Source organism: Halorussus litoreus (assembly GCF_003382685.1).
Classification (GTDB): Archaea; Halobacteriota; Halobacteria; order Halobacteriales; family Haladaptataceae; genus Halorussus; species Halorussus litoreus.
Window position 1 is genome coordinate 56,731 of the sequence record NZ_QLVG01000001.1, and the last position, 57,671, is coordinate 114,401.

At 60.4% G+C, this 57,671-nt stretch carries 51 protein-coding genes and 1 pseudogene (2 of these 52 only partly in view); 20 read left to right on the forward strand and 32 right to left on the reverse strand.

Going from position 1 to position 57,671, the window contains the following annotated elements; translation table 11 throughout:
• Together glmS and lhgO are read left to right on the forward strand one after the other, a co-directional pair.
• Positions 1–1,444: the 3' portion of a glutamine--fructose-6-phosphate transaminase (isomerizing) gene (glmS, locus tag DPQ64_RS09155; protein ID WP_115864052.1), read on the forward strand. 347 nt of this gene lie to the left of the window's left edge; 1,444 of the gene's 1,791 nt are visible here — the last part of the coding sequence; the start codon falls outside the window, past its left edge; it ends in the stop codon at positions 1,442–1,444.
• 91 nt (positions 1,445–1,535) lie between these two features.
• The gene (gene lhgO / locus DPQ64_RS09160; RefSeq protein ID WP_115864053.1) at positions 1,536–2,750 is read left to right on the forward strand and encodes an L-2-hydroxyglutarate oxidase; all 1,215 of its coding nucleotides are present in this window, start codon (positions 1,536–1,538) and stop codon (positions 2,748–2,750) included.
• Between the two features lie 153 nt (positions 2,751–2,903).
• On the opposite strand, the gene DPQ64_RS09165 is transcribed toward lhgO, so the two are convergent.
• The 3 genes from DPQ64_RS09165 to DPQ64_RS09175 form a co-directional block, all read right to left on the reverse strand.
• Positions 2,904–3,959 carry a dipeptide epimerase gene (locus tag DPQ64_RS09165; RefSeq protein WP_115864054.1) on the reverse strand — a complete coding sequence of 352 codons (1,056 nt, stop codon included), beginning with the start codon at positions 3,957–3,959 and terminating at the stop codon, positions 2,904–2,906.
• Entirely contained in the window at positions 3,956–5,044 is a 1,089-nt protein-coding gene (locus DPQ64_RS09170; protein ID WP_115864055.1) for a DUF1611 domain-containing protein, read from the reverse strand. The genes DPQ64_RS09165 and DPQ64_RS09170 overlap by 4 nt, the downstream gene beginning before the upstream one ends.
• A gap of 104 nt (positions 5,045–5,148) precedes the next feature.
• The gene (locus DPQ64_RS09175; protein WP_115864056.1) at positions 5,149–6,384 is read right to left on the reverse strand and encodes an RNA-guided endonuclease TnpB family protein; all 1,236 of its coding nucleotides are present in this window, start codon (positions 6,382–6,384) and stop codon (positions 5,149–5,151) included.
• A gap of 54 nt (positions 6,385–6,438) precedes the next feature.
• On the opposite strand from DPQ64_RS09175, the gene DPQ64_RS19205 reads away from it, so the two are divergent.
• Entirely contained in the window at positions 6,439–6,576 is a 138-nt protein-coding gene (locus DPQ64_RS19205; RefSeq protein WP_198662069.1) for a hypothetical protein, read from the forward strand.
• Positions 6,577–6,848: 272 nt separating this feature from the next.
• Here DPQ64_RS19205 and DPQ64_RS09180 read toward each other — a convergent pair whose 3' ends face one another.
• Together DPQ64_RS09180 and DPQ64_RS09185 are read right to left on the reverse strand one after the other, a co-directional pair.
• Entirely contained in the window at positions 6,849–7,418 is a 570-nt protein-coding gene (locus tag DPQ64_RS09180; RefSeq protein WP_232820529.1) for a hypothetical protein, read from the reverse strand.
• A gap of 89 nt (positions 7,419–7,507) precedes the next feature.
• Positions 7,508–7,888 carry an SHOCT domain-containing protein gene (locus DPQ64_RS09185; RefSeq protein WP_115864058.1) on the reverse strand — a complete coding sequence of 127 codons (381 nt, stop codon included), beginning with the start codon at positions 7,886–7,888 and terminating at the stop codon, positions 7,508–7,510.
• A 178-nt stretch (positions 7,889–8,066) separates the two neighbouring features.
• On the opposite strand from DPQ64_RS09185, the gene DPQ64_RS09190 reads away from it, so the two are divergent.
• Both DPQ64_RS09190 and DPQ64_RS09195 read left to right on the forward strand, forming a co-directional pair.
• The gene (locus DPQ64_RS09190) at positions 8,067–9,452 is read left to right on the forward strand and encodes a permease (protein ID WP_115864059.1); all 1,386 of its coding nucleotides are present in this window, start codon (positions 8,067–8,069) and stop codon (positions 9,450–9,452) included.
• A 159-nt stretch (positions 9,453–9,611) separates the two neighbouring features.
• Positions 9,612–10,061, forward strand: a complete 450-nt coding sequence (locus DPQ64_RS09195) for a universal stress protein (protein WP_115864060.1) — start codon at positions 9,612–9,614, stop codon at positions 10,059–10,061.
• 89 nt (positions 10,062–10,150) lie between these two features.
• Here DPQ64_RS09195 and DPQ64_RS09200 read toward each other — a convergent pair whose 3' ends face one another.
• The 5 genes from DPQ64_RS09200 to DPQ64_RS09220 form a co-directional block, all read right to left on the reverse strand.
• Positions 10,151–12,583 carry a heavy metal translocating P-type ATPase gene (locus DPQ64_RS09200; RefSeq protein WP_198662070.1) on the reverse strand — a complete coding sequence of 811 codons (2,433 nt, stop codon included), beginning with the start codon at positions 12,581–12,583 and terminating at the stop codon, positions 10,151–10,153.
• Positions 12,584–12,913: 330 nt separating this feature from the next.
• Positions 12,914–13,540 (reverse strand): hypothetical protein, encoded by a 627-nt coding sequence (locus DPQ64_RS09205; protein WP_115864061.1) that lies wholly within the window; start codon positions 13,538–13,540, stop codon positions 12,914–12,916.
• A gap of 4 nt (positions 13,541–13,544) precedes the next feature.
• The gene (locus DPQ64_RS09210; RefSeq protein ID WP_115864062.1) at positions 13,545–14,996 is read right to left on the reverse strand and encodes a DUF4330 family protein; all 1,452 of its coding nucleotides are present in this window, start codon (positions 14,994–14,996) and stop codon (positions 13,545–13,547) included.
• 168 nt (positions 14,997–15,164) lie between these two features.
• A complete protein-coding gene (locus DPQ64_RS09215; RefSeq protein WP_115864063.1) occupies positions 15,165–16,655 on the reverse strand; it encodes an oligosaccharide flippase family protein in 1,491 nt (496 codons plus the stop codon).
• A 135-nt stretch (positions 16,656–16,790) separates the two neighbouring features.
• A complete protein-coding gene (locus DPQ64_RS09220; protein ID WP_115864064.1) occupies positions 16,791–17,978 on the reverse strand; it encodes a glycosyltransferase in 1,188 nt (395 codons plus the stop codon).
• Positions 17,979–18,491: 513 nt separating this feature from the next.
• Here DPQ64_RS09220 and DPQ64_RS09225 point away from each other — a divergent pair.
• The 4 genes from DPQ64_RS09225 (at position 18,492) to DPQ64_RS09240 (ending at position 23,486) form a co-directional block, all read left to right on the forward strand.
• Positions 18,492–19,571 carry an O-antigen ligase family protein gene (locus DPQ64_RS09225; RefSeq protein WP_157971650.1) on the forward strand — a complete coding sequence of 360 codons (1,080 nt, stop codon included), beginning with the start codon at positions 18,492–18,494 and terminating at the stop codon, positions 19,569–19,571.
• A gap of 118 nt (positions 19,572–19,689) precedes the next feature.
• Complete coding sequence (locus DPQ64_RS09230) at positions 19,690–20,835, forward strand: glycosyltransferase (RefSeq protein ID WP_198662071.1); 1,146 nt, start codon at positions 19,690–19,692, stop codon at positions 20,833–20,835.
• A gap of 276 nt (positions 20,836–21,111) precedes the next feature.
• Positions 21,112–22,137, forward strand: a complete 1,026-nt coding sequence (locus tag DPQ64_RS09235; protein WP_115864067.1) for a GDP-mannose 4,6-dehydratase — start codon at positions 21,112–21,114, stop codon at positions 22,135–22,137.
• Entirely contained in the window at positions 22,134–23,486 is a 1,353-nt protein-coding gene (locus tag DPQ64_RS09240) for a nucleotide sugar dehydrogenase (protein ID WP_115864068.1), read from the forward strand. Before DPQ64_RS09235 ends, DPQ64_RS09240 begins: the two co-directional genes overlap by 4 nt.
• A 57-nt stretch (positions 23,487–23,543) precedes the next feature.
• On the opposite strand, the gene DPQ64_RS09245 is transcribed toward DPQ64_RS09240, so the two are convergent.
• From DPQ64_RS09245 to aglF, 5 genes are all read right to left on the reverse strand, one after another.
• On the reverse strand, positions 23,544–24,956 hold the full coding sequence (locus tag DPQ64_RS09245) for a sugar transferase (protein ID WP_115864069.1): 1,413 nt from the start codon (positions 24,954–24,956) through the stop codon (positions 23,544–23,546).
• Positions 24,957–25,064: 108 nt separating this feature from the next.
• On the reverse strand, positions 25,065–25,880 hold the full coding sequence (locus DPQ64_RS09250) for an XrtA system polysaccharide deacetylase (RefSeq protein WP_198662072.1): 816 nt from the start codon (positions 25,878–25,880) through the stop codon (positions 25,065–25,067).
• Complete coding sequence (locus DPQ64_RS09255; protein WP_157971651.1) at positions 25,877–26,635, reverse strand: methionyl-tRNA formyltransferase; 759 nt, start codon at positions 26,633–26,635, stop codon at positions 25,877–25,879. The genes DPQ64_RS09250 and DPQ64_RS09255 overlap by 4 nt, the downstream gene beginning before the upstream one ends.
• A 175-nt stretch (positions 26,636–26,810) precedes the next feature.
• A complete protein-coding gene (locus DPQ64_RS09260; protein ID WP_115864071.1) occupies positions 26,811–27,620 on the reverse strand; it encodes a glycosyltransferase in 810 nt (269 codons plus the stop codon).
• 142 nt (positions 27,621–27,762) lie between these two features.
• Positions 27,763–28,503 (reverse strand): UTP--glucose-1-phosphate uridylyltransferase AglF, encoded by a 741-nt coding sequence (gene aglF / locus DPQ64_RS09265; protein ID WP_115864072.1) that lies wholly within the window; start codon positions 28,501–28,503, stop codon positions 27,763–27,765.
• Positions 28,504–28,591: 88 nt separating this feature from the next.
• On the opposite strand from aglF, the gene aglM reads away from it, so the two are divergent.
• Entirely contained in the window at positions 28,592–29,881 is a 1,290-nt protein-coding gene (aglM, locus tag DPQ64_RS09270) for a UDP-glucose 6-dehydrogenase AglM (protein ID WP_115864073.1), read from the forward strand.
• A gap of 33 nt (positions 29,882–29,914) precedes the next feature.
• On the opposite strand, the gene DPQ64_RS09275 is transcribed toward aglM, so the two are convergent.
• The gene (locus DPQ64_RS09275) at positions 29,915–32,950 is read right to left on the reverse strand and encodes a LamG-like jellyroll fold domain-containing protein (protein ID WP_115864074.1); all 3,036 of its coding nucleotides are present in this window, start codon (positions 32,948–32,950) and stop codon (positions 29,915–29,917) included.
• Between the two features lie 865 nt (positions 32,951–33,815).
• On the opposite strand from DPQ64_RS09275, the gene DPQ64_RS18745 reads away from it, so the two are divergent.
• Both DPQ64_RS18745 and DPQ64_RS09285 read left to right on the forward strand, forming a co-directional pair.
• Entirely contained in the window at positions 33,816–35,675 is a 1,860-nt protein-coding gene (locus DPQ64_RS18745) for a hypothetical protein (RefSeq protein WP_157971652.1), read from the forward strand.
• A gap of 139 nt (positions 35,676–35,814) precedes the next feature.
• Positions 35,815–37,062, forward strand: a complete 1,248-nt coding sequence (locus DPQ64_RS09285; protein WP_115864076.1) for a pectate lyase family protein — start codon at positions 35,815–35,817, stop codon at positions 37,060–37,062.
• A 999-nt stretch (positions 37,063–38,061) separates the two neighbouring features.
• Here the strand turns inward: DPQ64_RS09285 and DPQ64_RS09290 are convergent.
• Complete coding sequence (locus DPQ64_RS09290) at positions 38,062–38,634, reverse strand: hypothetical protein (RefSeq protein ID WP_115864077.1); 573 nt, start codon at positions 38,632–38,634, stop codon at positions 38,062–38,064.
• An 840-nt stretch (positions 38,635–39,474) separates the two neighbouring features.
• Between DPQ64_RS09290 and DPQ64_RS09295 the strand changes: the two genes are divergently transcribed.
• Positions 39,475–39,756 carry a hypothetical protein gene (locus tag DPQ64_RS09295; RefSeq protein ID WP_232820531.1) on the forward strand — a complete coding sequence of 94 codons (282 nt, stop codon included), beginning with the start codon at positions 39,475–39,477 and terminating at the stop codon, positions 39,754–39,756.
• A 103-nt stretch (positions 39,757–39,859) separates the two neighbouring features.
• On the opposite strand, the gene DPQ64_RS09300 is transcribed toward DPQ64_RS09295, so the two are convergent.
• The 3 genes from DPQ64_RS09300 to DPQ64_RS09310 all read right to left on the reverse strand — a co-directional run bounded on the left by DPQ64_RS09300 (position 39,860) and on the right by DPQ64_RS09310 (position 42,272).
• Positions 39,860–40,564, reverse strand: a complete 705-nt coding sequence (locus DPQ64_RS09300; protein ID WP_115864079.1) for a hypothetical protein — start codon at positions 40,562–40,564, stop codon at positions 39,860–39,862.
• Entirely contained in the window at positions 40,561–40,818 is a 258-nt protein-coding gene (locus DPQ64_RS09305; protein WP_115864080.1) for a hypothetical protein, read from the reverse strand. The genes DPQ64_RS09300 and DPQ64_RS09305 overlap by 4 nt, the downstream gene beginning before the upstream one ends.
• A gap of 227 nt (positions 40,819–41,045) precedes the next feature.
• Positions 41,046–42,272: a Cdc6/Cdc18 family protein gene (locus DPQ64_RS09310; protein ID WP_115864081.1), complete on the reverse strand. Its 1,227-nt coding sequence runs from the start codon at positions 42,270–42,272 to the stop codon at positions 41,046–41,048.
• A gap of 472 nt (positions 42,273–42,744) precedes the next feature.
• Here DPQ64_RS09310 and DPQ64_RS09315 point away from each other — a divergent pair.
• Positions 42,745–43,091: pseudogene (locus DPQ64_RS09315) on the forward strand (DUF7342 family protein); the annotation flags it as partial.
• 7 nt (positions 43,092–43,098) lie between these two features.
• Here DPQ64_RS09315 and DPQ64_RS09320 read toward each other — a convergent pair.
• The 5 genes from DPQ64_RS09320 to DPQ64_RS09340 all read right to left on the reverse strand — a co-directional run bounded on the left by DPQ64_RS09320 (position 43,099) and on the right by DPQ64_RS09340 (position 46,487).
• Entirely contained in the window at positions 43,099–43,551 is a 453-nt protein-coding gene (locus tag DPQ64_RS09320; RefSeq protein ID WP_115864082.1) for a hypothetical protein, read from the reverse strand.
• Positions 43,548–44,060, reverse strand: a complete 513-nt coding sequence (locus tag DPQ64_RS09325) for a winged helix-turn-helix domain-containing protein (protein WP_115864083.1) — start codon at positions 44,058–44,060, stop codon at positions 43,548–43,550. The genes DPQ64_RS09320 and DPQ64_RS09325 overlap by 4 nt, the downstream gene beginning before the upstream one ends.
• A 76-nt stretch (positions 44,061–44,136) precedes the next feature.
• Complete coding sequence (locus tag DPQ64_RS09330; RefSeq protein WP_115864084.1) at positions 44,137–45,552, reverse strand: ATP-binding protein; 1,416 nt, start codon at positions 45,550–45,552, stop codon at positions 44,137–44,139.
• 237 nt (positions 45,553–45,789) lie between these two features.
• Positions 45,790–46,131: a PemK-like protein gene (locus tag DPQ64_RS09335; protein ID WP_115864085.1), complete on the reverse strand. Its 342-nt coding sequence runs from the start codon at positions 46,129–46,131 to the stop codon at positions 45,790–45,792.
• On the reverse strand, positions 46,128–46,487 hold the full coding sequence (locus DPQ64_RS09340; RefSeq protein WP_115864086.1) for a MarR family transcriptional regulator: 360 nt from the start codon (positions 46,485–46,487) through the stop codon (positions 46,128–46,130). Before DPQ64_RS09340 ends, DPQ64_RS09335 begins: the two co-directional genes overlap by 4 nt.
• A 407-nt stretch (positions 46,488–46,894) precedes the next feature.
• On the opposite strand from DPQ64_RS09340, the gene DPQ64_RS09345 reads away from it, so the two are divergent.
• Positions 46,895–47,989: a sensor histidine kinase gene (locus DPQ64_RS09345; protein WP_115864087.1), complete on the forward strand. Its 1,095-nt coding sequence runs from the start codon at positions 46,895–46,897 to the stop codon at positions 47,987–47,989.
• Positions 47,990–47,991: 2 nt separating this feature from the next.
• Complete coding sequence (locus tag DPQ64_RS18750) at positions 47,992–48,156, forward strand: hypothetical protein (RefSeq protein WP_157971653.1); 165 nt, start codon at positions 47,992–47,994, stop codon at positions 48,154–48,156.
• Positions 48,157–48,392: 236 nt separating this feature from the next.
• Here DPQ64_RS18750 and DPQ64_RS09350 read toward each other — a convergent pair whose 3' ends face one another.
• The 3 genes from DPQ64_RS09350 to DPQ64_RS09360 are packed head-to-tail and all read right to left on the reverse strand — an operon-like array spanning position 48,393 to position 51,332.
• Positions 48,393–49,100, reverse strand: a complete 708-nt coding sequence (locus tag DPQ64_RS09350) for a YqjF family protein (protein WP_115864088.1) — start codon at positions 49,098–49,100, stop codon at positions 48,393–48,395.
• A 52-nt stretch (positions 49,101–49,152) separates the two neighbouring features.
• Positions 49,153–50,028 (reverse strand): bactofilin family protein, encoded by an 876-nt coding sequence (locus tag DPQ64_RS09355; RefSeq protein ID WP_115864089.1) that lies wholly within the window; start codon positions 50,026–50,028, stop codon positions 49,153–49,155.
• Positions 50,025–51,332, reverse strand: coding sequence for an MFS transporter (locus DPQ64_RS09360; RefSeq protein ID WP_115864090.1), 1,308 nt, complete (start codon positions 51,330–51,332; stop codon positions 50,025–50,027). The genes DPQ64_RS09355 and DPQ64_RS09360 overlap by 4 nt, the downstream gene beginning before the upstream one ends.
• Before the next feature lie 896 nt (positions 51,333–52,228).
• Between DPQ64_RS09360 and DPQ64_RS19880 the strand changes: the two genes are divergently transcribed.
• The gene (locus DPQ64_RS19880) at positions 52,229–52,336 is read left to right on the forward strand and encodes a hypothetical protein (RefSeq protein WP_368276038.1); all 108 of its coding nucleotides are present in this window, start codon (positions 52,229–52,231) and stop codon (positions 52,334–52,336) included.
• A 105-nt stretch (positions 52,337–52,441) separates the two neighbouring features.
• Here DPQ64_RS19880 and DPQ64_RS09365 read toward each other — a convergent pair whose 3' ends face one another.
• Positions 52,442–52,990 carry a DUF1684 domain-containing protein gene (locus DPQ64_RS09365; RefSeq protein ID WP_115864091.1) on the reverse strand — a complete coding sequence of 183 codons (549 nt, stop codon included), beginning with the start codon at positions 52,988–52,990 and terminating at the stop codon, positions 52,442–52,444.
• Between the two features lie 88 nt (positions 52,991–53,078).
• Between DPQ64_RS09365 and DPQ64_RS09370 the strand changes: the two genes are divergently transcribed.
• Positions 53,079–54,461, forward strand: a complete 1,383-nt coding sequence (locus DPQ64_RS09370) for an FAD-dependent oxidoreductase (protein ID WP_115864092.1) — start codon at positions 53,079–53,081, stop codon at positions 54,459–54,461.
• A gap of 68 nt (positions 54,462–54,529) precedes the next feature.
• Here the strand turns inward: DPQ64_RS09370 and DPQ64_RS09375 are convergent, their stop codons facing one another.
• On the reverse strand, positions 54,530–55,645 hold the full coding sequence (locus DPQ64_RS09375) for an MBL fold metallo-hydrolase (protein WP_115864093.1): 1,116 nt from the start codon (positions 55,643–55,645) through the stop codon (positions 54,530–54,532).
• 284 nt (positions 55,646–55,929) lie between these two features.
• Here DPQ64_RS09375 and DPQ64_RS19210 point away from each other — a divergent pair, with 284 nt between their 5' ends.
• Positions 55,930–56,109, forward strand: a complete 180-nt coding sequence (locus DPQ64_RS19210; RefSeq protein ID WP_198662076.1) for a hypothetical protein — start codon at positions 55,930–55,932, stop codon at positions 56,107–56,109.
• Positions 56,110–56,125: 16 nt separating this feature from the next.
• Here DPQ64_RS19210 and DPQ64_RS09380 read toward each other — a convergent pair whose 3' ends face one another.
• Both DPQ64_RS09380 and DPQ64_RS09385 read right to left on the reverse strand, forming a co-directional pair.
• Positions 56,126–56,731: a DsrE/DsrF/DrsH-like family protein gene (locus tag DPQ64_RS09380; protein ID WP_115864094.1), complete on the reverse strand. Its 606-nt coding sequence runs from the start codon at positions 56,729–56,731 to the stop codon at positions 56,126–56,128.
• A gap of 2 nt (positions 56,732–56,733) precedes the next feature.
• Positions 56,734–56,979: a sulfurtransferase TusA family protein gene (locus tag DPQ64_RS09385; protein WP_115864095.1), complete on the reverse strand. Its 246-nt coding sequence runs from the start codon at positions 56,977–56,979 to the stop codon at positions 56,734–56,736.
• A 304-nt stretch (positions 56,980–57,283) separates the two neighbouring features.
• Between DPQ64_RS09385 and DPQ64_RS09390 the strand changes: the two genes are divergently transcribed.
• Positions 57,284–57,671, forward strand: the 5' portion of a protein-coding gene (locus DPQ64_RS09390) for an MBL fold metallo-hydrolase (RefSeq protein ID WP_115864148.1). It continues 854 nt past the right edge of the window; 388 of the gene's 1,242 nt are visible here — the first part of the coding sequence; its start codon is at positions 57,284–57,286; its stop codon lies beyond the right edge, outside the window.

The following is a 57,671-nucleotide window of genomic DNA, read 5'->3' on the forward strand; positions in this document are numbered from 1 at the left end:
CCACGAGTTCGAGAGCGACACCGACACCGAGGTCGTGCCCCACCTCATCGAGGCCGCGCTCGCCGAGGGCGCGAGCTTCGAGGCGGCGTTCCGCGAGGCGGTCTCGCGGCTGGAGGGCAGTTACGCGCTGGCCGCGGTGACGGCCGACACGGAGGCCATCCTCGCGACGCGTCACGACTCGCCGCTCGTCCTCGGCGTGGGCGACGACGCCGCGTATCTGGCGAGCGACGTGCCCGCGTTCCTGGAGTACACCGACCGCGTCGTCTATCTGGAGGACGACGACTTCGCGCGGCTGGAATCGGGCGCGTGGACGGTGACCGACGCCGACGGGCAACTGCTCGACAAGTCCGTCTCGCGCGTCGAGTGGGACGCCGAGGAGACCGCCAAGAGCGGCTACGACCACTACATGCTCAAGGAGATTCACGAACAGCCCCGGGCGCTCCGCAAGTGCCTGCGCGGCCGCGTGGACGAACTCACGGGCTCGATACAGGTCGACTCGCTGGAGGGCCTCTCGCCTTCCTCGGTCCAGTTCGTCGCCTGCGGGACCTCCTATCACGCCGCGCTGTACGGCGCTCAGACCCTGCGCGACGCGGGCATCCCGGCGCAGGCGTTCCTCGCCAGCGAGTACGCCACCGCGCCCGCGCCGGTCGGCGACGACGCGCTCGTGGTCGGGGTGACCCAGAGCGGGGAGACCGCCGACACGCTGTCGGCGCTCCGGGAGGCCCAGCGCCGCGGCGTCGAGACGCTGGCGATGACCAACGTCGTCGGTTCGACCGCGACTCGGGAGTGCGACCGGACGCTGCTCATCCGCGCCGGCCCGGAGATCGGCGTCGCCGCGACCAAGACGTTCTCCTCACAGGTCGTCGCGTGCAACCTGCTGGCCGCGACTATCGCCGACCGCGGCGACTCCCGCGAGATCGTCGAAGCGCTCCGTGACCTGCCGGGACAGGTTCAGGAACTGCTCGACGCCTCGCGCGCGGAGTCGGTCGCCAAGCGGTTCGTCGACAGCGAGGGCTACTTCTTCATCGGCCGAGGCCACCACCATCCGGTCGCGCTGGAGGGCGCGCTCAAGATGAAGGAGATCACGTACAAGCACGCCGAAGGGTTCCCCGCGGGCGAGCTGAAACACGGCCCGCTCGCGCTCGTCACCGACCAAACGCCCGTCTTCGCGGTGGTGACCGGCGACGGCGAGGAGGCCACCAAGACGGTCGGGAACGTCAAGGAGGTCGAAGCCCGCGACGCGCCGGTCGTGGCCGTGACCGACGGCGCGTCGGACGCGAGCCGGTACGCCGAGGCGGTGCTGGAGATCCCCGAGACACACCCGCAGGTCGCGCCCGTGCTCGCGAACGTACAGCTCCAGTTGGTCGCCTACCACGTCGCGAACGAACTCGGCCGCTCCATCGACAAACCGCGGAACCTCGCGAAAAGCGTGACCGTGGAGTAGAGACGTAAAAGGTATGGCTTTACTGCCACACCTCGGCTTTTGCGAGTTCCTCCCGTGTGGACTTATTGTGGTCTACTGCATAGCCCGCGGTGTGTCAGTTCATGACATCGTCGTCGTTGGTGGCGGAGCTATCGGCTGTTCGGTCGCGCGCTCGCTGGCGGGCAAGTCGACTCTCGACGTGGCCGTCGTCGAGAAAGAACACCACCTCGCGGCCCACCAGAGCGGGCGCAACTCCGGCGTGCTTCATCCGGGATTCAACTACGAGCCGGGGTCGCTAAAGGCCGAGTACGCGACCGAGGGCACTCGTCGGATGAAAGCGTACGCCGCGGACGAGGGCGTGCCCATCGAGGAGTTCGGCGTCGTCGTGGTCGCCAAGTCCGACCGCGAGGAACGGCGTCTCGAAGTCCTTCAGGACCAGGCCGACCAGAACGGCGTCGAGACCGAGCTGATCCGGGGGGCCGACGCCATCGCCGAGCACGAACACCACGCCGATGGACAGGCCGCACTGGTCGCGCCAGAGGCCGCGTCGATAGACTCCCAGCAGTACGTCTACTCGCTGGCCCGCGACGCGATGGACCGCGGCGTCGACTTCTACACCGGCACGCGCGTCGAGGCCGTTTGGCGGCGCGGCGACGGCTTCCAGCTGGCGACCTCCTCGGGCGAACTGCGAGCCCAGTACGTCGTCAACAGCGCGGGCCTGCACGCCGACCGCGTCGCGAGCGAGTTCGGCGTGGGCGAGGACCTACAGATCGTCCCCTTCCGGGGGGAGTACTACGAGATCGTCCCGGAGAAGCGCGAGGTCTGCCGGTCGATGATCTACCCGACGCCCGACCCGGACCTGCCGTTCCTCGGCGTCCACTACACCCGGCGAGCCGACGACAAAGTCATCGTCGGCCCGAACGCCGTGCTGGCGTTCGGCCGCGAGGCCTACGAGAACACCGACTTCGATCTGGACGACCTCGCCGAGACGCTGGGGTACTCAGGGTTCCGCCGGCTCATGGCCGACCCGAAGATGCTCAGGGTCGGGTGGGAGGAGCTCAACAAGTCCTACCGCAAGGAGATGTTCGTCGAGGCCGCCCAGCGACTCGTTCCGGGAGTCGAGGCCCGGGACTTCCGGAAGAGCTATTCGGGTATTCGCGCCCAACTGGTGAGTTCGGACGGCGACCTCATCAAGGATCCGCTGTTCGAGCACGCCGACTCGTCGACGCACGTCCTCAACGCGGTGTCGCCCGGCCTGACCTGCTCGCTCCCGTTCGGCGACGCGCTCTCGGACGCCGTGCTGGAGAACTTCGACGCGACCGAGTAAACGTACGTCACGGTGAGGCCGCGACTGCCAGCGTTTACTGCGAGACGGCCACGACGTTACCACCCGAGCCCATTACATCGGCAGGAACACTGAAGCACCCATCTCACGCACGCAGGACAACAGGCTCAGTAAAGCGCGAGAGCACCGCGGTGATTATTTCGTCGGCGTCACGCCGTGTCCCGGCCCCGAGATGTCGTGTATCGGGCCACCACGTGTTTCGATGACGTCTTCGGCGAGCAAGCGGTTCCCGTCGAGGTCGACGTACGAGAACGCGCCCGTTCCGGCGACGACGTGGGCGCTGGCGTGGATGCCGACCGCGCTCTCGAGCATACAGCCGATCATCAGGTCGAGGTTCGCGCCGCGCGCGATTGCGGCGATGTCGGCGGCCGCGAGCGGCCCGGACTTCCCGAGCTTCACGTTGATAACGTCCGCGGCTTCCTCGCGAACGATTCGGATTGCGTCCTCGGGCGTGAACACGGACTCGTCGGCCGCGATGGGGGCGTCGACGCGCTCGCGGGCGCTCGCGAGTCCGGCGACGTCGGCCGCGGGGACCGGCTGCTCGATGAGTTCGAGGTCGATGCCGCGAGCGCGCACCTCGTCGGCGAATCGGGCGGTCTCCTTGGGCGTCCACCCCTGGTTGGCGTCGACCTTCAGCGCGGCGTCGGGAGCTGCGTCGGCGACCGAAGTGACGCGGTCCGCGTCCTCCATCGGGTCGGGGCCGGTCTTGATCTTCAGGTGCTCGAATCCCGCCTCGGCTGCGCTGGCCGCCCGGTCGGCCGCGCTGTCGGGTCCGAGGATGGGGATGGTCAGGTCCGTCTCGACCGGTTCGGGCGACCCGCCGAACAGTTCCGAGAGGGGCAGGTCGCGCTCCCGGCAGTAGGCGTCGAGGATCGCGGTCTCGACGGCGAAGAGTGCCGACACCATCCCGGGGAACGCCGACCGGACGTCGTCGACGAGCGTCCGATAGTCGCGGATGTCGCGGCCTTCCACGAGGTCGGCGGCGGCCCGGGCCGTTTCGATGGCGGCCGCTTGTGTCTCACCCGTCACCGGCGGAATCGGTGACCCCTCGCCGTAGCCCGTCGTGCCGGACTCGGTGTCGACCGTCACGAGCAGGTTCGACGCCTCGCGTTGCGTCCCGAGCGCGATCTCGAACGGTTCGTTCAGCGGGAGGTCGAGCGGTCGTACCGATAGTGACGTGATCTCGCTCATTCGTCGGTCACGCTCCCGCCGTCAGTTGTGACGGTGTCGCTTTCGAGTTCCGCTCGGACGGCGTCGAGGAGTTGGGCCGGTCCCTCCTCGTCGTAGACGTTCGCCGCGGGGAGGCCGTGGCGTTCGCGTTCGGCCCTGGCGTCGCCCCACGTCGAGATTGCGACGACGGCTGCGTCCGAGAGATCCTCGACGAGTCGCGCTTCCTTCTCGACGCCGTCGACGCGGAACGACTCGAAGTGGGTGCGGCCGGTGCGGTCGGGGTCGTCGGCGAGGACGACCGCGTCCGGCCACGCGCCGTGGAGGATGGAGAGGGTCACGCCCGAGTACGCGCGATGGGTCAGCGAGGCTTGGCCCTCGACGAAGACGACGTCGTGGTCGGCCCCGACCGCGGTCACCATGTCCTCGACCACGCCCGCGGTGAAGTCCGCGGGGACGCGGTCGACGACGACGCCCTCGTGTGCGCCGACCATGATGCCGGTCTGGCCGGTGGCGACCCAGCCGGCGTCGAGGCCCGCGTCGCGCGCGGCCCGGTAGAGCTCGAACGTGGTGGTTCGCTTGCCGACCGCACAGTCGGTGCCGAGCGTGAGGACCACGTCGGCGTCGACGTCGTCGACCGACCCGTCGCCCACGCGCAACTGGTCGCCCTCCGGTGGCTTGCGCACGTCGAACAGCCGCGCGCCGTGTTCGTCGGCGAGGCCGGTCCAGCGGGGCTCCTCGGAGAGGAAGACATGGAGGCCCGAGACGACGTCACAGCCCGCGCGGATCGCGTCCTCGACGTCCGACACCCACGCCTCGGGTAAGTCGCCGCCGGCGGGCGCGACGCCGATGACGAGCGCTTGGGCGTCCGGTGCTTCAGCGAGCGCTCGCTCGACCGACTCGACGATGGGGATTTCGGGTGCGTCGGGCTTGCCCAGCACGTCGGCCGGGGTTCGGCCCGCGGTTTCGGTGTCGACGACCGCCTGGGCGTCGAACACCTCGCTGTGCATGACGACGCCGTTCGCCGTCTTCCCGCCCGTCTCGCCGAATTCGCCCTCCGCGAGGACGATGGTCGGGACTGGGGTCTCGAAGTGCTCTCGAAGGTTCATCGTCGTTCCGTTCGGATTCCACGACCAAAACTCACCCACCTTCCGTGACATCCTCCCCGCGGTAAACAAGGGGCCCCTACGAGGGGAATCCGATCTGGCAGGTTTCAGTCCGAGTACGTCGAGAGCGTCATTTGTCCGGGTCTCGGACTCGTCTCTCGGTGGACTGTGGCGCTGTCACAGGCGCTCCCGTCCCGTGGCGAGTCATCGCGTTCGGGTTCCCAACGGACGCTCTCTCCCCACGGGTTGACGCGATTGGCGATGTTCGCCGCCGCGTTAATATCTGCTTGGAACTCTGAAACGTGGCAGTCGTCGTGTGGACAAACGAATTCCGCTTGCTGACTCCGCCGACCGAGACGCTTACAGGCATGGCACGTCTGCGAGGTGTACGCCGCGTTGACGTACTCAACTCGAATCCCTGCCTCGGTCGCTTTGTCCTCGATCCGACCTTGTAGCCGAGCGAACGCCCATGCGTGAAGGCGGCGGTTCATGAACTTGCCATAGTCCAATCGCTCGCGGATGTACGACAAGTCTTCGAGAACGATAACCGGGTCCTCGAAGGAACGGGCGTACTCGACAGCCTGCCGAGACGCCTTCTCGACAATATCCGTCAGGGCGTTCTGGTAGTGGTCAAATCGCTCGTCCATGCGCCACTCGGCAGCGTCCCGAGACTGGAGCCGCCGAAGCGTGGTGAACATCTCTTTGCGGAGGTGTCGAGCTCGACTGCCGCTGACGAGCATCGGCTTCCGTGGCACGTCGCGTTTGAGGGCACAGCCCGTAATTAACGCGCTCTCGCCTACGTCGAAGCCAATGTACGTCGGGTCGTCCGAGTTGGTCGGTTCGTCGACCGCGTACTCGACGGTGACGTGCAATTCCCATGACGTGCGGTGTCGCTGGAGGCGGAGCTCGCCCGCCGTCGCATCTTCAGTGAGCAGGTCGAACCACAGGGACTCCTGCTCGGGGTTAATCCGAAGCGGAATCCAGAAATTCGTACCGCGTCCGGGTTGCGGGACCTGCCAGACGAAGCCGTGTTCGCGCTCGGCGGAGTAGTCGAACGTCGCCGCCCGATTGACGAGTCGAAGCGGATGCTGGTCGTCTAACTCCTCGGCGTTGTACGTCTTGCGGAGTTTCGGGACATAGGATTTGAGCGCGTCTTTGGCTTGGTACGGCAGGTCGTACGGCGTCACAACGTCATTGACAGCAGACATCGTATTTGCCCCGGCGTCGAAGGCGTCGTGGAGTGCGTCACGGTAGGTGTCCAAGAGTCGCTGGAGGCGTTGCTCTTTGCGCGTAGTGGGCGTGGTGAGCGTGGCCTGCAGCGTCTTCGTCACCGTCTCGGACACAATGCTACAATAGTGTTAGTTATACTTAACACCCTCGGTCACTGACCATGAGACGTGAAGAACATTAACATCGAGGTGGAGGAGGAACAGTACGAGAGTCTGAAGGACACGAAGAAGCGCCACGGCCTGACGTGGCGGGGGATGCTACTCCACGCGCAACGAGAGTTGGATTCCGGCTCAGCCACCGAGTAGCGGTTGGTCAGTATCGAGTCACATTCCTCCTAGCCTAAAGGCCGAGATTCTCTGATTTTAAAAGATGGCTGAGGGATAGGTGGAGGTAACGCAGGCGGAACGTGGACGTGGCTCCTTATGTGGCCCTCCACGGTTGGAGTGGTGGGAGGCGTCGGGTACCTCCTGTACCGAGTTGTCCGTCGGGCTGCAGACGGTGTTCCGGATTCGGTTCTCGAAGAACTCGGCGTCGCGGGCGATTGCGAGGTGGGAAGTGGTCGCCACGAACTCTCGCGTCAGTCCGTCACGGATCGCTGTCGTCGGTATCCCTCGTAGAGCACCGGCAGGCCAAGCGGAAGCGACAGGACACCGAACGCGAGGAGTCCGTAACTGAGGCCGCGCTTCCGGCGGACTGCGAGTAAGGCGACGATACCGCCGAAGGTCGCGATGGCGTATGCGGTATTACTCCAAACGACCTCGTACGACGAGCAGTAGAGCCAACACGCGAACGTGTACGAGGGAGCGTTCCACGTCGGCGGCGCCAGTTTCGGCCAGAAGAACCGACAGTACGTCGTCCAGCCGAACATCGCGAGCACTGGAAGGCCGACGAGCCACAGCGTCGAGTCCGACCGTCGTGACGACCCGAAGCGTCGGTAGCCGGCGAAGAACAGCGCCGGGAAGAAGAGGATCCACAGCCAGATTCCGAGGATGTACGTGACCGGCCAGTGTTCGATCCGGGGCTGGCGAATCGGGAGTCGAAGAGACGCCGGGAGGCTGGCCCACGGGAACGACGGGTCGGGCACGGGGTTCGTGACGAACGCGACGAGACAGAGTCCTGTTCCGACGAGTAGTCCGTACAGCCCCACTGTCGCAGATCGGTCGAGCCAAGCTGGGAGCGACGGTTGCGCCGTTGCGTGACAGTTGTCGGATTCCCTCGACATTCCTCGGGTCAGTCCTACCGTGATTTCGTGTCGCCTTCGAGCGCCTCTCTTCGTTGCTCGTACTCGTCGTCGGTCAACTCCCCACGAGCGTATGCGAGTCGGAGTTCCTCGAGCGACCGGTCGGAGTCGGTCTCTCTCCCTGCAACCGCCTTGTAAACGAGATAGCCACCACCGACGAGGGCAGCGAGAAACAGCAGTTGCATCACGATTCCGACGATGAACATCCAGCTCGGCATCGCTCCGTCGGCCCACATGCCACCGCCCCACGTCCCACCCATCATCGGTCCGAATCCCATCATCCCGAAGCCCATGAAGAACATCGGGAAGACGACGACTGCGCCGATGATGATGAGGAGGATCGTGACCAGCCGCGTGTCGTTCGTGTTTTCTGCCATAATTGTTTCCTCCGGGAATCCGTCCCTACTGTCAGGTACGCGGTCACGGTTCAATGCGGTTATGCCTTAGAAACATCTGGAATAGCGGTTACTACATTTCGAATCCAAAATACAGGCGCTCTCGAATCGTGGTATCTGAAGGACAACTGCAATAGATGGTCCCTCCGATTATACAACTATGGAGCCGACGATGACGGAGGAGGTCTTCGAAGCCATCCGTATCGGTGTCGGATTTCTCTGGACGGCGGCGTGGGCGATCATCATGGGCCTCACGGTCACGAGTCTGGTCCAGGTGTACGTCTCCAAGGATCGAATGGCGCAGGTGTTGGGGGACGGCGATCTGAGCGGTCTCACGAAGGCGACCGTGTTCGGAGCGGCGAGCAGCGGGTGCAGTTTCGGCGCCGTCGCCATCGGGAAGGGGTTGTTCAAGAAGGGCGCTCACGCGGTGAACTTCCTCGCGTTCATGTTCGCGTCGACGAACCTCATCGTCGAACTGGGGCTGATGATCCTGATTCTGCTCGGCTGGGAGTTCCTCGTCGCGGAACTGCTCGGCGGCCTCATCCTCATCGCCGTCATGGCCGTCATCGTCCACCTCACGCTCCCCGAGAGCCTGTTCGACGAGGTCCGGGAGACCCTCAACGAGCGCGACCGCGAGTCGGGCGTTGCCGAGGATCCCACGTGCGGGATGGAGGGCAAAGACGAGTACACGCTCACGACCGACGGCGGCGAGACGCTCAAGTTCTGCTCGGAGGGCTGTCTGGAGACCTATCGACAGGAGGCGTCGAGTAGCGGCGGGTGGCGCGAGGAGCTGCTGTCGTGGGGCGGCTGGTACAAGGTGGCCAATCAGTTCCGAAAGGAGTGGTCGATGATCTGGAAGGATGTCATCGCGGGCTTTCTCATCTCCGGGTTCGTCATCGTCTTCGTCCCGCAGTGGGTATGGAACGCCCTGTTCATTCAGGGCGACGGACTGCTGGTGACCGCCGAAAACGCGATCATGGGCGTCGCCATCGCCGTCCTCAGTTTCGTCGGCAGTATGGGCAACGTCCCGTTCGCCGTCGCGCTCTGGGGCGGCGGCATCAGCTTCGCGGGCGTGATCGCGTTCGTCTACGCCGACCTCATCACGATTCCCGTGTTGAACGTCTACCGGAAGTACTACGGCTGGAAGATCATGCTGTACATCCTCGGCGTCTTCTTCGTGACGATGGCGTTCACCGGCTTTCTCATGGAGTTGCTGTTCGACGCGTTCGGTATCATCCCGGATCTGGCGGGCGGGGAGACGGCGACCGAGCAGACGTACTTCGAACTCAATTACACGTTCTACCTCAACCTCATCGCCTTCGCGCTCTCTGGCTTTCTCCTGTACGTGTACCGCCGTGGCCTCGGTGCGCCAGGACAGTATCGTGACCCAGTCTGTGGGATGCGGACCGACGACAGCAAGCCAGCAGCGGCACACGAGGGCCAGACGTACTACTTCTGCTCACAGGCCTGCAAAGAGACCTTCGAGGAGAAGCCCGACGAATACGCCACCGAACATCCGATGGTGATGGAGGACCACGACCACTAACAGGCGTTTCATCGAAGATTCACAGCTGTACAGAGACTCGCCCGTGGATCCCATGTCGGCTGATACGAGGACTGGAGCGTATCGGACGCGTTTGCGTACCTCCTGACTACTGGGAATCGGAGGCCGGTTTTATTGTATCTCCCTCTGAAATCCGATTGTATGTACGACCGGATTTTGCTGTCGACGGACGGAACAGTCGCGTCTGAAAACGCTGAGGCGCACGCTCTCGACCTCGCAGCCGCTCACGACGCTGTCCTCCACGTGCTCTACGTTGTCGACGAGGACGTCGTGACTGCGTACAGCGGAGACGAGTACGTCGACGAAGCTGAAGGCCCTGAACACGGCCTCGAAGAACACGGGGAGGAGACGCTTTCGGAGCTCCGTCGCCGAGCATCAGCGGCCGACGTCGACATCGAGACGGCGATGCAACACGGCCGCCCTGCGGAGGCCATCGTGGAGTATGCTGAGGACCACGACGCGGGCGTGCTCGTGCTTGGGACTAAGCGCAGGCCGGACGAATATCGTGCGCTGCTCGGGAGTGTCACCGACCGCGTCCTTCGATTGACCACCCGCCCAGCGACCGTCGTGAAGACCGAAGTCAGCGAGTAGCGAACGAACGGTCAGTTCCGGCCAGGACCGAGCATGAGACGAACGCACCGGCGATCTTGCCACGGGCGTAGTGTTCCGAGGGTCTTACGTCATCGCGTCCGGGCCGGACGCGCATCAGTTGGCGACGACACCTCGGGGAGGCCCGAGACGTCGAGGTCCGCTCGCCGGAGGAACTGCGCGTTGATGGCGACGATGACTGTGCTCAACGACATCAGGAGCGCCCCGACGGCCGGCGACAGCAGGATACCCCACGGAGCGAGGACGCCTGCGGCCAGCGGGATAGCGAAGACGTTGTAGCCGGCGGCCCAGACGAGGTTCTCGCGCATCTTCTCGTAGCTCGCCCGGCTCAGCTTGACGAGCCGGACGACGTCCATCGGATTGTTCTTGACGAGGATGATGTCCGCCGACTGGACGGCGACGTCCGTCCCGCTGCCGATGGCGATTCCGACGTCGGCCCGCGTCAGGGCGGGCGCATCGTTGACGCCGTCGCCGACCATGCCCACGAGCTTGTCCTGATCTTGGAGTTCGATTATCTTCTCGTCTTTGTCCTCCGGCAGGACCTCGGCGAACACGGTGTCGATACCGAGATCGTCGGCGACGGCGTGCGCGACGTCCGCGGAGTCCCCGGTCAACATCGCCACTTCGACGTCGAGGTCGTGGAGCGCGTCGACGACCCGGTAGCTCTCCTCGCGGATGACGTCCGCCATGGCGAACGCGGCGACAAGTCGCCTGTCGCGGCTCGCGGCTTCGCCGCTCGCTTTTTCCGAGGGCTCGCTTCGCTCGTCCTCGCGGCCCGCGGCTTCGCCGCTCGTTCGTTCCGAGGGCTCGCTTCGCTCGCCCTCGCGGCCCGCGGCTTCGCCGCTCGTTCGTTCCGAGGGCTCGCTTCGCTCGCCCTCGCGGACGAGGTAGACGACCGTCTGGGCGTTCTCGCCGGCCTCGTCCGCGAACCGCTGGAGGGTTTCGGGGACGTCGCTATCGAGATAGTCGAGGAGGTTCGGCCCGCCGACGTGGACCGTCTCGCCGTCGACCGTCGCGCGCACGCCGCGTCCCTTGAGCGCCTCGAAGTCCGTCGGCTCCCGTGGGCTGACCCCACGTTCGTCCGCCGCCGCCCGAATCGCCCGTGCGATCATGTGCTCGGAGTCACCTTCGACCGCAGCAGCGAGTTCGAACGCCTCCTCGTCGGTGATTTCGTCGGTCGTCTCGACGCCGACGACGCCGTGTTCGCCTTCCGTGAGGGTCCCCGTCTTGTCGAACACGATGGTGTCGAGGTCCCGCGCTCGCTCCATCGCGATCCGGTCGCGGACGAGCATGCCGTTCTTCGCGGCCAGCGAGGTGTTGATCGCGACGACGAGCGGGATCGCCAGCCCGAGCGCGTGCGGACACGCAATGACGAGCACCGTCACGACTCGCTCGATGACCGTGGCGTCGAACTGGACCGCGAGGGTCCACGCGACGCCGGTCACGACGGCCGCCGCGAGCGCGACGTAGAAGAGCCAGCCCGCCGCGCGGTCGGCGAGCATCTGCGTCTTGGACGTGCTCTGTTGAGCCTGCTCGACGAGCCGCATGATCCCGGCCAGCGTCGTCTCCTCGCCGGTCGCGTCGATTCGAACCCGGAGGCTCCCGTCGCCGTTCACGGTGCCGCCGATGACCTCGTCGCCGGGCTCCTTCGAGACGGGCCGGGACTCGCCGGTGATCATCGCTTCGTTCACGTCCGAGTCCCCGTCTTCGACCACGCCGTCTGCCGGGACGCTCGCGCCCGGGCGGACGAGCACGAGATCGCCGTCTTCGAGCTCGTTCACGGGGACCTCCTCGGTATCGCCCTCGTCGGTGATGCGCTCGGCCATATCGGGCATGAGCTTCGCCAGCTCGTCGAGCGCGCTGGAGGCCCGCCGAACCGACCGCATCTCGACCCAGTGGCCCAGCAGCATGATGTCGATCAGGGTCACCAGTTCCCAGAAGAACGCCGACTGCGCGGGGAACGCGACGCTCGCGAGGCTGTAGACGAACGCCACGGTGATGGCCATCGAGATGAGCGTCATCATCCCGGGCGCACGGTCTCGCAGTTCGGGAACGGCCATCTTCAGGAACGGCACGCCCCCGTAGGCGAAGACGACCACCGCGAAGACCGGGTTGATCCACTCGCTCCCGGGGAACGCCGGGACGGAAAAGCCGAGCCACTCTTGAAGCGTCTCGCTGTAGAGGAGGACCGGGATGGACAGCAGCGTCGAGACGAAAAATCTCCTGCGGAACATCTGTTCGTGGCCCTCGTGCATCCCGCCGTGATCTCCGTGTTCGTGGTCTTCGGAGTCGGGGTCACCGTGCTCGTGGTCGCCGTGTCCGTGCTTGTGGTCCTCCTCTCCGTGGTCCGTCCTCTGTTCAGTCCGCTCGCGGAGCTCCCGTTCGGCTTCGTCGGCCTCCTCCGCTTGTTCTTCGAGCATCGACTGCTCTACTCGAGGTTCCTCCTCGCGTTGATGGTCCTCATGGTTCTCAGTCGAATGCTCGTCCGATGCGTGGTCGTCCATGACTCGTCCTCTCTGAACGTAGTACGGACTCCGGAGTGATGGATGTCCGGGTCGACTGGCCGATCGTAACCCGCACGCGGGGCGAATTCGAACGTTCGTACTCACACTAATAGTTATACCAGAACTGAGGCTCGCGTGCGAGGGGAGCGACGAACGCGAGTCCGTGCCCGGTTCCGACCTCGCCGCCCGCAGTCTTGTGGCCCGCATCACGGCCCTCGTCTCGGATTCCAGAGCCGCCGTCGGCGACACAGAACCCGGTCTGGAGGTCGCCAACCGTGACCGTCAGTTGAATACCGGAGAGTACGAGCGGTGTCCTTCTCGGAGGGCACACTACTCCCGACGTTCTTGCTCGGGCGGCTCCGGCGGTTCCAACGCTGCGACGAGCAACTGTACAGTTCGTGCCTGTGCGAGCGCACCCCACGACGTCCGGACGCGTGTGCCAGCGAGTGCGACGGCGAGTATCGCGACGCGGACGAGGACGGCCGTCGTAGAGAGCGACCCGGTGAGGGCGGTCACGAGTAGGTTCGTCAGCACCCCGGCGGCGACGATAAGGCTGAGGACGCGAATCGGTGCGCGTTGGAGTGCCGACGCGGTTCGGTCGAGTGTGCGGTTGAACGCCGAGTCGTACCACCAGCGTTCGAATCGTGGAGCGGCGCGGTCGAGGACGGCGATGAACGGGCCGACCGTGTACGTCTCGCGGAGGTCGATGACGACGATATCGGGGTCGGGCTCCTTCGTGAGCCAGCGGTAGACGAACGAGTGGCGAATCCACGCCGCGAGGAGCGCGAAGACACCTGCGAGTGCGGAGTTCGCTGCTGCGGCTCTGGCTTTCGCGCTGGCGCGTCGGTACGCGCGGACGACCGCCGACGATTCGAGCCAGTCGGCGAGGTCCTTCAGGTCGCGGACGAGTGCGACGGCGACTGAGTTCTCGGTGGCTGTGGAGTCCCGTTCTCCCATGAATCTACTCATCGTCCTGCTGGAGGTCGGTGACCTGTCCGTGGACGGTGATCGAGCCGAGGTCGAGGACGAGGTCGTTGCCCTCCTGGAGCTGTCTACTGTGGAAGTACAGACCTGCGTCGGTCTGTCTGGTGTCGAGTTCGACGGTCAGGGTCACGTCCTGCTTCCGGGGGTGTTCGCGCTCGTGGATGGTACCGTTCTGGCTCCGGAGCACGACCGTCGCGGATTCGACGCGCTTGTCGGTGATGCGGGCGTCGACTCGGTCGCCGACGCGCTCGGTCATGCCCGTCGAGATGCCGTCGGCGATGTCGGGCGAGAGGTTCGAGAGTTTGAGCGTGACCGTAGTTGTGGTCTGCTCGCCAGGTAGGGTCGTGGCTCCGCGATGGACGATCTTCCCGGAGAGCTGGTAGCCGTCAGTTCGGAAGGGAATCGTCCGGTCGATCTGGATCGGCGTGCCGAGGAACGACTCGTTGCCTGCCCTCGAATAGGTTTCGAGGGTGAGCCCGAGCACGACGCGCTTCTTGGTGGCGTCGCCAGTGGGGTAGATCTCGGCGGACTCGATGGTCGCGAGCGAGCGCCCGCCCGCGTCGAACGTGTCGCCCTCCTCGATGTTCGCGGCTTTTTCTGCGCTGGTAGTGGTCTGGACGACGACGTCCGCGGTGTCGGTCGGCAGTTCGAGAGTCCCGCGCTCGACGATGTTCGCCGTTAGATAGTAAGCCTCCGTGTCTAAGGGAAGCTTCTTGCCGATCTGAACCGGCGTTCCGAGGAAGCGCTGGTGACCGTTCGTAGTGAGCGTCTGGAGCGTCACGCCGAGGACGACCCGCTGTTCGTTGGCGTTGCCGGTGGGGTAAACCGCAACCGATTCGACGGTCGCGACGGTGTCGTTGGCGACCTCGTAGGTGTCGCCCTGCTGGATGGCCGAGGCTTCCTCCGCGTTGGTGTTCGTCTGGAGGACAACGTTTGCGGTGTCGCCGGGGAGCGAGGAGTTGCGCGTTGCGAGATCGTGGACGGTTCCGTTGACAGGGTACTCTCGAGTGTCGAAGGCGAGCGAGCGTCCGGGGTTTACGGGGGAGTCGGCGAACGTGAACTCAGAGGTGTTCTCGCGCTCGACGAGCTGGCCGTCGAGTTCGACTCGCGTCCACACGTGGATGCCTCCTTCTGCGGGGACTCGGTAAACGTCCGTTACTGTGACGTTAGCGTCTGTAGCGTTGTCACCCTCGGTGATTCGTTCGGCGGTGTAGCTTGGCTGGGTGCCGAGATCGAGGGTGGCGTAGCGAGTCGCGTTCTCGACGGTCGCGTTGGCCTCGTTCGCGTCCGGTTCCGCAGGAGTTTGGTCGCCCGACTGGAGGACCAATGCCGTGCCTGCTGCGACGACGGCGAGGACGAGTAGGACGACGAGTGCGTCGATGACATTGACGGTGCCGAAGAGCCGGCCCTTGTCGTCGATGAGGTTCATAAGTGGTGCCTCCCTGTTCGTGGTTAGAAGCGTGGACAGTGGGGATGCTAAACTATTGTGTTTCGTGGTTCTGATTACCGACAAAGCTGGAGTGTCACGAAGGCAATATCCGAGGAACGATATCGGAGACGGCGGGAAGGGCCTCGAATCATGGATTCCATAAACTACCTACGAGATCGCTTGCTCGACGTACACAGGCAATCGCTCCCTTACTTTCGGGAACTCGCTCAAAGAGACGACTCCGAATTTAATTGCTAACACGGTGTACACCACGAATCCAGCCGGCGGAACGACGAGCAACGAGACGATTGACGAGTCGAGTAAGGAAGCGGTTCCGAAGATGATCGGTGCCGAGAGCGTAGCCACAGCAGTAATTCTGGTCAAACGGAGATCGTCTATCGGGTCGAATCCGATTCGGCGCGCTGCCCAGATGTGGAAGAGAATCATAGAGCCGTAACTCGTACTGGTGGCGACAGCCGCACCCGCCATCCCGAAGCGTGGAATTAGCAGGAGGTTCATGACGAGATTCATCAGAGCAGCAGTTCCCGTTGCTGCGATCAGAATGCGAAGTTCGCCCTTCCCCTGTCCGACAGCGAAGATGGGACGAGCGAGTGCGAATCCGAGTGCACCGGGCAAGAGAAGAAGCAGGGGGAGAACGGACGCCTCGAACTCCGACCCGAAGTACAGCGGGACGAAATCGGAAGCGAGCGCAGCGAGACCGAGGGCAAGGAGGAGCGTCAGGGAGAGGTTGTATCTGGTCGCTCTGGAGACGAGCGCCGTGATTCGTTTTGTTTCTCCTTTGGACCACAACTCCGAAGACGAATGGAGAAACACCATCTGCAGTGCATTTGGCACGAACCAGAGGAATTCGGCGATCATGAGCGCGCCCCTGTAGTAACCCGTTGCTTGACTCCCGGCAATAGGCCGCAGGAGTAGGATGTCGACGTGATACAACGACGCTGTCAACAGGATTAGGACCACGCTTAGTCCATTAAATGAAAGGAGCTCCCGTTTCGGAAACCCCATCGGAACTCTGCTAAAGACCGCCCTGACGTTCAAGTGTCGGGATAGTATAACGAATGCGATTGCTGAGACGGTGAGGCTAGCTACAATTTGACCAATGAGGGCACCTACAACTCCGTAACCAACGTATGCCAGTGAGAGACCGACAACACCGAACAGTATCTTTTGAAGAATCTTGAGCGGTTCACTCCGCTCCTCAAATCCGAGGCCCATCAATCCTGCACGGGCAAGAGAGTACGCTTGACGGCTCAGAATTAGACCGCCGAGAAGGTAGAGATATACGTCAAACTTGGCTCCAAGGAGCTGTGTGGACAATCCGAACCAAGAAAAAATGGCGCATCCAAATACTGCAGCCATAGCTAAGAGGGTACCTATGCGAAAATAGAAGCCAAATACTTGCTCCGTCCACCCCGATTGTTCGCGATTTTCGGCAATGTACTTTCGCATCCCGTCGAAGATACCTGCATTCACGAGGATCATCGCTATCCCGAGAAGGGAAAGAACGAATGCGTAGTCACCGTAGGAACTACTACCGAGTAAACGGACGAGTAACGGTGAAATGAGTAAACCGAGAAGAAGAGTTCCAACTTTACTTCCGAGAACCGAGACGAACCCTCGTACTACTAGAACGGGCATATCGCTCTACAGGAAGCCTATTTCGACGTGCGTAAAAAGACCCCGCTTCCACGTTGCGTGGGGTTAGGTAAGCTCAATAGAAATTATGAAGAAGGCTGGCAGATAGTAAGACAGAAAGACGCAGTTGGGGATGAGTTAAACTACCGTTTCTAGGATCTCCGAAACGCGTTCAGCATTTCGTTTCCACGTGTACTCCCGTTCGACAAATGCACGAGCTTGCTGACCGATTTCGTTTTGATAGTCTGTATCGAGAAGAATAGTTCTGAGAACATCGGACAAGCCATCCGGATCTTCCGGGGGGACGAGAAAGCCGGTCTCGCCATGTTCGATGAAGTCTTCTGGACCTTCCCCGGAACAACCAATTGTGGGCAGTTCACACGCCATCGCTTCGATATATGCGACACCAAATGCCTCTTGGTAACTCGGGAGGACAAACACGTCGGAGTGCCAAAGATATTTGAAGACCTCTTGGTTTGGAATCTCCCCAACAAAAGTGACGGAGTCAGCGATTCCGAGTTCATTTGCTTCATCTGCAAGCCGTTCACGCTCAGGTCCGTCACCTATTAATACGTAGTCGAAATCCAAGTCCGAAGACAACGAAGCGAGAGCCCGTAGCGCGTATCGGTGCCCCTTCTTGGTAAACAGGTTCCCAACAGAGACGAGAGTAGGATCTGAAATGTCGACTTCCTCTGGTGGTGTACAATCCCTCGCAGCATCAATTTCGTCAAAAGGGAGACCATATGGGATAGTTGATCGATGCTCAGACGGTCCGAAGTACTCTTCTGCAAGATTTTCTAACTTCGTGCTGTTAACGATCACGTGTGCCGAATAGTCAGCGGTTCGCTTTAGTAAGGGCATACACCCGACCTGATCCGGAAAGACCTGTAAACTCTGACCGTGAATAGTCGTCACTACTGGAACATCGTATTGGTTCGCAGCTCGAATACTTCCAAAGCCGTCCGGTAATAGAGTGTTGGCACAAATTACATCAGGAACGAAACCGCTTGCCGCGAGGTCGTTTACCGCATCTAGAACGACGTGTCGGTACAGATAGGAGGTTAGCGGTTGGGTGTTCGCTCCCGGGAAGGAAACGTGGCGAGGGTATCTAACCGGTACACCATCGATGCTAGCTTTGTCAGGTGTGTTCCGGTAAGCGGACCACTTTTCCGGCAGTGGCAAATGTGGGGGAGTCCATGGAACTGGGGAGATGACGCGTACGTCGTGACCCATTTTCGAAAGCTCACGTACGTGCCTATGAACGAATACTCCGTTAACCGGTTTTGCCGGTGAAGGATACATATGCGAAAGTACAACTACGTTCATCACTTGCTCATGTCCTCATCAAACCCTAAATCTGACGATAAACGATAATACAGCCAATAATAAACAGCCCCAGATACCAGGATATACTATTTGATTTGTTCTAATAGCTCGCCCTTCTTATTGGAACTTTATTATATTTTAATATAATTTTTATATTCTACTCGGGGCCCGTAAAGTGCTCACCGGGGCGTCTTCTATAAGGGGAGAGCGTTTAGCACCTCTGAAATCACAATCACTAAATCAAGGAAAGAGCATTCACCCATTAGAATGCTTACGTCGAACTGGGGAAAAGCCACAAACCTTGGAATCTATCTTCTCGTCACCGTTACTATCTGGGGCCCATACTTTACTCCACCAACAACCATTGGCCCACAAGGTATTATTCGTCTAGACCAGGTTATCCTCCCTCTTTTGATATTCGGCTTTGTACTTAGCCAAATCCCTCGTCTTCGTCTTTCTATGTCGTCCATCAGTGTTTTACTCATAATCTGTACATCCATAATTTCCCTTTCTGTGCTCTTCAGCATCGTGTCTCACGAATATCCACCACGAATGAGTGAAATTTTTGACGTTATAATTTGGCTCAGCTACACGCTATTCGTCATGGTCATTGCGCCAATTGTTCCGTCATCTACTGCTCAGAAGGGCATTCTTCTAATCTTGGTACTAAGTGTAGCTACCGTCGTCCTTGCTATACTTCAAAGTTTAAATATTCCTATAGCGAGCGAAGTAATTGCCCCGCTGTACGCCACTGAAAGACATATGCAGGATCTAACCCGCCGCCCAACAGCTACTACAATTAATCCGAATATCTATGCTCAGTTTCTCGCATTACCACTGTTAGTGTCCTTTTCATTGACACTAGCGAGTGGTAGACCCGAAGCGTCAGCTTGGCTAAGGAGAAGAGCAGCATTCTTTTTCACGTCCTTCATTTTCACAGCGATAGGTGTCTTAGCTACGTACTCCCGAACTGGGCTCCTAATCAATATTCTCGGGGCTCTGATGGTAATTGCTCTTATTCTACTGACCGGAGTAGGATCGGTCAATTGGCGGAAGAGGATTGTGGCAGTTAGCTCAGTTAGTTTTCTCGTCGCTTTTGTTGCTTTCCTTTCAATTGGGGAAGGGATAGGAAGATTCTCGGAACTTACGAATCCAATGGAAGCTAGATCGTTACAGGTACGCTTTGATAAGTGGGAACAAATTCTACCGATTATCTCTGAGTCCCCGATTATCGGCTACGGTCCCTCAAAACTAGAGTTAAACTCCATACCCGTATCTATAATCGACAGTGGTACATTGGCATGGTGGTTTCATTATGGCCTCCTCGGTGTCGTTTCATTTCTTGGCCTTATGATCGTTATTTTTGTTCTTGGAACACAGACACTTACCAATACACGAATACTCGACAAGAGTCCCGTCGGGTGGTCCGCAGGGGTAGCAGTTACTGGTTGGACGTTTGGATCACTCGCTTTATGGCCCATTAAGCCGCTTCCTCAAAGCCGTCGAGTCTTCACCCTATATCTAATTCTTGTCGTGTTTGTGATTGCCATAATACGTCAGGAAGGGGATGACAAGGGCTCAGATTCGACATAGAGCCCGTGTTTAGAAGAAAATACTGGACGATTCCAATTCGTACTCAAACTTCGCGATAATACCTTACGATACGTTAAATCCGTCAATCTTAATGTTCCGCTCACACGGGTTGCTACTAGTGACTAAAGTCGTTCATCTGAGCACGGCACACGTACCGTTCGATACCCGTATCTTCCACAAGCAGGCGAAATCACTCGACCGAGCGGGTTATGACGTTTCATTCGTCGTCCATCATGACGCAGACGAAACTGTGGATGGAATTCGGATACGACCACTCGGTAATGCGGACGCACGACTTGAACGTTGGCAGAGCATCCCGGAACTCTATCGGATAGCCAAGAACTCGTCGGCGGATATCTACCATTTCCATGATCCCGAACTGCTACCCGTCGGTGTCGCACTAGCTGAGTTTACATCTGGAAAAGTTATCTACGACGTACACGAGTATTACAAGGGGAAGATACTCAAGCGGAAGTGGATTCCGAGCCCGCTTCGTCCCGTACTATCGTGGGGCTTTCCGAAACTCCAGCGAGCACTCATCAGTCGGTTTGACGCAGTCATCACAGCAACAGAGTGGATGGCAGAACCATTGCAACAGAGTGGCGTCGAACATATAGTCCCAATTCGGAATTTCCCACTTACTGATAAGATAAACGTTTCTGAAGAGTCGCCAGTGGAGCGCACACACGACCACGTTCTCGTCTACGTTGGCGGACTACGGGAAAATCGCGGGCTCTTCCAGATGGTTCGCTTACTGAAGGGATTGAGAGAGCAAGGGTTAGATGTAGGTCTTTGGCTCGTCGGTCCATTCGAATCAGAAGCAGACGAGCAACGCTTCAATCGTTTAGTCAAGCAGGATGAAGTGGACGACCACGTCTGCACGTTCGGTTGGATAGATTATCTGGACGTCTTTGACTATCTCGCACAAGCCGACGTTGGGCTTGCGATTTTGGATCCCGAAGAAACAGAAAAAACGATAGCGACGAAAATTTTCGAGTATATGTATGTGAATCTACCTGTCGTCGCATCGGGCACCGAACCTACCGAGCAGTATTTACCGTCCGATTGCGGGAGTATGGTGCCATACACCGATACTCGAACGCAAGTCGAAGTCGTAGCAAATATCCTCCAAAAAAAGGGGGAGGGAGAAGATGAAGTTGGAGCGAATGGCAGAAGGTACGTCGAGGAGAAGTACAATTGGAACATCGAAAAGGACCGTCTTCTCGATCTCTACGATTCGCTTTCTTCGCCCGGCCTTCGGTAATGGTAAGCTTCATAAGGTGCCATTCACCAAACTACTCCTATTGATTCGAAACACAGTACCTTGGGGCGGAAATGAGCCATTTACCCCGAAAGGAAAGCTACGTAGTCATCCGGACCGACACGCTGAGGCGGAGGAGTGGAATAAGCACTCCAACCTTGCGGTTTCCTATTCTGAAATATACCCTCCGTCTCACGTCGACGACAAGAGAACGAAGGTGATTCCAGAACTGCTTTCTGTTCGAAGTGCGCGACAGCCACGACAGATGGAGGTACTCACATGACTATCCTCGTGACGGGTGGTAGCGGTTTCATCGGCTCGCATCTCGTCGACCACCTGCTCTCCGAGACCAACGAAAGCGTCATCGTCCTTGACGACCTCTCGACAGGAACCGCCGACAATCTCGCACATCTCGACACCGACCGACTCGAAATGCGTGATGGCGACGTGCGCAACGCCGAAACCGTCGCCGACGCCGTCATCGACGCTGGGACAGTGTATCATCTTGCAGCTGCCGTTGGTGTAGAAAACGTCGTCGAGAACCCGCTCGCTTCCCTTCAAACCAACTTCAAAGGAACCGAGAACGTTCTCGAAGCCGCAGCAGAGGACGGAACTCCGGTGTTCCTCGCCTCCTCGTCGGAAGTGTACGGCAAGTCCGAAGACGTCCCTTTCAGCGAGACCGACGACGCCGTCTACGGCCCGACGACCGCTCCGCGCTGGGGGTACGCGACCGCGAAGGCGACCGACGAGTTTCTTGCACTCGCCTATCACGAAAAGCACGACCTTCCAGTCGTCGTCGGGCGATACTTCAACATCGTCGGCCCGCGACAGACCGGCCAGTACGGCATGGTCATCCCCACGTTCGTCGACCAGGCGCTCGCGGGCGAGGACCTCACCGTCTACGGCGACGGCACGCAGACCCGGAGCTTCACGCACGTCGGCGACGCGGTCGAGATCACCCACGAACTGCTCGGGAACGAGGACGCCCACGGCGAGGTGTTCAACGTCGGCGCACCGAACCCCACCTCGATCAACGATCTCGCGAAGCGCGTCATCGAACTCACCGATAGCGACTCCGAGATCGCCCACGTCCCCTTCGAGGAGGCGTACAGCGAGGACTTCGAGGAGCCCGACCAGCGCGAACCCGACGTGACGAAACTTCGCAACACGCTCGGCTGGGCTCCCGAGGCGGACCTCGACAGAATCCTAACCGACGTCATCGACGAACGAACGTCTGATACTGACGACCGAACGTCTGATACTGACGACCGAACGTCCGACAAGGAGGAGGCCTCTGCCCGATGACGAGCCTCCAGACGCGACTTAAGGGCCGGGACGCCAGAGTCGGCGTGATCGGACTCGGCTACGTCGGCCTTCCGTTGAGTCTCGAACTCACGCGTGCAGGCTACGCGGTCGCGGGCTTCGACATCGACGCCGGCCGCGTCGCGGACCTGCAGGACGGGCTGAGCTACGTCGACGACGTGACCGACGACGAACTCGTGGCCGCCCTCAACGCGGGGTTCACGCCCGACGACGACCCCACCGTCGTCGCGGACTGCGACGCCTACGTCATCGCCGTGCCGACAGGGGTCGCCGACGGCGAACCCCAGATGAACGCGGTCCGAGCCGCGACCGAGACGGTCGGCGAGCAGGCCGGCGACCGGGACACGCTCGTCGTCGTCAGCAGCACCGTCTACCCGGGAGCGACCGACGAAGTGGTCGCACCGCTACTGGCCGAGTACCGCGATTCCGGCCGGACGCACGTCGCGATGGTACCCGAGCGACTCAATCCCGGGACCGACCACGCGGTCGAGGACATCCCGCTCGTCGTCGGTGCGAACGACGACGACGCCCGCCTCACAGCACGGACGCTGTTCGAATCGTTCGTCGCCGACACCCATCCCGTCGACTCGACGACGACCGCGGAACTGACGAAGACGCTGGAGAACACCTACCGGATGGTGAACATCGCGCTCGTCAACGAGCTCACCGCGTTCGCGGAGCGGTTCGACGCCGACGTCTGGGACGCCATCGAGGCCGCCTCGACCAAGCCGTTCGGCTTCCAGGCGTTCTACCCCGGTCCCGGCGTGGGCGGTCACTGCATCCCCATCGACCCGCAGTTCCTGACGTGGCGAGCCTCTGAACTCGGGACGGAACTCTCGATGATCGAGAACGCCCAGCGTGTCAACGAGTGGATGCCCTCGGTCGTGGTCGACCGAATCGAGCGGATGCTCGCCGAGCGCGGGATCGAATCCGGCGAGGCGTCCATCGTTACCCTCGGCGTGGCGTACAAGCCGAACGTCGGGGATACTCGTCGTTCGCCCGCACTCGAAATCTCGGAACGTCTGAGCGAGGAGTCGGGCCTCGTGGCGGTCGACCCGCACGTGCACCCCGATGAAGGCGACGTCGTGATCGCAAATTCGCTTTCGGAAGCGCCGCTCGAAGAGGCGGACGTCGTCGCCTTGCTCGTCGATCACGACGACTTCGATCTCGACGAGGTGACGTCACGCGCATCGCTCGTCTTCGACGCGCGCGACGCCGTGCCGACTGACGGCGACGCCGAGGTCGTCAGGCTCGGTGACGAGACGGGAGCAGCTGACCGATTCGGAGAAGTGGCTGAGGAGCAGGAGATCGATTCGAAGCCGGGGAGATAGCGGACCCCGTAGCGTTCGTCGGTCGCTTTTCGCTTGTCCTGTCGAAGCGTCGTTCTCTCAGTCGTTCCGTCCGACGTCGGCGATATCGCGGAACACCTGCCAGAACTGATGGGCGATGATCGTCAAGTCGAACCGGAACGACTGCTGGCGGATGTACTCGAGGTCGTACTCGACCTTCCGGGTGGGCTCCTTTCCGGTGGCGTCGTTGATCTGGGCCAGCCCCGTCAGGCCCGGCTTGACAAACCATCGCTGCTTCCAGACATTCACTTCCGAGACGTAGTCCGGTTCCAGTTCGGTGATCGCCGGACGAGGGCCGACGACGCTCATGTCGCCGACGAGGATCGACCAGAGCTGCGGGATCTCGTCGAGGTGGGTCCTCCGGAGGAACTCACCGAGCGGCGTCTTCCGGTCGGTTTCGATGTCGAGGTCGACGTCCCCCGCTGGTTCGGGCTTCAGCGTTCGGAACTTGTAGATTCGGAACGTATCCCCGAATCTGTAGGTTCGCTCCTGCGTGAAGAACACCGGGCCGTGTCCTTCAATCTTGATCGCCAGCGCGATCAGGACGACGAGTGGCGAGACAGCGATCAGCGCCGCTCCGGCGAACGCCACGTCGAACAGTCGCTTGAACAGCCGGTCCTGCCAGTCCCACGGGTCGATGTCAATTTCGACGAGAGTATCGTTAGTATCCAGCGACGTCAGTAACGTATCGGAGTGCTTGCGGGGTGCAAGCGCCTGAATCCCGAATTCGTGGCAGGCGTGGAGTGCGCCGAAGAACTCCGCCCGGTCGGCCTGCGTGAACGCCAGCACGGCCGTGTCGACGTCGTGCTCGACGAGCACCTCGTCGAGGCGCGAAAGGCCACCGAGGTATTCGAGGTCGTTCAGTTGGGTTTCACCGCTCCCGTCGGCGACGACCGCAGGAGCGTCCTCGGACTCACCGTCGAGATAGTACGGGCTCGGCGGCGCGACGTAGCCTACCACGTAGAGGTCGGTCGATTCGAGCACGTCGTGGATCTCCCCGGGGTCGTCGCCAACGACGATTACTCGTTCTCGGCCCGTTGGCTGGCGACGGATGACGACGAACCACACGGGAAGCACCACCAGCAGAATCGTCACCGTCAGGGCCAGCGTCAGCCGTGGCAGCGGGTAGGTATAGTCGAAGTACCCGGCGGTCGCCATCGCGAACCCGGCGACGACGACTCGTTTCTGCGTGATCAGAACCGTGTCGAACGCCGCACGGGGACGGGGTTTGAACAGCGGGAGGAGACAGCCGAGAACGACGACGACGGTCGTTACTACTCCGAGAATCAGCGCGTTTCCACTGATGACGGACGCGGGGAGGCGCCCCACCAATGGGACAGTAGTCGACACTGCCGATTGAACTGCCGAGAGATTCGCAACGACCACGGCGGCGACCGACGCGAGGACGGTACCGACGACGCTCGCCACCCGGTACCGGTATCCGGAGACCATCACGCTATTCCCCGCAGGGGGTTTGCTTAAAAGCTGTGAACTACTGTTGGGCCGGCAACGTTTGCACGAACGGTCGGAAGAATCGTCCTCGTATTTAGTCCCGTTCTGCTACGCCATGCCCGCCTCTATCGGCTCCCAGTCGAACTCCGAAAACAAACGGGCGAGTCGAGCCTCGGTCTTCTCGATGTTCGTGTAGTGGCGCAACCGGTAGTTCAGTGATAGTTCCTGTAGCTTCGGCTGTCCGGTATCGATCTCCCACGGGTGGAAGTAGAATATGAACGGCTGGTCGCCCGTCGCGTGCTTCACCCCTCTTCTATAGATCGGATACGGAATAGCTCGAAAGTACGCACCGCCGGCCCAAGGGACATTGAATCCGGGAAGGCTAACGACCGGCAGTTGGGCCTCTACCAGTCCGTTGTCGAGCGTCGCGAACGTGGAGTCGGCCTCCACTGACATCGATCCGTACCGGTCGTGTGCGGTCGCTCGAAACAGACTGGAGTCGTATTCGAACCCCGCGTCGGCCAGAATGTCGGCCCCCCAATCAGTGATCGAGAAGCTGGGAGCGCGATACCCTCGAATTTGCTGACCGCTCAACTCTTCGAGTATCGCGGCCGACCGCTCGATGTCCTCGCGAGCCTCCTCCGGGGAGAGTTCGTACAGTAGCTCGTGTCCGTACCCGTGGCTGGCGATCTCGTGGCCGCGCGCGACGATCTCCTCGACCATCTCGGGCGCGCGCTCGGCGACCCAGCCGAGCACGAAGAACGTCGCGCGTGCGTCGTGTTCGTCGAGCATGTCGAGCAGTCGCGAGACGTTGTCCGCGACCCGGAACTCCTGCTCGTCCCACGAGTCACGAGCGATGGCTTGTCGAAGGTTGTGCGAGTGAAACCAGTCCTCGACGTCGAACGACAGCAGGTACTGGCTCACAGGAGCTCACCGCCTCGATGCTGGAACTCGCGCCGCTCGTCAGGGGTAGGGAACGAGAAGTACGACCCTTCACCCTCTATCGGCGACCGCGAGACGCGACCTTCCTCGATATCGTCCAACGCCCGAGCTGCGAGCTCCCCTCCGACCTCCTTTCCTCGGCTAATCACGTCGTCGAGCGTGTCGTCGTCGGCGACCGGAAACGAGGTTCTCCGAACGGCCTCCCCGCGGTCGATCTCCTCGGCCATCGTGTGGACGGTGACCCCCACTTCCTCCTCCCCGTGGTACAGCGCCCAGAACGTCGGCATCATCCCCCGGTAGTTCGGCAGGTCCGCCGTGTGAACGTTGAGACAGCCCCAATTCGGTGCATCGAGAAGCTCAACGTCGAATATCTCCGGAGCCGACACCGAGAGCAACACGTCCACGTCGCGTTTTCGGAGACGCTCGACGAACGCGGGGTCGTTCACGCTCTCGCGCCGCTCGACCGGGACTCCGTACTCGTCGGCGACCGACGCGACCGAGTAACGACCGACGCCGACCGCGTCGAGCGCGGTTCGGCCGGCGAATTCGACGCCTCTGCGAACGAAACCGACGGGCCCGTAGAAACCGAACATCCGACGGGCGAGTTCGACTCCACTTTCGTCGAACGATGGGAGTTCGACTATCGACTCCACTTCGATACCGTCAGAGAGACGCGAGAAGAACGACTCGAAGAACAACGGGACGTAGAAGGGGTCGTCCTGTGTGACAATCGCCACTCTAACCATTCGTGCTTTGGTTTCCGACACGCTTACTTAAGCATTGATTGTCTGAATGAAGTTGTCGACATGGGTGGCAGTGAGACGGCACCCCCGGTCAACGAGTGGAAACTACCGGTAACCGCACGCCGCGCGTCCCCCGAGCCAGTCGAACGTTTCGTATATCCCAGACGGGTCATCCCCTGAGAACGGTCGAATACAGCAGCTTTCGGACGACGTTCGGGGACATCCGTACAGGCATCTTCGTACAGACGTTGAGCAGGAACTCGCGGTTGTCGAGAAAACCCATCCTCCGGAACTCGCGGAGAAGATTGAACTCGATACTCGCGTATTCGAAACCGCCGCGGCGAGCATGCCAGTCTGTGCCGACTTCCGACTCGACGAGCACGTCGGGGATGTTCGCGAGGTCGTAGCCCGCAACCAGCAACCGAACCCAGAGGTCGTAATCCTGCATCGATTGGAGGTCACGGTATCCACCGACCGACTCCACGGCGGACTTTCTGTACATCGACGTCGGATGTGTGATCGGCGCTCGGAATCGAGCGTACGACCGGACCTCCTCGGGTGACTCCGGGACTTCTCGAATCCGTTCGTCCCCGTTCGGTAGTATCTCTCTCATGTAGCTACCGACGGCGGCGACGTCTGGGTTGTCGGCGAGATACGCTGTTTGCTTTTCGAACCGGTCTTCGACGGAGAGGTCGTCTGAGTCGACTTTGGCAATCAACTCGTGCGTACATTCGGAGAGCCCAACCCGAAGTGCTTCCCCAGTGCCGCGATTCTCCTCGAATGAGACGAGCTTCGTTCGGTCGGGATACCTATTTGCCCAATCGTCCACGACGCCGTCGAGATCCGCCGGTAGCGGTCCGTCCTTGACGATGACGACTTCGTCCGGTACGACAGTCTGATTGTACGTACTCTCGAGACACTCGTCGACTTCCTCCGCATCCTCGCCGTAGTACGTCGAGATGAGGACCGAGAAGTTCATTGGGTGTTAGTTCAGCGTTCGGTGCCAATAATATGGCTATTTTTACTCGCAGAATCGGTTTCTCTTCCGGAACCCGTCGGGGACACAATCGTAGAGCCTCGAAGAACAGCGATCCGACTAGTCTCCCACGACTTTAGCGGGCTTAAGCTTCGGTCGCCTCGGTATCGACGTCCTCTCCGCCGAGCAACTGTTCCGCCTTGTCGCGGTCCTCCGGATATCCCACGTCGACGCGCCAGCCGTCCATCCGGATTGCGTCTATCGTGCGGCCGCTCTGGATGAGGAGGTCGATAGCCTCGCTGATCTCGTACTCGCCGCGGTTCGACGGCTGGATGAGATGGCAGGCGTGGAAGATGGCGGGCGTGAACGTGTAGAATCCAGTCATGACTAGGTTTGACGGCGGATCTTCGGGCTTCTCGACCACGTCCATAATCTCGCCGTAGTCGTTCGTGTCACAGACGCCGTACCGGTCAGCCTCCTCGTAGGGCACTTCTTCGACGAGGAACGCGGCGTCCGCTCGGTCCTCTTGCTGGCGATTGATGACGTCACTCAGGTTCGCGTCGAAGATGTTGTCGCCGAGTATCAGCATGAAATCGTCGTCGATGTGTTCTTCGACGGTCAGCAGGGCGTGCGCGAGTCCATTCTGTTCGCGCTGGTGCGTGTACGTCATCGGAATCCCATCGAACTCGTCACCGTAGTGGTCGATGATGTCCTGCTTTCGGTAGCCTACCACTACGACGAACTCGTCGGCACCGAGGTCGGCCAGTTGCTCGAAGCAGTGAGTCAGGATCGGCTTGCCGTCCACTTCGACCATTCCCTTGGGTTTGTCCTCGGTCAACGGTTGCAGGCGCGTTCCTTCCCCCGCCGCCAGCACGACTGCTTTCATACACGTTCCACCCTCACGGGAGTGTTAAATAGTTTTAGCCTCGGTTCTATCCGAAGCCTCAAGAGAAGGGCCGAACACATACCGAGTGATGAATATCAGCATCGTCGGTAGCGGATACGTCGGCACCACCGTCGCCGCCTGCTTTGCGGACTACGGCCACGAGGTGACGAACGTGGATATCGACGAGGATATCGTCACCGCCATCAACGAGGGCGAGACGCCGATCCACGAACCGGGGCTCGACGACCTCGTCGCCGAGTACGGGGGCGACCGACTACGCGCGACGGCCGACTATGCTACAATTCAGGACACCGACGTCACGTTTCTCGCGCTCCCAACGCCCCCACAAGAGGACGGCAGTATCGACCTCGACATCTTCAAATCCGGTGTCCGGTCGCTGGGAGAGGCGCTCGCGAGTAAGGACGACTCGCATCTCGTCGTCGTGAAGTCTACCGTCGTTCCGGGCACTACTGAGGACACCGTTGCGCCACTGCTGGCCGACATCTCCGGCAAGACGCTCGACGACGACCTCCACGTCGCGATGAATCCGGAATTTCTCCGGGAAGGAAGCGCCGTCGCGGACTTCCGGAATCCCGACAAGATAGTGTTCGGTGCGTGCACCGATCTGGCCCGCGAACGTCTGCGTGACGTGTTCGATCCGCTTCTCACCGACTCGGAGGCCGCACTCGTCGAGACCGGAATCCGGGAGGCAGAGATGATCAAGTACGCCAACAACGCCTTCCTCGCTTCGAAGGTCAGTCTGGTCAACGAACTCGGGAACATCTGCAAGGAGTACGGCGTCGACGCCTACGAGGTTGCGGACGCCGTCGGGCTCGACGACCGCATCTCCGAACGCTTCCTTCGTTCGGGCGTCGGCTGGGGCGGTAGCTGTTTCCCGAAAGACGTGGCCGCGCTCATCGCCGCCGCCCGCGACGCGGAGTACGAGCCGGCCCTGCTGGAGGCTGCGGTCGAAGTCAACGACCGCCAGCCCGAGCGCATGCTCGATCTGCTCGAGACCCATCTCGACCCTACTGGAAAGCGCGTGGCGGTCCTCGGGCTCGCGTTCAAATCCGGCACCGACGACGTTCGAAACTCGCGGGCCATCCCAGTCATCGAAGGCCTTCGAGAGCGCGGCGCGGACGTCGTGGCTTACGATCCGGTCGCAACCGAGAACATGCGCGAGCGGTTTCCTGATATCGAGTACGCCGACTCTACACGTGATGCTCTAGACGACGCCAGTGCCGCACTCGTCGTCACCGACTGGGACGAGTTCGCAGCGCTCGATAGGGAGTTTGACCGTATGGCGACGCCGATTGTCGTGGACGGTCGCCGAATCGTCGAACCTCACGAAGGCATCACCTACGAAGGGCTGACGTAGTAGGAGTCGGGACACTCTCGAAAGACGATCGACTCAATCTGCCGTCTCGTTTTCGTCCCCGCTAGAGTAGAGGTTTGCGACCTCGTCGGCCGACAGCGAACGCTCGTAAATCCGGAGGTCGTCGATTGCCCCGGGGAAACCGCGGCCGACCATAAGCGGATCGTCGTTGCCGACGTCCCCGCTCCACTGCGCCCGGTCCACTACGGTACCGTCCAAGTACAGCGTGACGGTCGACCCGTTCCACGTCAGCGCCGCGTGGTGCCACTCCCCGTCGTCGACTCGCGGTCCGCGAACCGTCGCCGCGCCCGGACCGTCGCCGAGCCCACCGAGCAACGTGCCGCGCGACATGGATATCTGGTACCCCATCGTGTTCTCGAACGCCGTCGGCTCGCCCTTGAGTGCGATTCGCGGGTACTTCACGTCGTTCTCGTAGTCGACGCCCTCCTCGGTCCGGAACCACGTCGACAGCGTCACGTTCCCGTTACCGTCGATGCTGGGCGAGGCGTCCGCACGCAGTCTGTCGCTCTCGTCGAGTGCAATCGCACTCCCGTTGTGGCCCTCGACCCACTCGCCACTGCTGGCGTTCATGTGGTTCCCGGATCGGATGTCGTAGGCTGTGCCGTCACCGGGATTCTCGAACGGCCAGTACGCGCCCGAGTCGCCGAGCAGGTTCACTCGCTCGCCCGACGAAACGTCGTCCTCGGACACTTCGACGGTTCGATCGCCGATCTCGTAGCTACCCGGGTGGGGAACGGTGAGCTCGTAGACACCGAACTCGTTGGTCGAGACGGTTCGCTCGTAGGTGAACGATCCGCCCTCGATATCGACTTCGGTGCTCGTCGTCAGGTTCGAATTTGGCTGGACCTTCCCAGTTATCGTCGCACCGGGAACGAGCGTGAATACCTTCACCGATTCGTCGTCGCTGGCGTACACAGCTCGGTAGTGTGCCGCACCGTCGGCACCGTTTGAGCCGCTACTTCCGTACCGCTGGTGGAGCCTCGCGTAGTTCGTCTCGGGCGAGACTCGACCGTTCGTCTCGACGTTCTTCGTGACGACGAAGTTGCCACGGTCGCGGAGTTCCTCGTACCACCGTGCGGAGTCAGTCCCACCGAGGAACCGCTCGTAGTTGTCCTCCGCGTAGGTGTACGACCGCGACTCCCCGTTCACGAAGTAGTTGTACATCCGGTTGCGGCCCCACTGACTGAACACGTAGTCCTCAGGGTACTCCCAGCTCTGATCCTCCGCGTAGCCGTCCATCCACGTCGCCGCCTCGAATCGCTGATCGTCGATCTTCACCTGTTCGTGGCGGACCGCGGTCTGGACCCCGCCAGCGCTGGCGACGAACAGAAAGAGTATCGCGAGCGCAGTGAACGTACTCCGACTCGGTAACTCAAACGGCGGGGACTCGTCGGCACTCGACCGCTCGGCGGTCTCCAACCACCCGCTTGTGTTCGGATTTACGACGTTCCGGTCGAACACCGGCGGTCGCGTCACGTCGAGTTTCGCTGCAAGTGCGACGAATCCCCAGCCAGCGGCGATAGCCATAAACGGGGCGAGTTCGCCGACGAACCGGCGCTGGAGCGTCGCGAGCGCGACGAAGTACCAGCCGTAGGTGACCACGACCAGCCACGCGGGATGGTCGTGGCGGTAGGCCCGCCTGCTCGCCAGTACCAGCACCGGAACCCCGAGAATCCACACAAGTCCGAGTTCGAGTATCGGGCCAAGCAAGATGCCGCTCGGGCCCCCGGCGAAGATGGAGTTGTTCTCGGCGACCCCGGTCCGGAACAGCAGAAAGTCGAGTCGACCGCTCAGCACGCTCGCGTACGACGGTAGAAATGCGAAAATCACTGCGAGTCCGCCGAGCGCGCCAGCAACCTCTGCCGTGCCGAAGACGAACGCTGGGAGGTTCGCCCGCCTGAACGCCTCGCCGAGGACGCCCACGCCAGCGACGCCGACGAACAGCAGTACCGACGAGTACGCGACGACATCGGTCTGCCAGCCGAACCCGGTGTGGGCAAGGTGCGAGAGCAGCGAGGCGAGCGCCAGTCCCGCGAGAATCGGCGCAGTGAACGTCAGCGGCGAGCGGTCGGCCCTGACTTCGGCGACCGCCCGAACCGCGACGTAGACGCTGAGGGCTCCGATCAGGAGCGGTCCGGCCTCCCACGCCAGCACCTGTCCGGCGACCGCAACGCCGAGGACGCCGCTCGCGAGCCACGGTCGCGGCGTCGAGAGGGCTTCGGGGTCGACTCTCGATAGCGAGACGAGCGCGACGGCAGTCAGCGCGAGCCACGGGTAGTCGAACGCGTGGTGGTCGGCGAAACCGAGCCCCGTCCGGTACGCGAACGCCGGGACGACCGCCAGCAGGAGGACCGCCGCGAGGCCGACGCGTGGGTCGCCCGTGAGCAGTTTGGCGAGCAGATAGACGAGTACGCCCACCACGAGCGCCGAGACGACGGGGTAGAACGCCAGCACGACGCCCGAGGCGTCGGCACCGCCGAGGAAGCTCGTCGCCCACCAGAGCGTCCCGACGAGAAGGGGTTCGCCGTGGGCCATGTTCTGTGAGACGGTCGAGAGCGCGCTCAAGTCGAACGAGCCCGTAGATTCGGCGGCGAGTTGTTCGACCCAGTAGCGATAGAGGTAGGGGTCGTTCGAGGGGAGGACGACGTGTTCGCCGCGGAAGACGCTCGGGAAGATGTAGGTGCGCACGAGGACCAGAAACGCAAACGCGCCAGCGAGCGCGCCTGCCTCCGCGCGGGACACCGATGGTAACGACAGCGAGAATCCCGGTCCGGAGGGAAGCGTCGGTTCGCTGTCTGCCTCGGCCTCGACCGCCGCGTCGCCGTCGAGACTGGATCGGACGGCAGCTGGGTCGGCGATCTCGTATTCACCACTGTCCTTTGCGACGATGTCCCGGGAGACGAGTTCGCCGAAGGCTCCGGAGTCGACGGGCACCTCGTCGAAGGTCCACCCGTCGGCGTCGGCATCGACTGCGAGGACCTCGCGGAGGTCGGATTCCAGATGGGGTTTCTCCGCGAGGAGGTCGTCGGTCGCCTCGCGTACGTCGGTCATGGTGGTCGAATAACGTGAAGGGCGCATAAACCCTACGACACCCGGTGGATATGGAGGGACTTGTACACCCCCATTATTGAAGTTTTTAGTTCAAATAACGGTGTTCTCGGCATAATGCTCCAGTTAGTCAATCTAACCAGAAACCTCATCAACGACGATTACTTTTATCACTGTTCGGAATATTGTTTCGTTCAGATATTGTTATATATAACCAGTCCACCACATATAATCATTATATCTCTTACCTCTGGAACCTCACTATTCGTCAATAACGACGACGCCAACAACATCCACCCGTCAATCAATAATCTAGTAGTAGAATGGAGAACAAAACGACCTCGATAACCTACTCCGTTTTCAACCGCCCGACTAAGCTGACAATACCTTTAAAGTCGAGATTCTAGATATTCTATCGAGGACCCATGAATACGAACGGGCGATAGTCACAACTGAAAATAGGAGTAGTAACTTCGATGGCACGAGAATACTTATTCTCGTTGAAACGGAAACCCGAACAGCGCGAACGGGAGTGTCAAAATCCAAGATATGACCGGTGTGACTACCAGAGGAAACCGGATTTGGAGATTGGCGGATACAGCGTTGAATTCGAACGGGAACGACTACCTGACAGGAAGCGTCGCCGGCCCGAGGAATGGCTTCCGTAACTATATTGATGACCCCCGTCATTTTGGGCAGTAGCAATCGATGGCACACAAGTGCTCGCGTAAAATCCAACAAACAATGTGATGTACGCAAAGACGCGGGGCCCATTCGTGATTCACAATTCATTTGAGTCGCTTAACTGTTACAAGGTCGACATTAGTAACAATTCTATCTAGTAGTAAAGTAAGGAAATAACCAAGGAATGACCAATAAGGAGCCCAGCGAATCAAAAACTTCGAACGGGATGAATCGTCGAGATATTCTCAAAGTGGGTAGCGGGTTGAGTATTGGCACACTTCTTCTGAGTAGCGATAACGGCAAGATCGCGACTATCGATGAGAGAGATGCGGACATTGGGGGTGACGGAGCGATTTTAGACATTCGAGAATACGATGCGGATCCAACAGGTAGAGTGGAATCCGATAGTGCTTTTGAGGCCGCAATCGCTGACGCAGATGAAGGGGATACAATTCTATTTCAGGACGGAGAGTTTTTGATCGAGGACGACACACATGTGATTAACAAATCACTTACGATAAAGGGGGTAAATGCGACCCTTCTCCGGTCTACCCATGGGTGGGAGATGACACCACAAGGGTGGGGGAAGGCAGCAATCGCGTTTCGTGGGGGCGGACCGACTGGAGAAAAAACACAACTATCTGATAATGTATCGCGTGGCGATAGTTCAATCCCGGTAAGTAACATAAATTTGTTCCAAGTTGGTGATCGAGTGCAAGTCCGAGAAGGTAGTCAGCCGGGGGAGCTTGGTCAAGGTGTTCCCGCTTTCAAATTCCAATTAGGAAAAATCGAAAAGGTTGACACGGAAAAAAGTAAAATTTGGTTAACAGATAATCTCGGTTATGATATTAGTGCCGCAAATGGAGAAGTTGAAATCATCAAGCTTATTCAGAATCCGTCAATCGAAGGGCTAAAAGCCGACTCAGGGGCCGGGACAGCAGACTGGTTTCTGATGGAATGGGTAGAAGATGGGACCTATCGGAATATCACTACTTGGGGCGGATCACGGTTCATCCAAAGATTCAATAATAGTTGGGGCGTTCAGAACATCCGCCCGAAAGCAAGCCACGCCGATAGTGAGGGGCCCGGGGAAGGAGAGATGATATACTTCGGCCGGTGTAACGACGTTTTTGTAAGTTCGCCACACGTCGAAGATTGCCGTCGAGGTGTGGACTTAACGAAAGGAACTCATGGGGTCACCGTCTTCAATCCCCACGTCTATAATTTTAAGAGTACGGGGATCAGTCAGCACAACGACCTCGGGAATGACATCACGATTATCGGCGGTCATCTCACTGCCAATCCAACGAACACCATCGCAGGTGATGGTATTGAACATCGCGGAGGGAAAATGGTCATTACTGGAACTACTATCGTGCCTCGACGAGCGGGAGTTAACGTCAAGGGGGTCGCCGAGAACCTCCATATTGATGGCGTGACGGTAGAACCGCATAAAGGGCTGGGTGATAGAGGGGATGTCCTTCGATTGAATACAAATGTGGACGCAAACGTTGAGCTTGCGGTTCAAGACCCAGGGAATGACCTTGCGTACTCGGCATCCTTTCGGGGCCACTCGCACAACAACGTCACCTTGAATCTCCACGGTGATGTGCCTCCAGTTCGGATGCAGTCCGCAAACTACAGAAACATCAACCTTAAGGGGTCGTTCTTCCATCCACACGACCGGCATGGGTTGTATGGAACACCAGGGGCAGGCGATCTATGGAAGTCGATTAGTATAGCATACGACCACAGTGGAGGTGGTCACGGGGTACTGATTTCTCCTCAAGAGGGTGGGATGGTTCGTAACCTCAATATTAAGGGTGTTTCATTAACCACGAATGACATGAGTGTCGAGATTCGTGATGGCCTCGATAGCCTAAGAAACGTCTGCATTACGGATTGTTACCTTAATGCAAGAGAGGGCAATGAAATTAACATCCAGGAAGAGGACCTCAACAGAGCCTGGATTAAGAATAATCGAGCACCGTCGATTTCAGTTCATCCGGACGCGACGAACGTAATAATAGAAGGCAACCAGTAAGTTCGGTATGCACTCTACACCACACTACCATCATTTATCCTACATTTTTAACTCGTTGTCTCTGAGTAAGATTGTGGATTATTTCGTGATTCTACGGTGTGGCGGAATTGATTTATAGCAGTCTTCCGACGCTCGACGTATGGGATTTACGCGGCGCGCAATTCTCGCTGTCGCCGGATTGGCGGGACTCTCAGGTTGTACCGAACCTAAAACGAATCCCTCAGAAGGTCAACAAACGAAAAAGCCCGACAATATTGATCGGACCTCACAACAGTCTAACAAAAGAGGCGAGCTAACCCGCCCAGTGAACAACGAATGGGTCCGTACAAGTGAGCAATCCACTGTCATCTCGCCTCACGCAAACATTAAAGCCTACGGCGCAGTCGGCGATGGCTCTGTCGACGATACCCAAACTTTCCGCGACGCCCGCGATGCGGTTGACGTTGGTGACACTATTTTCGTTCCGGACGGTGACTTCCTAATTTCCGAATCTTTCGAACTACAGGGGCGATCGCTCAAAGGTGTTGGCCGACACACCAGTACTATTATTGCAGATAGAGGTGGGGTTTGGAAAACAGGTGGCCCATCGAACGCGACTGCCGTCATTTATACGCGAGAGGACTGCGACATGTCGATAACGGCTCTTGGCGTTGACGGACAGGGTGAAGACGCCGCTGGAATCGCAGCGTTCGGCGGGGATAACATCGAATTTACCAATAACTTCGTCAGAGATACTTCGGACTCAGGGATTCAGTTGTATGGGAACGACTTGACGGATACATCGTGTATTCGGGATGCCACGGTCACAGATAATCTTGTAAAATCCTGCGAATGGAATTATGTGATGGACGGGCATGTTCTTAACTCTGCCATCCAAAACAATCGGTCAAGGGATGCTGGCACGGCACATGTCTCTATCGATAATGATGAATCTGCAGAAACGCAAGAAATCCGAGCGTGCATCGTATCCGGAAATACCTGTTGGGGGCATACTACAATTAACAATAGTCCGAGCGGAGCAATCCGGAGTATCGGGTCTGGGAACACAATTGTTCATATAAATGATAACTACATCTATGATTGGCCTGAAACCGCAATCCTGCTTGCGAACACGACCGGCCGGGTGTCTGAAAATACGCTCCAAGGTAACGAGTCTTCTCCGCAATCTATCGGGGTTCTACTTGATAGGACGAAAGATGGACTCCTTATCACCGGGAACTCAATCTGCGAAGCGGACGTTGGAATTAAGAGTCAAAATAGACCCGATTGGCCGCGGATCATGGATAACGTCCTCAAAAACGTAACAACAGAGTTTAATATTACTATGCAATCAGACTGGGTAATAGAGCGGAACTATACGAATGACGGAACTGATGTAAGTCCCTGAATCGTTAGGTCCACATACGTGCTTTCTTCTAATCGAATAATTTCGCCTGTTAGTGACTATGAGATGCTTTTGGTCACACCCATATGAGTTTAAATGAAGGAGGCAGCAAGTACTGTCGATCACCCATCGAGTTCACGCTCCGTGAACTCATCGAGCACGACCACCCTAGCGACAGAGACAGCACCGACCTCCCTCGGCTATCGTGATTCCGTACTCGTCCTCCTATTCAGAGCCCCTACGGTGGCCAGAGCCTCCACCCAAGGAATCGTGTGATGACGAGCACGGCGAAGAGGTACACTGACACTAGAATACCGAGGTGATACAGCTTCGAGTAAACTGGGAGCCCGGAATCGTGACTGTGTATGCTCATATTGTCGAGGACGTAGTCCGTTGGATGCTTCCACCAATTGGCTGGCTCGTGTCGTGCCGTAGGACGTCAGGTGATAAGTCGACCGTGCGCGTGACCGTCCCGCTATTCACGCGGACGCTGTCGAGCACCGATAGAACCATCATGGCCACTCGTGTGGATAGGGGCCCATTCCGGCGGTCGAGTAACCAAGCTTCGACCGTGACCGTGTCCTTGTTCTGCGAACGCCCTATAGTCTAAATACTAATATATAGCCTGCATGACTAGTGGGAGGATGTAACGCGACTTCACCAAATCAACCGAGGACGATTCATTCTACTATCGGCCTATTAGAAATCCGAGCTAGCGGTGGTGACGCGTTATCTGGCCATTAACCGGGATTGCCAATACGGTACCCCTGATTCTGAGTTGATACCCTTCCTTCGAGCAGTGGGTCTTGCTGTGAACTTGTTCACCACACTCGATTGAGTGAATGAACGACTATCATCTCATGTTCATCTCGCAGATGTAAGAGATGAGCTGACCCACTGCGTAGTAGCCGACCCGTGAGAGGGCCTCCGCATTCGAGACCACCGATGCGATTGGCCGGTGTCCATCTCGCGAGTGTCCGCGCAGATACGGTTCTGCGTTCTTTACCGGGACGTTCTTGTGGTGAACTGGTTCACACTCCCGCTTTCAGTGCGAACTTGCTCACAATCGACGAGCAGGGCCTTCTGTTTCCGTTTGGTCCCGTTCCCGGTCTGAACACGTGTGGGGTCGCGCACGCTCACCCCCTTGATCTCCGTTGCCATCGCTTCGATCAAGTCGTAGGCGTAGCGTCGCGATACACCGGCACAGCCCCGTACTTCATTCGGCGTCACCGAAACCTTCGACTCCCCGTTTCGTTTGTTCTGGGCGAACGCCAGGATCGCCGCGAACTTCTCCTCTTTCGAGGTCGGCTCCTGGCCGATGGTACCGAGCTGCGCGAGCCGCTGTTCCACCTTGTCGAGTCGTTCGCTTTGCTCCTCAAACTGTAAATTGAACGCGCGCCCGGCGTCGGGAAGGTCGCCGACGGTGTCGATGTCAATGCCTGATATCTGACGGATAGTTCCTTTCAACACCGGCACATCCCGGTTCACCACCGTCGACAGGTCTTCCCGGAGCGTCGCCACGTCACGCCCGAGTGCGGCAAGTCGAGCCTCGAGTTCCGAGGTGTCTCCCGTCATGGATCGTGTCCCTCCGCTGGCGGGCTGAACGCAACCAGTTCGACCTCGAGAAGACACAGCCGATGACTCCGATCGTGTGGCCGCGAGACTACGCCAAGCCACGCCTGCACGACGACCTCGCTGGTTCCGACGGTCGGTGTGGGAATCTCATCAGGAGCACACGCCTGACAGTAGCACCGCGCCAAATACCACTCCTGCTCGTCGGCTGGCTGGTACGCGTACACAGAAGTGGCCTGGCCTTCGGTAATCGACTCGCCACAACAGGTACAGACCGCCGTAAGATCCGGCAGTCCGACCTGAACACCAGCCAGCACTTGCGCTGGCGTACTCTGGATGACTGGCTGGTCCCGTCCCGTTCCCGCATGTCCACACTCGGTAGACGGGTCGTCCATTAGGCCTCCCCTCCAGCAAGTGGTCCGATATACCGGCGTCGTCGGGCACCGCATTCAGGACACGGTTCTGACCCATCCGTATAGTACGTCTCGCCGCACGCAGTACATTCATGATGGAGTTCTTCGTCATGCACATCATCTTGGTTGGGGGTGTTCGAGTCGTGAATTATGTCACGCCGGATGGCCCGCTTACACTCAGTGCAATAGCGACCCTTGCATCGGCCGCCGCAGTGCTGACAACTCATCGGTCGATACTCCGTAAACCGTACCCTTCAAGTCCGGTTGGCTCGAATTCATTTATGCTTCACTCCAGGTGAAGCGCGAAGTCGGGCGCTGCAACGCCTGACTGCGTTTTCAGCAGTCTCGCGCTTCCTTCGCTAGTTCATGCTCCACCGCCAAAAAGATAGCGTTGTAAGCTTACATTGAGGGCCCACAATATCATTTTACAATGGGGGCTGATGTAGTAACCCTTCTTACGGAGGCAATCAAACCAGCAGATATGCTCGAAACGGATGATCTACGTGATGTCGACAAGGAGATACTGGAATACATGGTAGAAGGTCGAGTCACACCCGTTTACTGTAAGAAACGACTCGAAGAATCAGGTCAAAAATACTCCCGGGGATATGTTCAAGAACGACTCTCAAGATTCGTCGAACATGAACATGCAGAGAATTTGCTCGAAACGGGGTTATATGAGCTTGTTAATGATCCACGCGAATATGAGTGAGGCTGTTCAGGAGTATGAGGAATAGGGGTCTCTATGCCATCTAGAATCTTTTTTCATCCGCTTACGGATCGATGGTAAGCCCATCTGTTGTTTGCTACCTTGACTATCCCGTAATCTCCGCGATACCCTCGCGCCACATCGCCTGCAGCCCCTCGAACCGCAGCTCCGCCAGTTCGTCGGGCGCCACTCCCGACTCCCCACTGTCTGCAGTCTCGGCCGACCCCGCGTCGTCCTCGTCACCGGTGCCATCGGACTCGTCGGACAGCCAGTCCTCCGCGAACTCCACCGCCAGCGAGTCGTCGAGGGTGTCCTCGACGGCATCCAGCACCAGTGCACCCTCGTCGTGGCGGCCAATCCACGTCTCGAGGTCGACGCCCAACACCGCCTCGGCAAACTGCTGATACGCATGCCACTGCATATACAGGTCGGCGAACAACCCGTTGACGTGGTCGGCACGCTCGGCGGCCCGGTCACGGGCTGCGTCGGAGAGCCCCTCATCGCGGGAGATCCCCACGATGGTCGTGAACCGCTGTTGTTGTTTCACGAGTTCGTAGTGGAGCAGCGTCGTGTGGAGGTCGTAGAGCGCGTGCCGCCCCAACAGCAGTGCCAACCGTCCGCGCTCGGTGAACGCCCGGTCCGTGGCTCGATAGTGATACCGTGGACAGGTGCCGACGAGCCGTTCGACCCACCGATCGTTGCCCGCCGCCTGGGCTTCGAGGACGAGTTGGAGCCGCTCGTCGGGGGACAGGTCGCCGAGGACCTCCTTGCTCACCTCGTCGATCTCGTTCTCGAGGCGGCGCTTGGTCATCGGTCACCCACCTCCTGGGCGGCCTTGACCAGGTCGAGGTCGGCCTCCATCTCGTCGATGTCCTCGTCCTTCATGAGTTTGCGATACTGCCCGCTCAGATAGCCGAGCGCCCGCGTCCACCGAATCAACATCCGCTCGTCGTCCGAGTTCTCGATCTCGTAGTCGTCGATCCGGTCATCGAGGCTCCGGATCTGGTCGGCGAGAATCGAGAGGACCTGTTCGCGCTCGGTCTGGGCGGCCGGGTCGTCACGCATCGACCCTCACCTCGGCGTCGTCGCGGGGACCCACCTGACCTGGCAGCCAGTGTCGATCACCCGTGTGCGTCGAAAGCTGTCGTCTCATAGCTCGTGTGGCCACCCGTCCGTTTCGTAGTGTCGCGCTCGCCGACGCCGACTGTGGGTGGCCGCACGCGGGTGTATGGCCCGGAAACGGCATAAGTCCCCGCAAAGCGTGGTGAAAGTGAACGCCGCCCCGACGCTAGTCACTCGGCCGCGTCCGCACCGTCATGGTCGAACTGCTCGACGAACGCCGACTGGGCGTCGCGGACCCACTGGGGTTCGAACGTGGTCCGGACCTGTTTCACGCGGCCCTCACGTCCCCGGGAGTCGATCCACGTCTCGACCAGCCCCCTGGTCTCGAGGTCCGTCAGAATCTCGCGGATCGCCCGCTCCCCGAGGCGCTGTTCCTCGGGGAACTCCTCGCTCTGGACGAAGTCGGCAATCTTCGCGGTCGTCACCGGTTGGGTCACCGCGCCGGTCTGGCGGTTGGTCCAGCCCGTAATCCCCGAGAGAACGTGGAAGTGGTTGAACGGCAGTTGGGTGAGCTTCTCGACGGTGGCCGCCTTGTCGGTCGCGCTGAGGTTGTCGTCGAGACACGCGCGTGTGACCGCTTCGCGTCCCCGCTCGGTCGCGGTCTCGCCCGCGTGACGGAACAGCGTCAGTGTCTTGCGCGCGTCGCCCCATCGGTCCGCGGCCTGGCGGACCCCGTACGCTCGCACTTCAGCCGGCAGTGCCCCGTCCCGGAACGCCTGGTCGAGTCGCGGGCCCACGACCGCCGCCAACCCGTCGGCATCGTACGGCGGGAAGAACACCTCCTCGCCGCTCATTGCGCTCTGGACCCGGCTATCGAGCCGGAGGTCCACCTCGAGCAACTCATTGCTCACGAGGAACAACGAGAGGTTGAGCCCGCGCGCCAGCCGTCCCTCGCCGCGCAACAAGCGGTAGAAGAAGTCGTTGGGGTCATAATGGGAGTCGTGTTGGATGTGGTCGATCTCGTCGAGGATCAACACCGTCCACCGCGGGTACGTCTCGAGTGCGTCCCAGATTGCGCTGAACACGCCGTCAAGCCCCTCGTAGGCCTGCTTCTGCTCGCCTGTCAACCCCACCAGGATTTCGTTGGCGGCACTGAACAGCGTTCGACACTCCTTGAGGTTCACGTACTCCGCCCCGAACTCAGTCGTCCGGTCCGCGAACTCCTGGCAGACCCGGCGCGTGGTCAGGGTCTTCCCGGTTCCGGGTGGCCCGTAGATCGAGACCGACGTCGGGAGGTAGCCGTCCTGGATGCCGTTCAGCAGTCGGGCGAGCTGTTCTTCCTGGGCCTCGCGCGCGACCACCTCGGGCGAGTCAGCCAACGGGTCGAGCGCGCCTTTGTCGGCGAACACGCTGTCGTCGGGGGCCGTCGCGTCGAACAGATCGTCGTACTTGGTCATGGGTGGTTTCGATACAGCTCCAGCGGAATCACGAGTATGTATATCTGGACCCTGCGTATTGGGTTTGACGGTCCGAGCCACTGACTTAAGTGACGATAGTTAGTCGATAACGTATCAGTCAGCGACGACTGTCAACGTCGATTTTCTCCACTACTCATCACGAGTAGCACAGTCCGGCGTACCGGACACGGCTATCGATGAGCAACCAAGGTATGACAAGACTGGCACCGATGAGATTCGCGAGGAGGTCAAGGTTACTATAGTAGCGTAGCGGAAGCATTCCTTGTCCCAGTTCAATTGCCAGTCCCATTCAGATTGACGACATTGTACGGTCTAGTTAATCGAGTGCCCCGCATCCTTCGAACGTGAAAAACTCACCGCAGCTACACTGTCCTGTTCCTTGGCTAGCTCGGGCGCTCAGTAAGCGGCGTGGTACGCGTGATGTCACTTGAGTGTCCCTTTACCGTCAGGCGGCGAGACGACGCGCTACCAGCCGGACTACACGCGACTGCTCTTCGAGGAAATCCGCACGCTCATCAAGAAGAACATGCGCGAGGAGTTGCGGAACGAATTGGTCGCGATCACCGAGGAGATCGAGGGGCAGGCCACCTACGACGTCGAGACGTGGGAGGAGTTCGAACAGTCCCTCGCCGACGGCAACCTCGCAAGTGCGGAGCTCCGCGAACGGCGCGACATCATCGCGTTCTGGCGCGAAAACGAGGAGGATCGCCGCCTCATCAAGCACACACTGGAACTCTACTCGGATTCGAAGCCGCCCGCGACCAGATGGCCCACGTGGCTAACCGCGCTATGCGCTAATGTCGCCTCACGGTGGATTTGATGCGCTATTCAGCTGCTCCACATCTTCGTCCTCGTACGCTGTTCGCCATAATGCGTGGACTGCACGGGCCACAAGTGACACTTCAGTCACATCGATACAGGACGATTCGGCTGCCGTGGTGGCCCCATCGGGCGGGGGATGAAAGTGGATCTCGGGTGAGTGTGTATTCGGGTGGCGCTCGAATCGCCAGTTGACGCCGTCGCTATCGACGTAATGAAACGAATACATCCCCAGTTCGCTCCATTGGATATCGATTCGTGCAGCGTCGGCGTCTTCAAGCCCGTCGGTGAGACTGATATGTAGTTCCGTGGGTGCGACGACGTCATCGTATGAGGTTGCGTCGACTAACGGCTCAAGCTCAAGCCAGAGGTCACGAATCCGCTGGAGAGATGGGAGATAGATCGGTCCGAACCTCCCGGCTCGGTCGTCCCCACTCATACAGCGAGTTGGTGACTGGCCTCGTCGTAGGCGAGTGCTGCTTGGGCGACGGCGAGATTCTGCCGCGTCGTTCGCCACGCGGTGAGATCGTCCCAGCCTTCCGTCTCGCCGGCGTCAAGTTGCTGAGCGAGTTCCTCCGGAGACACCACGTCGTAGCGCTCCTCATAGCCCCGGATCTCGGCTTTCATGTCCTTGATGCCCTCGAGCAATTCAGTCCGATTCGCTTCATCGCGAAGCTCTCGGATTCGGGACATCAGAATCCGGTCGCTATTTCGCTTGTACAGCGTTGTTTGGCCGTCCTGCTCCGTCTCGGCGAAACCCGTGTTCACGAGCGACTTACAGTGTCGACGCGCCGTCGGCTCGCTCACGAGAGCCCGGTCGGCAATCTCGGCTGCCGACTGACCCTCGTGGGTTTGTTCGATGATTTCGTACACCCGCTCGAACGGCGTGGTGTCGTCTTTCCAGTCGGCTTTGACCTGTTCGTTGATGTCATCCCACGTCTCAGTCACACCGAGTGCTACGCACCCCAGAGACAAATAATTTCCTCAAAAAACCATTCGTTTCTCCGAACCAGCAACAATCAGACTATTGGTCGGCTCTACTCTCAAGAATAGCAACGATATCAGAGAGATCGAAGAGACGAAGATCATCACGCTCGTCTGCAGCTTCCTCGACGGAGCGTTTGAACCCAGAGCGACTGAACAAGGCGAATTCATACGTCGGCTCACCACCTCCAATGGGTGTCCAGTCGGTGTGCTCCACGTCGTCTTCGAGATCCGTGAGCACGTCATAGCCGAGGGGGGTGTTGGTGAATTTCGCTTCGCCAGCGATCAGCGTCGACTCGTCAGTTGGTGCGACGACATCTACCTCCCGGCCCTTGTACCACCACTGACTTGGCACCTGTGTGAGCTGGTAGTCTGCATAGAGCGCTGGCACCGCCTGGTGACAGAGCGATTCGAACGTTTCGCTGACGAAGTCGGGCAATTCCGGTTCGATGAGATCCGCGTAGGCGTTCTCGCCGTAGAGTTCGTACTGTCCCCCGCGGCCATAGAGATAGCGGAAGTAAAACCGGAACACGGGATCTCGAATCTGGTATCGCGTCCGCTTGCTGTGTGCCGGGTCGGCGAGTGCTGGATGGTGTTTCTCGATGATCTGGAGTGTTTCCAGTCGGTCGAAGTAGTACGACGTGTTGGTGCTCTCGATGCCGGCTCCTTGGGCGATCTCGTTTCGACTGCGGTTCCCGCTAGCCATCGATTCCAGTACGGAGAAATATGTGTTCACCTCGTTGAGTTCCATCTGGAGGACGGTTTCGGGCTCGTCGTGGAGTGGGCCATCGGGGTCGCACAGCAGGCGCGTGATGTTCTCTCCGAGGCTCTGTGCTGGATCGAGTGGGCTAAGATATCGGGGTGTGCCGCCGAAGACGCCATAGACGAACACCCGTTCTTCGAGATCGTACGTCGGCACGAACTCTTGGATGGAGCGAAACGGCAGCTGGGTGAGTTCGAGGCGGCCATTCGGTGTCTGGGATACTCGGCCGTAGAGTGGCGCACCGCCATCAAGGACGTGGGTATGAATCATGCCGATTGCAGAGCCTGTGAGTACGAGCGTCGCCTGACTCTTGTCGACAGCTGTATCCCACAGGTGTTGAATGACCGACGGAAGCCCCTCGTTCGATTCAATGAGGTACGGAAATTCGTCGATGACAATGACGGCGTCTCTGTCGGTGAGGTACGTTAAGAGCGGTTCCCATTCCTCTTTGACGGCCGTGATGTCTGGATAGGTCGTCGCTGCTGCCTCGACGAATCGCCTGAGCTGTGTCGTCGCTGTTCCTTGGACTGCCTGATAGTACACGGCATCGTCGCGGTCGGCAATCGATTGGCGGACGAGTTCGCTCTTGCCGATCTGGCGGCGTCCATAGATAATCGCGAGTTCTGCAGCGTCACTCTCATAAAGGGCCTGCAACCGATCGAGTTCCTCGATACGATTGACGAACTGGTCCATATTCTCAGTCGTGGTGGGAGATACAAACGTGTTCCGGAGTTAGGGGACGAACTATAATAGTCTGGGCTATAATATTCTGAACTCTAATAGGAGTTCGTAATCGTGCCCTCAAATATTCGGATGGTCCGACCCATTTCTGGCTTCATAACTGGTTATGAACTTAAAACTCCTCAAGAGACTATAAACGGCGTATCCTTAGGCATTCTATGGTATCGTCGTTGACACAGGAAGGTCCACTTAAGAGGAGATGTAGCCACTTACTTGTCTTGCCACATCCGCGGTACGTTCGTCGACGAGGGAGGTCATATGGAGTTCTACTTCTGCAGCACTATTGAGAGTCGCGAGCGCCCACGGCAGAACGTGACTTTGTTTGTCGAGTGGATTGTCCTCATAATCATCGTCGCGGAGCGTGAGTGACTCCTCATGGTAGGTCTTCGTGGAGATTAGGACGGTGATGAGTTGCAAGCCGTGGTTCGGAAACCGAGGTGCTCCCAGAATGAGCATCGGCCGGCCTTTGTCTGAGAGTGGATCAATTCCCCAAATGATGTCGCCGCGCTTCAGTTCCTCGAATGCGGTCACTGCACTTCCTCCATCTCGTCGGTTTTCAACTCCTCAAGATGCTCCTCGCCGTACTGCTCGTCTGCGGTCTGATGGTACTGGTGAAGCCGGTAGGCGGCTCGGAGCCGTTCTTCATCGTCTGTGATCGCCCAGTACGGGCGCTTGTGCCGCACGAGGCCTCGTTCCTTCAATCGCGAGAGGATGGCACTAACGGCGTCCGTATCTAGTTCGAGTTGCTCGGCGATCGTTGCCGCCTTCCATGCACAGTCGTCGTTCTCGTCGAGGAACAACACGATCCGTTCGGTATCGTTCTGCTCCTCAAACTCGTCATCGTCGGCGTTCTCGAACTCGTCGATATCGATAGTGCCGCTCGACATACATTGGTGTTGGTACCGTTGACCCATAGCTGTTTGGGATGTTTGTTACAGTTGTAGCGAGGAGAATACCGCATATGAAGGGCTGGCGCGCCGAAATCCACTAGGGGTTTCGGCGGTCTCTTCGAAGACTTAGAGCCGACCATCGCCTCCAAACGCGTTCTGTTAGTGAATCTCTATCTCTGGTCGATTGCTCATGCTCTCCGAGCCTCCACTATTCGAGGCTCAAAAAACCGCTCCAAAAGAAAGAGTGGTACGCCTACTCTGACCGGAGTTCTTCTGCACGTCGCTCGGGCCGGAAGAATCCAGATACGATTCTAGTGGGTATTCTCGTCAGCGACACAGGCACGCAGCAGGTTCATATCGTTTATTGTCGCGATGCTTGGGTTGGTGAGCCGGATATTCCGTGGTTGGAACGGATCCTGGACTTCGAGATGTGCGTCATCGGCATCGAAGACGACGGAGAACTCGTTGTTCGGGCTGCATCCGAAGACATAGCGGTAGACGAACAGACGCAAGCGATGGACGAAGGGCTCGCTGGCAAGACGTATCGAACCGGAGAGTCGTACGTGATCCACGATACGGCCTCCGTCGACGAAATCTCGGACGATAGTCCCTATCGGTCGGCGATCAGCATTCCGATCGACGACCGCGGGAACTTCCAGGCTGTCGACACCGAGCCGGACGCGTTCGACCAAACGGACCTCGAACTGACCGAACTGCTCGTCTCACACACTTCGGCCGCAACCAAGAACCTCGAACGAACGAAGGAACTCGAACGGAAGAACGAACGACTCGAAGAGTTCAGCAGCGTCATCTCACACGACCTCCGGAGCCCACTCAACATCGCCCAGGGAATGATCGGGCTGGCGAAAGAGTCCGGAGATCTCTCGCACCTCTCGAAGGCCGAGACGGCACTGGACCGGATGAACGAATTGACCGAGAACCTGTTGACGCTCGCGAAAGAGGGGGAGGTGCTCGACGACCGCGAGCCGGTTGCAGTTGCCGACGTGGCCAGACAGGCGTGGTCGACGAGTGCGACCGGTGAGGCGTCCCTCTCGGTTGCGGAGTCGCTCGGGATGGTCTCGGCCGATCCGTCTCGGTTCCAGACCCTGTTCGAGAACCTGTTCCGGAATGCCGTGGAACACGGTTCCACGAGCAGTCAGCCTACGGCTGACGACGCCGTCGAGCACAGCTCGACGAGCCCTCGCTCGCACGCTCGCGAGGACGCCGCGGAACACGGCGAATCGGCGGTCACTGTCGAGGTTGGCGGGCTATCGGACGGGTTCTTCGTCGCGGACGGCGGTCCTGGTATCCCGAACGAACAGCGCCAGCAGTTGAACCGGATGTTCGAACAGCGGTCGCTCCAACTGCACGAGCGCGAGGGCTTCGGCCTCGTTATCGTCCAACAGATCGTCGAAGCACACGGCTGGGAGATCCGTGTCACGGAGAGTGACTCCGGAGGCGCTCGCTTCGATGTAACGGGGGTCAGTTTTCTCGAGTAGCGATGGTCGGGGAACCACGGGCACTCGACGAGCGCGGTCGCCTAGTTGCTCGCCACTGCCGGAGTGAGAGCAGTCTGACCGCACCAGAGATCGACGCGGTTCTCGACACCGACGAGTTGTCCGTCGCTGCGGAACTGGAGTGGTGGGCCGGTGAGTCGTCACCGTAGCCTGTGCTCTGCGGTCGGCGATTTGGGGGGGAAGAAAGGGGCAGGGAACCGAGGCGGCAGGGTACTGGGGATGTGTACCGGTCATGTTTGCTGACACTGTGGGCGGGACTTGTCGCCATCTCGAAAAGGCAGTCTGAAATACATAGTCTATCCTATAGGTATTTTCGTATACATTAATTGGGGAACCACGCCATGACTCCGACAAGAACTACGCAGTTTCCGAGAACAAATTCACGTCACACTCTCTCGTCCGAGTGAACTCGGCGGCTCCGTGATGCGATCGTCGTGACGCCAGGACTGTAGTAGTGAACCGGTTCGGTCCTCGGATGAGCGAATCCGTTGGCCTCGAACAGCGTGTTCTCGTCGATGACCGTGTCCGTCGCGTAGAGTGGCCAGGGCTCGTGGGTGATGCGTGCGTACCGCAACGCCCTCGAAGGAGTTTCCGTGTAGTAGCGGTAGCGCGCAGTGAGGAACTCGGCGAGCGACCCCTGTCCGACGTCCAGTTGGTCACCGGTTGGGGCGTAGCTGCCCGCGAAGGTGGCAGGACGAGCGCCAGGATGGAGTCTATCGCTCTCGAACTGCACGCGACCGCCATTCACGTCGAGCGAGATTCGTGCGTAGAAGTACGGGAGGTGGTGGAATATGCGTGCGCCGAGCACGCCGACTATTCCCTGGGCGTCGAGACTGAAGAAGTAGACGCCGTCGTGACCGTCGTGAGTCACGTACGTCCTGAGGTTGAGCTCGGGTAACGGGACGCCCCATCCCGTCGGAATCCACGACGGGCGGACGTCGACGTTCGTGAACGGGACGACGGAGAGCCACGCGTCGCCATCGTAGGTATCCACCGTCAGTGCGTCGGGAACGTGAGGTCGAACGACGGACGGGTCGACCGGCCAGTTGGCGAACAGGACGTGGCGCCACCCCATGTGGAGCGACGTCACCATCGCTCGACCACTCCTGTACGCGTTGGGAGACCGGTCCAGCGGAGTCCCGCCATCACGACCCACCCCCTGGGATTGTCACGGGCTCGAACCGCTGGAGCCCGAAGTACGTGTTCAGGACCGCGCCGAATCCGACGACGGCGAGCACGACCTGAACGATGCCGCCGACGTACGGGACGACGCCGAGTACCTCCAGTGCGAGCAGGAACACCCCGATGCCTGCGACCGTCGCGACTGACGACCGTTCGAGCGGGAGGTGTGTGCCGACGAGATAGCCGAAGACCACCTGTCCGTAGAGGACGACCAGGAGTTCGGCGACGAGGCCGGCGATAGCGAGCGGGATCAAAACGAGTGTGAACATCATGTACACGAAGAGAACGAGCAGGGTCACCGCCCCGAGTGACCCGACGACGCCGCTGACGAGTGCGTGGTCCGCGACCGCGGCCCCGACGTTCTCGAGCAGGACCGGATGCCGACTGACGAGCCACCACCCGATACCCCCGAGCACGAGGAACTGCAGGAGAAACGCGCCGATCCGTTGTGCTGGGGAGTTCGACGGTGTCGGTGCTTCGAGCGCGGAGACGCGACCGACAGTCGCACCGGGAGCGATCGACGAGTCCCCGGCGATAGTCTGTACCGTTCCGCGGACTGTCGCCCCGTCGGCGATGGAGAGGTTCCCCGCGAGTAGCGTCACGTCACCATCGACCGCCCCGTCGATTCGCGCGGTGCCGCCGATGACGTAGATGTCACCGCTGACGGCCGTGTCGACGGGAACGGTCGTCGTTCCGCCAGCGACGACGTGGACGTCGTCGAGCGTTTCGACGCTGGTCTCGCCTTGGAACGTCACCGACAGCTGTTGGACGTCGCCGCCGCCGACGGAGATCATGAGGAGGACGACTATCAACAGCGGAATCGCTTCGGTCGGGCTCACACCGTGGACCCCCCGTCGTAGCGGGCGAGTTCGACCATCCGGCGGACGTACAGTCCGACTGCAAGGCCAAATAACAGTAGCAAGGAGAGAGCCTGAACGACGTTGAGATGTGACAACAGCGTCAGCTCGGCCGCCTGGAAGTACAGTGCCAGTGCAGTGCTCGTGAACGTGGCCAGCCAGCCGGCGACACCGATACCGATAGCCGAATGCGTGCCGACCGTGTCCGCCGTCGAGAGGTCAGGCCAGAGGACGAAGTTCAGCGTCGTGTAGAAGCTCACTGCGACCGCGTACGCGGCCGGATTGAGCGGGGACGTCGGGCCCTGCGCGAGCGACGGGAACACTGCCGCGAGCCGCAGATCGGAGGTGTAGAGGACGTGGGACAGCGCGAAGAGCGCGAACGTCCACAGGAAGACGCGGGACAGCGAGTAGTTCGTGTAGATGACGCCGGCCATCACCGCCCCGACGACGTGCGCGATCGCGATGAACACTCTCGTCGAGAGTGCGGGTGATTGCCACGAACTGAGTAGCAAAGACGGGGTGTCGATGATGCGCAGGAAGCCGAGGCTGTCGATGAAGAACACGCCGAACATGAGGATCACAGGGACGACGAAGGCAGCACTCCGGGCGCGGACTGGCTCGTCGTGGCAGAACCGACCCGTCCCAAACGCGCGGTGCTGGCTCTCGAGGCTGGAGAGTACGGCGTCGATGCGGTCGATCCGGGCGAACGACAGGACGGCCAGGACGAGCACTCCGGGAGCCATCGCGGCGACCATCACGCGACTGAAGACGTCGATCGACCACGACAGCGGAATCGCGTTCGCCATGAAGTACGTGATAGCCGTGATGGCGGCGGCGACGTATCCGCGGTCTGGGACGGGAACGAGGTCGATCGCCAGTGAGAACGAGACGGGGAAGCCGACACCGAGGCCGATAGATGCGACGCCGATCCACGCGCCGAACGCGGGGACGGACCGGATTTCCGGCGCGACCAACGTGAGGACGAACTGGACGCAGACGACGCCGAACAGCAACTGGAGTTTCGTTCGAAGGGTACTGCTCCATCCGCGGCGGTCCATCGTCACGCCGGTCGCAACCGCGACGACGAGGGTGCAGAGCGCGAGAGCGGCCATCCAGACGGAGACGGCGGTCTCCGACATGCCGACGAGGCGGGTGCCGAGGTCGATGAGCCCGAGCTGGACGAAGGTGATGTTGTAGTAGTAACCGGCGACCATCAGTGCGACGAACAGCACGTACCCGAATGCCGTCGTCCACCGGTGTTCCCGTACGTGCGTGAAGAACTGCATGGCAGCTGTAGTAACGTATCATGTGCGGCGATACCTAAAAAGACCATGTCGAGGGCGAGAGCGTCACCACTGTGTTCACCGTCTCGACTCGGAGTCCACTCGCTCGCAGTTCTGGACCGAGAACCGGGAGGGACAGCCGTCGTGCCAGGATGTGTTCGATACGGTCTGGTAGCTGTGGCGAGTTCTGACGGAGGACTGGCCAGTACCGAGTGTAGCAATCCACGTCAGGCGAGGGGGAGGGGAGGAGGTGTTCGATGGAGCCAGCAACTAACCCGGCGTGGCTCGGAGTATCAGTACTTCGGTTGGGAAAATAACGTGGATGTAGGCAGTTAACCACGGAAGCGGCAGCAGATTGATGTCAGAGGCACCTCGCTTGGAGGGATTTCTGCCGCTATCTCCTATCATGCCTCGAAAGAAAATAGATGTTGGCCCTAATTATTGAGGGCCGGTTGGTATTAACACACGCAAATTCTCGGTTCTGGATAAACAATCGTAGGTCAGCCGTGGTGGCTGCAGCCACGTCCGACCGAATACCACGTCCGGCAGTTCCTCGAGTCTCGGTAGCGCAGGCCGAGTGTGGATGGTGCGCTCGTGAGACTGTGCCTCTGATGGTCTCCGGGCAGACAACCTGCATAAACCCTTCCCAACTTCATCAGTGTTGTGCGGTAGGCAAATATCATTGTAAACGCTTCATATCCTCTTCGCCGTATTCGCACTCAACCGGATAATTACTCTAAATCGTGGGTTCGCTTCATGTCGATGTTTAGAACGAACATTATCACTTAGGAGGTACTTTTTAGATACCACCCTGTCTACAGCCGTCAACGTCAGCGATACAGCCGGGGGCTCGTCAGAAACAGCACGACGAGGATGTAACGAACACGATCATCGAGACGATAGCTGACGCGGAGGGAGTGCGGCCGGAGGAAATCGACGCCTGTCTCTACGACGTCATCGAACCGGAGTTCGATCATCGTACTCGCAGTCGGCAGCCGCGTCCATAACGCTACGTGCGGTACTGGGCCCGAACGGACCTCCGATGGAATCCGGGTTCGGGAGTTTCCGGCCGACTCTCGCTCTCGCTCGGCGGTCCGGGCCGCGAGAGGCCCCTACTCGTCGGGCCAGTAGGTCTTCTCGCCGGCCTCGATGGCCACGTCGAGCCAGTTCTCCATCGGCGGGAGCGGGCACTCGTAGCGGTCCGAGTACGCACAGGTCGGATTGTACGCCTCGTTGAAGTCGAGGATCCAGTCGCCGTCCGACGTTCGGTGCGTCTCGGGTTCGAGGTCGAGGTATCGGCCGGCGCCGTAGGTCTCGTCGCCGCTCGTCGCGTCGCGGAACGGCACCCAGAGACGGTCCTCGTCGGGGTCGGACTTGTAGGCCTGCAGGGTCGCTTCCGCACCGTTCACGGTGAACCGGAACTCGCCCCACCGGACGTACTCCTGCTCGCCGTCAGTGCTCGTCGCGACCGTGAGTCGCTCTTTGTCGTCGTGTTCGTCGAGCGGGAGTTCGAACCGGTACTGCTCGTCGAGCGGGAAGTAGCGCAGTCCGTCGAACGACGCCCGCTGGTCGTCCGGAATCGGCGACCGGGGGTTCTCTCCGAAGTATCGGTCCTTCTGCTCGCGTCGTTGCTCGACCGCTGCTCGCCAGTCGGTGGCCATGAGTGGTGGTACGAGCCAGAGCAGTTCAAGTGTTTGGTATTGTGAACGCTACGAAATACTTTTTGGCGTCCGAGGGTTCTGTGTACGTATGGGAGAGACGTTCGTCATCGTCGGTGGGGACGCGGCCGGAATGAGCGCTGCGAGCAAGGCCAAGCGCGAGCACCCGGAACTCGACGTCGTCGTCTTCGAGAAGGGCGACTGGGTGTCGTACGCGGCCTGCGGGATGCCCTACTACGTGAAGGGAGACGTCGAGGAACTCGACGACCTCGTGTCCCTGACGCCCGAGGAGTTCGTCCAGGAGCGCGACGTCGACCTCCGTACCCAGCACGAAGTCGTCGCCGTCGATACCGACGCGAAGACCGTCACGGCGTCGGCCGACGACGAACGCGTCGAGCAGCCCTACGACCATCTCCTGATCGCGACCGGTGCGAGCGCCATCCGGCCGCCGTTCGACGGGATGGGTCTCGACGGCGTGTTCACCATCCACGACATGGACGAGGCCGACGCCATCGACCGGTTCCTCGACCGCCACGACCCCGAGACCGCGGCAGTCGTGGGCGGCGGCTACGTCGGCGTCGAGATGGCCGAGGCGCTGTCGGCCCGCGGGCTGTCGGTCTCGCTCTTCGAGATGCTGCCCCACGTGCTCCAGCCGTTCGGAGACGTCGTCGGAGCGGAAGTCGAAGCCCACCTTCGCGAACAGGGCGTCGACCTCAGGCTGGAGACCGCGGTCGAGGGATTCGTCGGAGGAGGGGAGAGCGAAGGATCGGCGGAAGGCGACCGCATCGAGGCGGTCGCTCTCGGCGACGAGCAGGTGCCCGCAGACGTCGCCATCGTCGGCGTCGGCGTCGAACCGAACGTCGAGCTGGCGGCCGACGCGGGCATCGATCTCGGCCCGACCGGCGCCGTCGCCACCGACGAGTACGGCCGGACGAGCGCGCCGGACGTGTACGCGGCGGGTGACTGCGCGGAGGCGACCAACGTCGTCACCGGCGAACCCGACCACGTCCCGCTCGCGCTCACGGCCAACCGCGCGGGGCGGGCCATCGGCCAGACCGTCGCGGGCGAGCCGACCGAGGTCGGCCCCACCGCCGGGACGGCCATCGTCAAAGCGTTCGAACTCGGCGCGGCCCGCACCGGAATCGTCGACGAGTCGGCCGCCCGCGAGGCCGGGTTCGACCCCGTCTCGGTCACCATCACCGACGAGTCGCGGGCCGGCTACTACCCCGGCTCCGAGGAGCTGACCGTCCACCTCGTCGCGGACCGCCAGTCGGAGCGAGTGCTGGGCGCGAGCGTGGTGGGCCGGGAGGGTGCCAAGCGAATCGACACCGTGGCCACGGCGCTCGGCGCAGAACTCACCGTGGGGGAACTCCAGAACCTCGATCTGGCGTACGCGCCGCCGTTCAGTCCCGTCTGGGACCCCGTCCTGACTGCGGCGAAGGTGCTGGGCGGACGGCTCGGCGACGCGGACTAATCTCCGGGAGCGCAACTTCCGAAACCGAGGGGTCAGTTCGCCGCGCAGTTGGTGTCAGAATCGAGGGATCAGTTCGCCGCGCAGTTGTTGGGGCCGAGTTCGAGGTCCGCGACCTCCTCGGTCAGCGGTTCCCGCCCCCAGTTGATGGCCTTGATCTGATTGTAGTTCGCGGGTTCGTCCGAGAGGCCCTCGACGATGGCGTCGACGAACGCCTCGCGGTCGTCGGTGCCGAACAGTTCGTTCGTCTCCTCCAGGTCCCCGAGCGAGGTCGCGAGCGGCCGGATCTCCTCGTCGGAGAAGTGACCCGGGAGGACGACGGTCTCGTCGGGGAGGTCGCGGAGGTCGGCGAGGCTGTCGAACAGTTCGTCGGCCGCCTCGCGCACGTCGGTCTCGTCACTGCCCTCGAGGTCGGGCCGCCCGACGCTGTCGATGAACAGCGTGTCGCCCGAGAGCAGGGCGTCGCCCCACTCCAGCGAGACGCTTCCGGGCGTGTGCCCCGGCGTGTGACGGACTTTCAGATCGCGGTCGCCGACCGCGATCTCATCGCCGTCTTCGAGCGGCTCGTAGTCGTCGAGCGCGCCCGCGTCGGTCGGGGTGAGGTAGTACGGACCGTCCAGATCGGCCGCCAGGGAGCGACCGCCGCTGACGTGGTCGGCGTGGGCGTGCGTGTCGACCGCGCCGACGAGTTCGACGTCGCGCTCCGCGGCGAACTGGCGGTACTCGTCGAGGTACAGGCTGGGGTCGACGACGACGCCCTCACCGCCGTCGTGGACGAGATACGAGACGCAGCCCGTTCCGGGCCGGACGACCTGGACCACGCCATCGACCTCGTCGACCTCGTACGCGACGTGGACGCGACCCCAGCCGTTCATGCCGTCGTCCATCGACGTGGCGTCGTAGCCCCGCTCGCGGAGGAACTCGGCAGCCGCGACCGACGTGATACCGGCGACGCACACGACGACGATCTCTTTTTCGTCGGGAATCTCGTCGAGCGACGCTTCGAGGCCGGTGAAGTCGTCGTCGAGCAACTGGTCGTAGATTGGGACGTTGTGGCTCCCCGCCACGTGCCACTCCTCGTAGTCGTCCTCGTTGCGGACGTCGAGGACGAACAGGTCCTCGTCGTCGCGCCGCGCGGCGACTTCGTCGGGACTGATCGCGGGTCGATCCTGTGCCGTATTGCTCATTGTGGACAATATTATTCCGCCTGTCGGTAAAACTGTTGTGACCGGTTCACCGACGACGTGCAGACGACTACCTCGTCGACGGTGGCGGACCGACGACCGAATTTCGGGAGCCGTGCGACCGAAAACCCTTCGTTCGATGTCGTATACGATTGGATATCCATGGACGAAGAGGACACGATTACGCGCCGGCGGGCGCTCCTCGCGGGCGTCGTTCCGGGGTTGCTCGCCGCGGCTGTGCCAGTTGCGGTGCGGGCGTCCTCGGCGCGCTCGGCTTCGTCGGCGCGATGGTCGCGCTCCCATTCGACGGGAACCCCCTGCGACTGGGCGGCATCCTCCTCTCGCTCCGACCGCTCCTCGGCGTCGTGAGCGTCGTCGTCTTCGCCGGGCTGTTGTACTACCAGCGTCGAAACTGCGCGAACTGTTCAACCGTCCCGATTCTCGTGGCGACCGGCGAAACGGGGTGAAAACGTCGAGTCGTCTCTACACGAGCAGTTGGATGTCGGCCTCGGCCATGTCCTGGACCGCGGTGGCCGCGCCGACGCCGGTCGTGACGCCGTCGAAGAAGTCGTCCTCGTCGTAGTCCATCAGCTCGATGGTCATCTGGCACGCCTGGAACTCCACGCCCATCTCGAGGGAGGTCTCGATGAGCTCCTCGATGGTGGCGGTGTCGTTGTCGGCGATCTTCTTCTCCATCATTGAGGTCGTCACGCGGTCCATCCCGGGGAGCGCTCCCACGGCGTTCGGCACCGGCATGTTGGGGTTGCCGACCGAGCTGAGCTTGAGGTCCGTCGAGCGCTCCTCGTGGAGGATGTCCAGCCCCCAGAACGTGTGGAACACCGTCACCTCGTAGCCGAACGCGGCGGCGGTGCTCGCGAGGATGAGCGGCGGGTACGCCATGTCGAGGGTCCCCTTCGTCGCGATGATCGACATCTTCTTGCCGTCGTCGCCCTCGTCCGTCGTGGCCGCCGCCACCTGTGCTTCCAGCTCCTCGACGCGGGCAGCGAGTTCCGCGCGCGAGGGCGCATCGCCGTCGGCCGCGTCGGAGGGCGCGTCGTCGACCGACGCGTCCGGTGTGTCCGTACTCATCGTCACTCCGTCTTGCGGACGTAGTGCTTGTACACGTCGCCACCCTCGACCTGATCGAGAAGTTCGACGCCGCCCGTGCTGGCCGCCCAGCCGTCGATGTCGCTCATGCTCCCCGAGTCCGTCGCCAGCACTTCGAGCACGTCACCGTCGCCGAGATCGTCGATGGCGTTCTTCGTCTTGACGACTGGCATCGGGCACGATTCTCCCTGCACGTCCAAGGTCTCCGTGATGTCGAATTCTGCACTCATGTTCGATCTGCCCCGTTGTTCTGTATTGGAGCTATTGCACAATATAGGGTCGGCAGTTAAAAACGTGCCGGTTCTTGCATAGGCCGCGAACAACTGCGATCCCACACACCTTCCGTCTGGTCCGTCTTCACCAACCTATATTAGTCACGCGAACGCGTTAAATCGGTTATATACCTCTTAGGGGCCGATAATCTGGCAGCGGCGCAGTTCTCAGCGTGAATGGTGTCCGATTCTGTATTGTGCAATCCTCGAATTACTATGCAAACCCTTATGGCGAGCCAGCCAGTAGGTCGGGATGCACACGATGAACGCAGACGACTTCGCGACTCCGGACGTCCCGGTCGAGACGGTGACGCCGGAGGATCTGAAAGCACGAATCGACGCCGGCGAAGCCGTGACGCTCCTCGACACGCGCATGGAATCGGAGTACGAGGAGTGGCGCATCGACGGCGAGACCGTCGAGTCGATCAACGTCCCGTACTTCGAGTTCCTCGACGACGAGATCGACGACGAGGTCCTCGCACAGGTCCCCGACGACCGCGAGGTCACCGTCCTGTGCGCGAAGGGTGGATCCAGCGAGTACGTCGCGGGCGAACTCGCCGAGCGCGGCTACGAGGTGAACCACCTCGAAGACGGCATGAACGGATGGGCGGGCATCTACGAGGCCGTCGAGGTCGAGCGCTACGACGGCG

Excerpts from the sequence above, each read along its gene's own strand:
- DPQ64_RS09245 (WP_115864069.1), bottom strand. The coding sequence starts at position 24,956 with ATGGTCTCCGGATACCGGTACCGGGTGGCGAGCGTCGTCGGTACCGTC.
- DPQ64_RS18750 (WP_157971653.1), top strand. The coding sequence starts at position 47,992 with ATGGTCGGGGAACCACGGGCACTCGACGAGCGCGGTCGCCTAGTTGCT.
- DPQ64_RS09305 (WP_115864080.1), bottom strand. The coding sequence starts at position 40,818 with ATGCGTGACGACCCGGCCGCCCAGACCGAGCGCGAACAGGTCCTCTCG.
- DPQ64_RS09240 (WP_115864068.1), top strand. The coding sequence starts at position 22,134 with ATGACGAGCCTCCAGACGCGACTTAAGGGCCGGGACGCCAGAGTCGGC.
- DPQ64_RS09275 (WP_115864074.1), bottom strand. The coding sequence starts at position 32,950 with ATGACCGACGTACGCGAGGCGACCGACGACCTCCTCGCGGAGAAACCC.
- DPQ64_RS09170 (WP_115864055.1), bottom strand. The coding sequence starts at position 5,044 with ATGAACCTTCGAGAGCACTTCGAGACCCCAGTCCCGACCATCGTCCTC.
- DPQ64_RS09195 (WP_115864060.1), top strand. The coding sequence starts at position 9,612 with ATGTACGACCGGATTTTGCTGTCGACGGACGGAACAGTCGCGTCTGAA.
- DPQ64_RS09330 (WP_115864084.1), bottom strand. The coding sequence starts at position 45,552 with ATGGACCAGTTCGTCAATCGTATCGAGGAACTCGATCGGTTGCAGGCC.
- DPQ64_RS09210 (WP_115864062.1), bottom strand. The coding sequence starts at position 14,996 with ATGAACCTCATCGACGACAAGGGCCGGCTCTTCGGCACCGTCAATGTC.
- DPQ64_RS09375 (WP_115864093.1), bottom strand. The coding sequence starts at position 55,645 with ATGAGCAATACGGCACAGGATCGACCCGCGATCAGTCCCGACGAAGTC.
- DPQ64_RS09220 (WP_115864064.1), bottom strand. The coding sequence starts at position 17,978 with ATGAACGTAGTTGTACTTTCGCATATGTATCCTTCACCGGCAAAACCG.
- DPQ64_RS09185 (WP_115864058.1), bottom strand. The coding sequence starts at position 7,888 with ATGGCAGAAAACACGAACGACACGCGGCTGGTCACGATCCTCCTCATC.
- DPQ64_RS09300 (WP_115864079.1), bottom strand. The coding sequence starts at position 40,564 with ATGACCAAGCGCCGCCTCGAGAACGAGATCGACGAGGTGAGCAAGGAG.
- DPQ64_RS09190 (WP_115864059.1), top strand. The coding sequence starts at position 8,067 with ATGGAGCCGACGATGACGGAGGAGGTCTTCGAAGCCATCCGTATCGGT.
- DPQ64_RS09310 (WP_115864081.1), bottom strand. The coding sequence starts at position 42,272 with ATGACCAAGTACGACGATCTGTTCGACGCGACGGCCCCCGACGACAGC.
- DPQ64_RS18745 (WP_157971652.1), top strand. The coding sequence starts at position 33,816 with ATGACCAATAAGGAGCCCAGCGAATCAAAAACTTCGAACGGGATGAAT.
- DPQ64_RS09290 (WP_115864077.1), bottom strand. The coding sequence starts at position 38,634 with ATGACGGGAGACACCTCGGAACTCGAGGCTCGACTTGCCGCACTCGGG.
- DPQ64_RS09385 (WP_115864095.1), bottom strand. The coding sequence starts at position 56,979 with ATGAGTGCAGAATTCGACATCACGGAGACCTTGGACGTGCAGGGAGAA.
- DPQ64_RS09360 (WP_115864090.1), bottom strand. The coding sequence starts at position 51,332 with ATGCAGTTCTTCACGCACGTACGGGAACACCGGTGGACGACGGCATTC.
- DPQ64_RS09320 (WP_115864082.1), bottom strand. The coding sequence starts at position 43,551 with ATGAGTGGGGACGACCGAGCCGGGAGGTTCGGACCGATCTATCTCCCA.
- DPQ64_RS09205 (WP_115864061.1), bottom strand. The coding sequence starts at position 13,540 with ATGGGAGAACGGGACTCCACAGCCACCGAGAACTCAGTCGCCGTCGCA.
- DPQ64_RS09340 (WP_115864086.1), bottom strand. The coding sequence starts at position 46,487 with ATGTCGAGCGGCACTATCGATATCGACGAGTTCGAGAACGCCGACGAT.
- DPQ64_RS09215 (WP_115864063.1), bottom strand. The coding sequence starts at position 16,655 with ATGCCCGTTCTAGTAGTACGAGGGTTCGTCTCGGTTCTCGGAAGTAAA.
- aglM (WP_115864073.1), top strand. The coding sequence starts at position 28,592 with ATGAATATCAGCATCGTCGGTAGCGGATACGTCGGCACCACCGTCGCC.
- DPQ64_RS09200 (WP_198662070.1), bottom strand. The coding sequence starts at position 12,583 with ATGGACGACCACGCATCGGACGAGCATTCGACTGAGAACCATGAGGAC.
- DPQ64_RS09260 (WP_115864071.1), bottom strand. The coding sequence starts at position 27,620 with ATGAACTTCTCGGTCCTCATCTCGACGTACTACGGCGAGGATGCGGAG.
- DPQ64_RS09380 (WP_115864094.1), bottom strand. The coding sequence starts at position 56,731 with ATGAGTACGGACACACCGGACGCGTCGGTCGACGACGCGCCCTCCGAC.
- DPQ64_RS09365 (WP_115864091.1), bottom strand. The coding sequence starts at position 52,990 with ATGGCCACCGACTGGCGAGCAGCGGTCGAGCAACGACGCGAGCAGAAG.
- DPQ64_RS09285 (WP_115864076.1), top strand. The coding sequence starts at position 35,815 with ATGGGATTTACGCGGCGCGCAATTCTCGCTGTCGCCGGATTGGCGGGA.
- aglF (WP_115864072.1), bottom strand. The coding sequence starts at position 28,503 with ATGAAAGCAGTCGTGCTGGCGGCGGGGGAAGGAACGCGCCTGCAACCG.
- DPQ64_RS09235 (WP_115864067.1), top strand. The coding sequence starts at position 21,112 with ATGACTATCCTCGTGACGGGTGGTAGCGGTTTCATCGGCTCGCATCTC.
- DPQ64_RS09370 (WP_115864092.1), top strand. The coding sequence starts at position 53,079 with ATGGGAGAGACGTTCGTCATCGTCGGTGGGGACGCGGCCGGAATGAGC.
- DPQ64_RS09165 (WP_115864054.1), bottom strand. The coding sequence starts at position 3,959 with ATGAGCGAGATCACGTCACTATCGGTACGACCGCTCGACCTCCCGCTG.
- DPQ64_RS09350 (WP_115864088.1), bottom strand. The coding sequence starts at position 49,100 with ATGGTGACGTCGCTCCACATGGGGTGGCGCCACGTCCTGTTCGCCAAC.
- DPQ64_RS09295 (WP_232820531.1), top strand. The coding sequence starts at position 39,475 with ATGGGGGCTGATGTAGTAACCCTTCTTACGGAGGCAATCAAACCAGCA.
- DPQ64_RS19210 (WP_198662076.1), top strand. The coding sequence starts at position 55,930 with ATGGTCGCGCTCCCATTCGACGGGAACCCCCTGCGACTGGGCGGCATC.